This window comes from Streptomyces sp. Edi2, assembly GCF_040253635.1.
GTDB lineage: Bacteria > Actinomycetota > Actinomycetes > Streptomycetales > Streptomycetaceae > Streptomyces.
Genome location: NZ_JBEJGX010000003.1, coordinates 2,519,755 through 2,576,933 on the forward strand (window position 1 = coordinate 2,519,755; position 57,179 = coordinate 2,576,933).

General features: G+C 69.5%; 48 protein-coding genes and 1 other RNA gene (1 of these 49 running past the window's edge). 17 read left to right on the plus strand and 32 right to left on the minus strand.

Going from position 1 to position 57,179, the window contains the following annotated elements; translation table 11 throughout:
• Positions 1 to 141: 141 nt before the first annotated feature.
• The gene (locus tag ABR737_RS14485; RefSeq protein ID WP_350250593.1) at positions 142 to 1,233 is read left to right on the plus strand and encodes a hypothetical protein; all 1,092 of its coding nucleotides are present in this window, start codon (positions 142 to 144) and stop codon (positions 1,231 to 1,233) included.
• A gap of 503 nt (positions 1,234 to 1,736) precedes the next feature.
• Here ABR737_RS14485 and ABR737_RS14490 read toward each other — a convergent pair.
• Together ABR737_RS14490 and ABR737_RS14495 are read right to left on the minus strand one after the other, a co-directional pair.
• The gene (locus ABR737_RS14490) at positions 1,737 to 2,468 is read right to left on the minus strand and encodes a DUF7873 family protein (protein WP_350250594.1); all 732 of its coding nucleotides are present in this window, start codon (positions 2,466 to 2,468) and stop codon (positions 1,737 to 1,739) included.
• Positions 2,402 to 3,106: a hypothetical protein gene (locus ABR737_RS14495; RefSeq protein ID WP_350250595.1), complete on the minus strand. Its 705-nt coding sequence runs from the start codon at positions 3,104 to 3,106 to the stop codon at positions 2,402 to 2,404. The genes ABR737_RS14490 and ABR737_RS14495 overlap by 67 nt, the downstream gene beginning before the upstream one ends.
• A 124-nt stretch (positions 3,107 to 3,230) precedes the next feature.
• On the opposite strand from ABR737_RS14495, the gene ABR737_RS14500 reads away from it, so the two are divergent.
• Positions 3,231 to 4,160: an ADP-ribosylglycohydrolase family protein gene (locus ABR737_RS14500; protein WP_350250596.1), complete on the plus strand. Its 930-nt coding sequence runs from the start codon at positions 3,231 to 3,233 to the stop codon at positions 4,158 to 4,160.
• 180 nt (positions 4,161 to 4,340) lie between these two features.
• Here the strand turns inward: ABR737_RS14500 and ABR737_RS14505 are convergent, their stop codons facing one another.
• The 7 genes from ABR737_RS14505 to ABR737_RS14535 all read right to left on the minus strand — a co-directional run bounded on the left by ABR737_RS14505 (position 4,341) and on the right by ABR737_RS14535 (position 12,298).
• The gene (locus tag ABR737_RS14505) at positions 4,341 to 4,841 is read right to left on the minus strand and encodes a hypothetical protein (RefSeq protein ID WP_350250597.1); all 501 of its coding nucleotides are present in this window, start codon (positions 4,839 to 4,841) and stop codon (positions 4,341 to 4,343) included.
• Between the two features lie 484 nt (positions 4,842 to 5,325).
• The gene (locus tag ABR737_RS14510) at positions 5,326 to 5,490 is read right to left on the minus strand and encodes a hypothetical protein (RefSeq protein ID WP_350250598.1); all 165 of its coding nucleotides are present in this window, start codon (positions 5,488 to 5,490) and stop codon (positions 5,326 to 5,328) included.
• Between the two features lie 27 nt (positions 5,491 to 5,517).
• Positions 5,518 to 7,353, minus strand: coding sequence for a carbamoyltransferase family protein (locus ABR737_RS14515; RefSeq protein ID WP_350250599.1), 1,836 nt, complete (start codon positions 7,351 to 7,353; stop codon positions 5,518 to 5,520).
• Positions 7,346 to 8,083: a YggS family pyridoxal phosphate-dependent enzyme gene (locus tag ABR737_RS14520; RefSeq protein ID WP_350250600.1), complete on the minus strand. Its 738-nt coding sequence runs from the start codon at positions 8,081 to 8,083 to the stop codon at positions 7,346 to 7,348. Before ABR737_RS14520 ends, ABR737_RS14515 begins: the two co-directional genes overlap by 8 nt.
• Positions 8,083 to 8,700 carry a LysE family translocator gene (locus tag ABR737_RS14525; RefSeq protein ID WP_350250601.1) on the minus strand — a complete coding sequence of 206 codons (618 nt, stop codon included), beginning with the start codon at positions 8,698 to 8,700 and terminating at the stop codon, positions 8,083 to 8,085. The genes ABR737_RS14520 and ABR737_RS14525 overlap by 1 nt, the downstream gene beginning before the upstream one ends.
• The gene (locus ABR737_RS14530; RefSeq protein ID WP_350250602.1) at positions 8,697 to 10,988 is read right to left on the minus strand and encodes an iron-containing redox enzyme family protein; all 2,292 of its coding nucleotides are present in this window, start codon (positions 10,986 to 10,988) and stop codon (positions 8,697 to 8,699) included. The genes ABR737_RS14525 and ABR737_RS14530 overlap by 4 nt, the downstream gene beginning before the upstream one ends.
• A gap of 269 nt (positions 10,989 to 11,257) precedes the next feature.
• Complete coding sequence (locus tag ABR737_RS14535; protein WP_350250603.1) at positions 11,258 to 12,298, minus strand: SGNH/GDSL hydrolase family protein; 1,041 nt, start codon at positions 12,296 to 12,298, stop codon at positions 11,258 to 11,260.
• 844 nt (positions 12,299 to 13,142) lie between these two features.
• Here ABR737_RS14535 and ABR737_RS14540 point away from each other — a divergent pair.
• On the plus strand, positions 13,143 to 14,075 hold the full coding sequence (locus ABR737_RS14540; protein ID WP_350250604.1) for a LuxR C-terminal-related transcriptional regulator: 933 nt from the start codon (positions 13,143 to 13,145) through the stop codon (positions 14,073 to 14,075).
• Positions 14,076 to 14,137: 62 nt separating this feature from the next.
• Here the strand turns inward: ABR737_RS14540 and ABR737_RS14545 are convergent, their stop codons facing one another.
• Positions 14,138 to 14,620 (minus strand): hypothetical protein, encoded by a 483-nt coding sequence (locus ABR737_RS14545; protein WP_350250605.1) that lies wholly within the window; start codon positions 14,618 to 14,620, stop codon positions 14,138 to 14,140.
• Between the two features lie 565 nt (positions 14,621 to 15,185).
• Between ABR737_RS14545 and ABR737_RS14550 the strand changes: the two genes are divergently transcribed.
• Both ABR737_RS14550 and ABR737_RS14555 read left to right on the plus strand, forming a co-directional pair.
• On the plus strand, positions 15,186 to 15,506 hold the full coding sequence (locus ABR737_RS14550) for a hypothetical protein (RefSeq protein ID WP_350250606.1): 321 nt from the start codon (positions 15,186 to 15,188) through the stop codon (positions 15,504 to 15,506).
• 414 nt (positions 15,507 to 15,920) lie between these two features.
• Positions 15,921 to 16,871, plus strand: coding sequence for an SDR family NAD(P)-dependent oxidoreductase (locus tag ABR737_RS14555; protein ID WP_350250607.1), 951 nt, complete (start codon positions 15,921 to 15,923; stop codon positions 16,869 to 16,871).
• A 618-nt stretch (positions 16,872 to 17,489) separates the two neighbouring features.
• Here ABR737_RS14555 and ABR737_RS14560 read toward each other — a convergent pair.
• Together ABR737_RS14560 and ABR737_RS14565 are read right to left on the minus strand one after the other, a co-directional pair.
• Entirely contained in the window at positions 17,490 to 18,362 is an 873-nt protein-coding gene (locus ABR737_RS14560; protein WP_350248784.1) for an IS3 family transposase, read from the minus strand.
• Positions 18,359 to 18,667: a transposase gene (locus tag ABR737_RS14565; RefSeq protein WP_502964272.1), complete on the minus strand. Its 309-nt coding sequence runs from the start codon at positions 18,665 to 18,667 to the stop codon at positions 18,359 to 18,361. The genes ABR737_RS14560 and ABR737_RS14565 overlap by 4 nt, the downstream gene beginning before the upstream one ends.
• A 429-nt stretch (positions 18,668 to 19,096) precedes the next feature.
• Between ABR737_RS14565 and ABR737_RS14570 the strand changes: the two genes are divergently transcribed.
• Entirely contained in the window at positions 19,097 to 19,321 is a 225-nt protein-coding gene (locus ABR737_RS14570) for a hypothetical protein (protein WP_350250608.1), read from the plus strand.
• Between the two features lie 233 nt (positions 19,322 to 19,554).
• Positions 19,555 to 19,737 (plus strand): hypothetical protein, encoded by a 183-nt coding sequence (locus ABR737_RS14575; protein ID WP_350250609.1) that lies wholly within the window; start codon positions 19,555 to 19,557, stop codon positions 19,735 to 19,737.
• Between the two features lie 126 nt (positions 19,738 to 19,863).
• On the opposite strand, the gene ABR737_RS14580 is transcribed toward ABR737_RS14575, so the two are convergent.
• The 10 genes from ABR737_RS14580 to rnpB all read right to left on the minus strand — a co-directional run bounded on the left by ABR737_RS14580 (position 19,864) and on the right by rnpB (position 34,154).
• On the minus strand, positions 19,864 to 20,283 hold the full coding sequence (locus ABR737_RS14580; protein WP_350250610.1) for a hypothetical protein: 420 nt from the start codon (positions 20,281 to 20,283) through the stop codon (positions 19,864 to 19,866).
• Positions 20,284 to 20,714: 431 nt separating this feature from the next.
• Entirely contained in the window at positions 20,715 to 24,701 is a 3,987-nt protein-coding gene (eccCa, locus tag ABR737_RS14585) for a type VII secretion protein EccCa (RefSeq protein WP_350250611.1), read from the minus strand.
• A gap of 11 nt (positions 24,702 to 24,712) precedes the next feature.
• Entirely contained in the window at positions 24,713 to 25,954 is a 1,242-nt protein-coding gene (gene mycP, locus ABR737_RS14590) for a type VII secretion-associated serine protease mycosin (RefSeq protein ID WP_350256783.1), read from the minus strand.
• A 1,683-nt stretch (positions 25,955 to 27,637) separates the two neighbouring features.
• Positions 27,638 to 27,946, minus strand: a complete 309-nt coding sequence (locus ABR737_RS14595) for a hypothetical protein (protein WP_350250612.1) — start codon at positions 27,944 to 27,946, stop codon at positions 27,638 to 27,640.
• Between the two features lie 297 nt (positions 27,947 to 28,243).
• The gene (locus ABR737_RS14600) at positions 28,244 to 29,368 is read right to left on the minus strand and encodes a hypothetical protein (protein WP_350250613.1); all 1,125 of its coding nucleotides are present in this window, start codon (positions 29,366 to 29,368) and stop codon (positions 28,244 to 28,246) included.
• Positions 29,368 to 31,512: a DUF6571 family protein gene (locus ABR737_RS14605; RefSeq protein WP_350250614.1), complete on the minus strand. Its 2,145-nt coding sequence runs from the start codon at positions 31,510 to 31,512 to the stop codon at positions 29,368 to 29,370. Before ABR737_RS14605 ends, ABR737_RS14600 begins: the two co-directional genes overlap by 1 nt.
• A gap of 2 nt (positions 31,513 to 31,514) precedes the next feature.
• Positions 31,515 to 32,012 carry a hypothetical protein gene (locus tag ABR737_RS14610; RefSeq protein WP_350250615.1) on the minus strand — a complete coding sequence of 166 codons (498 nt, stop codon included), beginning with the start codon at positions 32,010 to 32,012 and terminating at the stop codon, positions 31,515 to 31,517.
• 479 nt (positions 32,013 to 32,491) lie between these two features.
• Positions 32,492 to 33,364: an IS3 family transposase gene (locus tag ABR737_RS14615; protein WP_350248784.1), complete on the minus strand. Its 873-nt coding sequence runs from the start codon at positions 33,362 to 33,364 to the stop codon at positions 32,492 to 32,494.
• Complete coding sequence (locus ABR737_RS14620) at positions 33,361 to 33,669, minus strand: transposase (protein ID WP_502964272.1); 309 nt, start codon at positions 33,667 to 33,669, stop codon at positions 33,361 to 33,363. Before ABR737_RS14620 ends, ABR737_RS14615 begins: the two co-directional genes overlap by 4 nt.
• An 85-nt stretch (positions 33,670 to 33,754) precedes the next feature.
• Positions 33,755 to 34,154, minus strand: an RNA gene (gene rnpB / locus ABR737_RS14625) — RNase P RNA component class A.
• A gap of 299 nt (positions 34,155 to 34,453) precedes the next feature.
• On the opposite strand from rnpB, the gene ABR737_RS14630 reads away from it, so the two are divergent.
• Positions 34,454 to 35,260 (plus strand): MerR family transcriptional regulator, encoded by an 807-nt coding sequence (locus tag ABR737_RS14630; RefSeq protein WP_350250616.1) that lies wholly within the window; start codon positions 34,454 to 34,456, stop codon positions 35,258 to 35,260.
• A complete protein-coding gene (locus ABR737_RS14635) occupies positions 35,257 to 36,021 on the plus strand; it encodes a hypothetical protein (RefSeq protein WP_350250617.1) in 765 nt (254 codons plus the stop codon). Before ABR737_RS14630 ends, ABR737_RS14635 begins: the two co-directional genes overlap by 4 nt.
• A gap of 84 nt (positions 36,022 to 36,105) precedes the next feature.
• Here ABR737_RS14635 and ABR737_RS14640 read toward each other — a convergent pair whose 3' ends face one another.
• Complete coding sequence (locus tag ABR737_RS14640; protein ID WP_350250618.1) at positions 36,106 to 37,590, minus strand: RNB domain-containing ribonuclease; 1,485 nt, start codon at positions 37,588 to 37,590, stop codon at positions 36,106 to 36,108.
• A gap of 281 nt (positions 37,591 to 37,871) precedes the next feature.
• Here ABR737_RS14640 and yaaA point away from each other — a divergent pair, with 281 nt between their 5' ends.
• The gene (gene yaaA / locus ABR737_RS14645) at positions 37,872 to 38,669 is read left to right on the plus strand and encodes a peroxide stress protein YaaA (RefSeq protein WP_350250619.1); all 798 of its coding nucleotides are present in this window, start codon (positions 37,872 to 37,874) and stop codon (positions 38,667 to 38,669) included.
• Positions 38,670 to 38,849: 180 nt separating this feature from the next.
• Positions 38,850 to 39,536, plus strand: a complete 687-nt coding sequence (gene eda, locus ABR737_RS14650) for a bifunctional 4-hydroxy-2-oxoglutarate aldolase/2-dehydro-3-deoxy-phosphogluconate aldolase (RefSeq protein WP_502964321.1) — start codon at positions 38,850 to 38,852, stop codon at positions 39,534 to 39,536.
• Positions 39,537 to 39,667: 131 nt separating this feature from the next.
• On the opposite strand, the gene ABR737_RS14655 is transcribed toward eda, so the two are convergent.
• From ABR737_RS14655 to ABR737_RS14665, 3 genes are read right to left on the minus strand one after another with little or no spacing between them, the layout of a single operon-like run.
• Entirely contained in the window at positions 39,668 to 40,861 is a 1,194-nt protein-coding gene (locus ABR737_RS14655; RefSeq protein ID WP_350250620.1) for a bifunctional RNase H/acid phosphatase, read from the minus strand.
• Between the two features lie 3 nt (positions 40,862 to 40,864).
• Positions 40,865 to 41,608, minus strand: a complete 744-nt coding sequence (locus tag ABR737_RS14660; RefSeq protein ID WP_350256785.1) for a zinc ribbon domain-containing protein — start codon at positions 41,606 to 41,608, stop codon at positions 40,865 to 40,867.
• Positions 41,605 to 42,483, minus strand: a complete 879-nt coding sequence (locus ABR737_RS14665) for a Nif3-like dinuclear metal center hexameric protein (protein WP_350250621.1) — start codon at positions 42,481 to 42,483, stop codon at positions 41,605 to 41,607. Before ABR737_RS14665 ends, ABR737_RS14660 begins: the two co-directional genes overlap by 4 nt.
• Positions 42,484 to 42,736: 253 nt before the next feature.
• On the opposite strand from ABR737_RS14665, the gene ABR737_RS14670 reads away from it, so the two are divergent.
• Both ABR737_RS14670 and ABR737_RS14675 read left to right on the plus strand, forming a co-directional pair.
• Entirely contained in the window at positions 42,737 to 44,143 is a 1,407-nt protein-coding gene (locus ABR737_RS14670) for a hypothetical protein (RefSeq protein WP_350250622.1), read from the plus strand.
• Between the two features lie 159 nt (positions 44,144 to 44,302).
• On the plus strand, positions 44,303 to 44,470 hold the full coding sequence (locus ABR737_RS14675) for a hypothetical protein (RefSeq protein ID WP_350250623.1): 168 nt from the start codon (positions 44,303 to 44,305) through the stop codon (positions 44,468 to 44,470).
• 154 nt (positions 44,471 to 44,624) lie between these two features.
• On the opposite strand, the gene ABR737_RS14680 is transcribed toward ABR737_RS14675, so the two are convergent.
• The 3 genes from ABR737_RS14680 to chsH3 all read right to left on the minus strand — a co-directional run bounded on the left by ABR737_RS14680 (position 44,625) and on the right by chsH3 (position 47,874).
• Positions 44,625 to 45,602 (minus strand): 3-oxoacyl-ACP reductase, encoded by a 978-nt coding sequence (locus ABR737_RS14680; protein WP_350250624.1) that lies wholly within the window; start codon positions 45,600 to 45,602, stop codon positions 44,625 to 44,627.
• Between the two features lie 166 nt (positions 45,603 to 45,768).
• On the minus strand, positions 45,769 to 46,845 hold the full coding sequence (locus tag ABR737_RS14685; RefSeq protein WP_350250625.1) for a Zn-dependent alcohol dehydrogenase: 1,077 nt from the start codon (positions 46,843 to 46,845) through the stop codon (positions 45,769 to 45,771).
• A 153-nt stretch (positions 46,846 to 46,998) separates the two neighbouring features.
• Entirely contained in the window at positions 46,999 to 47,874 is an 876-nt protein-coding gene (gene chsH3 / locus ABR737_RS14690) for an enoyl-CoA hydratase ChsH3 (RefSeq protein ID WP_350250626.1), read from the minus strand.
• Positions 47,875 to 48,256: 382 nt separating this feature from the next.
• On the opposite strand from chsH3, the gene ABR737_RS14695 reads away from it, so the two are divergent.
• Genes ABR737_RS14695 through ABR737_RS14710 form a run of 4 tightly spaced genes read left to right on the plus strand, consistent with a single transcriptional unit; the run spans position 48,257 to position 52,073 of the window.
• Positions 48,257 to 49,261: an ABC transporter ATP-binding protein gene (locus ABR737_RS14695; protein ID WP_350250627.1), complete on the plus strand. Its 1,005-nt coding sequence runs from the start codon at positions 48,257 to 48,259 to the stop codon at positions 49,259 to 49,261.
• A complete protein-coding gene (locus tag ABR737_RS14700) occupies positions 49,261 to 49,989 on the plus strand; it encodes an ABC transporter permease (RefSeq protein WP_350250628.1) in 729 nt (242 codons plus the stop codon). Before ABR737_RS14695 ends, ABR737_RS14700 begins: the two co-directional genes overlap by 1 nt.
• A 6-nt stretch (positions 49,990 to 49,995) precedes the next feature.
• Positions 49,996 to 51,471: a sensor histidine kinase gene (locus ABR737_RS14705; protein ID WP_350250629.1), complete on the plus strand. Its 1,476-nt coding sequence runs from the start codon at positions 49,996 to 49,998 to the stop codon at positions 51,469 to 51,471.
• The gene (locus tag ABR737_RS14710) at positions 51,468 to 52,073 is read left to right on the plus strand and encodes a response regulator (RefSeq protein ID WP_350250630.1); all 606 of its coding nucleotides are present in this window, start codon (positions 51,468 to 51,470) and stop codon (positions 52,071 to 52,073) included. Before ABR737_RS14705 ends, ABR737_RS14710 begins: the two co-directional genes overlap by 4 nt.
• Before the next feature lie 159 nt (positions 52,074 to 52,232).
• Here ABR737_RS14710 and ABR737_RS14715 read toward each other — a convergent pair whose 3' ends face one another.
• The 3 genes from ABR737_RS14715 to ABR737_RS14725 all read right to left on the minus strand — a co-directional run.
• Complete coding sequence (locus tag ABR737_RS14715; RefSeq protein WP_350250631.1) at positions 52,233 to 53,681, minus strand: MFS transporter; 1,449 nt, start codon at positions 53,679 to 53,681, stop codon at positions 52,233 to 52,235.
• Positions 53,682 to 53,977: 296 nt separating this feature from the next.
• Positions 53,978 to 55,171 carry a lipid-transfer protein gene (locus tag ABR737_RS14720; protein ID WP_350250632.1) on the minus strand — a complete coding sequence of 398 codons (1,194 nt, stop codon included), beginning with the start codon at positions 55,169 to 55,171 and terminating at the stop codon, positions 53,978 to 53,980.
• A 300-nt stretch (positions 55,172 to 55,471) separates the two neighbouring features.
• Positions 55,472 to 57,179, minus strand: the 3' portion of a protein-coding gene (locus ABR737_RS14725; protein WP_350250633.1) for an acyl-CoA dehydrogenase family protein. The gene runs 479 nt beyond the window's last position; the window shows 1,708 of its 2,187 coding nt (coding positions 480-2,187); its start codon lies off the right edge, out of view; the stop codon is at positions 55,472 to 55,474.

Here is a 57,179-nt window from a genome sequence, read left to right on the forward strand (position 1 = left end):
CTGCGGGCTCTCCGAAGGCAGAGAAGCTTCAAGCCCTCCGCCCGTCGGGACAGCGGGGCGTCGGGACATCGGGGCATCGAGGCGTCGAGGCGTCGAGGCGTCGGGACATACGGTCCTCCGCCGTCGATCCGAGGGGGAGCGATGACAGCAGAAACAGCGGGGACAGCGGAGACAGCGGGGACAGCGCGCAGACGGCGGAGGCTCTTACCGAGCAGGCGTACGGTCACCGTCGTCGTGGTGGTGATGGCGGTGCTTGCCGGCGGGGCGTACGCGCTGAAGCCGCTGTGGCAGCCGTGGTGGTACGCGGCGACGATCTGCGGAGGAAGCCTGTCGGCGGACGATCTGGCCGACGTGCTGCCGCATGAGCGCCTGCAGGCGGCCGAGGAGCACATGGATCCCGCCTCGGACCGGATGTCCTGCGGCGTGAACTTCGACGACGACCACTTCTCGTTGTCCGTGAGCGTCACCACCGACCCCTGGAAGGCCGATCAGGAGCTGTCCCGTGCGTTCGACACCGCCTCGGAACCGGAATTCCTCTTCCCCGCGGGCATCCCGGGGTTCAAGGCCGGCCTGGGCCACTACCTCGTGCAGAACTGCGCGGATCTGCCACGTGACTCCGACGGCCGCAAGAAATATCTGCTGACCAAGGTGATGGGCATCTGGAACAGCCGGCACGGAACCCCTGCCGCCCTGCGGATCGCGGTCGCCACGGCCAACTCGGCTTCAAAGGCGACAGGTTGCGGAGCTGCCGTCCTGCCCCTGCCCCGGCAGCCTCAGACCCACCCCCACCCGGTGCCGCTCAACAAGACCGCGGGCACACCCTGCAGCTGGCTGGACAAGGCGCCGCTGCCGCCTAGCCCCTCCGGCAAACCCTGGCAGGCCGTCCCGCGGACCGACACCCACGCACCCGTCACCAGCTGCTCACTGCACGACCCCGGATTCAGGGAAAATTACGCCGACTTCAGCGGCTGGTACGGAACCTGGAGCCAGAGCCAGAGCCCTTTCGAGAAGGGTCCTGTGATGAGCGAAGGATTCGGCCGTGCCACCGCCCGCTGCGACGGCGAAGCCGCCAATTTCCAGATCAGAAGCTCCCCGTCCCCTGGCCGTACTCGGATGGCACGCGAGGAAATGCGCAGCCTGCTCGTCACGTTCGCCCGCGAACAGGCAAAGCACCACGGCTGCACCCACCTCGCGCTGCCGGGGAAGGACATCTACCCCGCACGCAGCGGCTGACCGGCCGGCACCGCCCCCAAGGCAGGGCAAGACCCAATGGCAAGGACAGGGAAAAGGAGCGGGAAAAGGAGCGGGGAAAGGAGCGGGGAAAGGAGCGGGGAAAGGAGCGGGCCCGGGGGCGTAGCCTGCCCCCGAGCCCTGTCGTGCCACCCCTTGCGCACGCCGGCACGGTGAAGAGCGCGGGTCAGTCATCATGTCGTCGTGTTCTGCCTTTGAACTACCGCGCATCGAAAAAAGAGCTGCACGGGCCGGACTTGAACCGGCATCCGACGACCCAGGCCCGGCCCGGTCGATCCGGCGATCGGTGGCGAATACTGAGACTGGAGCAAGAGTCTGAGATTGATGCGGTCCGCCTCTGCCGAGTTGGGCTACCGCGGCCCGGAAGTGCCACGGGGAGGACTTGAACCTCCACTGGAAACCGCGTTCGTCACGACAAGCTTCAGTTTCAGCTTGCGCTCCTCGCGCACCCCGGCCGCACTGAGGCGCCCGGGGAGTTGTTGACGCTACCCGAACAGGTAGCCGAAGACGACCTCACCCACCCGCTCGTCGGTGACCTCGGCCCCGTTCGCCTCTTCACGGGCGAACTTCACCGCCTGCTGCAACTTCTCGACCCTGTCGAGCAGTTCATTCACACGGCGGGCAGGCAGCGCGCCGGAGAACTTCACGGTCGTCCAATAACCGACGGGCACATCCTCGTAATACACATCGACCTGTGCCGGATGCTTCTCGGTGGCCTCCGCCTTCACGTGGTTACGGGGCACCTTCTTTGTCCGTACGGTCCTGACCGGCTCGGTCTTCCAGGCGTCCGTAGAGGGGTCCTGGACCCACGACTCGGACGCGTCGAGCACCGGCAGCTTCCGTAGGAAGGTGTTCACGTCCGTGAGCTGCTTTTCCAGGAACAGCAGATACGACACGGGCACCTGGCTGAGCAGGGTCCGCCCCTCCACCGTCACATCGGCCCGCGCCGTGCAGTTGGCCCAGTCCTTGGTGGCGGTCACATCAAACAGCCGGGTCAGCGTGGTGGCCGTCTCCCGGAGCACGTCCTCGGCCTTCACCTGCACCCGGGTCGCCTCGGGCGGCAGTTGCTCGCCCTCTTCGTCCTTGGGCTGATACGTACGGGAGATCCCGGCCAGCAACGCGGGCTTCTGCAAACCGTGATGAGCAGATGTCAGGTCCTGGTGGGACTTGGACTTGATGCCCTTCTCCACGGCAATGATCTGGTTGAGTTTCGCCACGCCTGCAAGGTAGCAACGACCACCGTCGCCCATCGAATGATTTTTCGAGATGGGCAGCCGCCCTCGGCGCGACCCTCACACCTTCTCTGCAACCGCTCCCCCGTGCCCCCCGTCCGCACTGCGACCGCAGGGACCACGGGGGCGGTTCTCACGGCCTCATGGCCGGCCGGGGCCCTCACTTCACGGTGTACTTGCACATCTTGTCGGACTTTGCCCCCCTTGTTGTCCGAGACCTTCTTGCCGTCGACGGTGATGACACAGGGCGCCGCGTGGAGCGTGCCGTCGGGGCCGGGCACGGAGCCGGGAACGACGGACACCCCGATGCCGATCCGCTTCTCGGCGTCGGTGGTCAGGGCGATGGTCGAGGTCTTCTTCCAGGGCAGCGTCGCCGTCACCATCTTGTTGGTGTCGAGGTTGTAGTAGACCTGCGACGTGCCGGTGCCGAGGACTTCGAGGGTGACCTTGTGCTTGACCTCGCCGCTCCCGCCGTCCGGTCCCGGCCTCCCGTCCGCGTCCGTCTTCGCGTCCGCCTTCGCGTGCGCGGACTTGCCGGCGGGCGCAGGCTTGTCGTCGCTACCGCATCCCGTCAGCAGAGACGTGGTCAGGACCAGAGCCGTGCCAATGATGATCTTGCGCATGCTTCCCCCTCGCGAATGAGTAAGCGATCTTAATGGCGAGGGGCTGTCACACGTGCCGACAGCGTGGTCGCCGGGGAGGGGAAGGGACGCACGGTCGTCGGCGCGGCACGGATAACCTGCGCGAATGAAGCGGATTCAGCGGGCCGCCGGCGCGGTGGTCGGCTCAGCGGTGGGTGACGCCTTGGGCGGCCCCTTCGAGTTTGGCCCCCAAGGAGCGTTCTCCGCGCGGTTTCCCGCGTCTGGTACCGGTGGCGAGATGTGCGGAGGCGGTGGCTGGGACCCCGGCGAGGCCACTGACGATACGCAGATGGCCGTCCTGGTCGCCGAGTCGCTGCTGAAGCGGGGCGGACTGGATCTGCCGGACATCTTCACCCGCTTCCAGCGGTGGGCAGCATCAGAACCGAAGGACATCGGCCTGCAGACCGAAGACGTCCTGACCAATGGCATGCCCTGGGACCTCGCCGCCGCGATGCATTTCCGGGTCAACCAACGAGCAGCGGGAAACGGTGCCTTGATGCGGGCATCGACCTCCGCCGTCCACTTTGTTGCCGCCGGCCGAGAAGCCACCATGGACGCGGCCCGCCGCATCGCCGCTCTCACCCACGGTGACCGAGCAGCTTGGGAAGGCACCGCGATCTTCCACGAACTCATCCGCGTCACGTTCGAGGGCACAGACCCCCTCACCGCGCTCCCGGACATCCTGCCTCTCGTCCACCCGGACCACCGCGGCCGCTACGCCGCAGTCCTCGCGCCCGACTGGCACCCCGATCAGGCAACCGAGTTCAACGGTGCCGTCTGGCCCTGCCTGGGCTCCGCTGTCTGGGCCCTGCGCACCACCAGCAGCTTCGAGGACGCGATACGCGCGGCGATCGACCTCGGTGGTGACACGGACACCGTCGCCGCGGTGACCGGAGGCCTCGCGGGGGCGTACTACGGGCTGGATGCAATTCCCGCCCACTGGACCCAGCCGCTCCATGTCCCCCTGCCAGGCTTCGACGGACGGGTGCTGCACCTGGCGGATCTGCTCCACCTTGCACACCGCCTCGCGGGCTGAAACGGGTGCTGCTCCGCGAGGGCGCCCTCCGGATCCATCAGCTCCAGCTTGCCCAACCGCCGCCCGGTCCTCGGGCACTTGGCACTGCGCACCTGACGAGACATGGCAGAAACACCGCAGCGGAAGCCACCTGTGTTGAGGCTGAGCGCCGCAGTTGGCGGCCTTCGCCAACTCGCACGCTCAAGATTGTCTTGGCTTGGTACAGAGGAAACACCCGTCCCAGTGCGGCAGCGCGCTGAGGATCCGGTGTTGTGGGCATGAGGCCACCGCACGATCCTCCGGCCCGGGGAAGCCTCCGGCGAGATGAGTACCGGCGGACGGCTCGAAGGCCTCGACCATGGCTTTGAACCGGAGCAGGTAGTCCTGGGCGAAGGGAGGCTCGTAACCCAACTCGCTCCAGCGGTGGCGGCTCAACGCGAGTGTGGTGGCGCGCAGCACGAAGTCTTTCGACCGGGCACGTCCCCGCGGAGTTGTGCCCCACGCGATGTCTTGCAGGTCGAACCCGACAGCCCCTCGCCCCATCACATTCTGGTCCTGCAGTGTCAGAAGAGCCGCGAAGCGGTAATCCCACACGTCAACAGCAAGATCGGATACCGCTAGCATCAGCACCTCGACGAGCGCTTCCGTGCCGCCGTTGGACAGATACAAGCTTTGTTCCCCACCACCGAATACGTTCCCCACCGGGCCACGGTACAACGCCCGGTGTTCTGGAGCTGCGGCTTTGCCGGGACGGGCGCTCCGTGCCCGGAAGCGGAAACCGGTGACAAGGTTCCTGCAGCGGATCTTGTACGGGGCAACTCGTTCCCGAGCCTGACCCGTGCATGGAGAGCGGTCCGCCGGTCAGTCGATGCCTGCACGATCCGGCGCAGACGACGGTGGCCGACATACGCAAACAGCACGGAATGGTATTCAAGCTGGAGCTCTCGGCTGATGGATATTACGAAGTATCCAAAAAGGGGAAGCAGCGGTAAATCAGAAAGCACACTTCACGGATCGGGCCGGACCGGGCACAATTCCGCCGGGAATCGGCGGCGCGATCAACTCGGCGAAAATCCGACCGGCCCGGCCGGCGGTCCCTTCACCGATGGCACCGCCGGGTGGCCGAGGAGCCGGGGACGGTGCCGGAGCCGGTGCCGGTGCCGGGCGATCCGTGCCGGCCCCGCCCTCAGGGTCTCGTGCCGTTGCCGCCTCCCCCGGCGGCGATCCAGTAGGTCCGGGCGTTGCGGTTGACGGTGCGGCGCAGGGGGTCGCGGCCCAGGGTCGCCGCGATGCCCGCCGGGACGACGACCAGGCAGTAGAGGAGGAGCAGTGCGAGGTTCCTCATGGACATGGGAAGTCTCCTTGGTCCGGCAGGGGGTCAGTCGAGGGGGATCTCGTCGCGCCAGTCGCCGTCCTCGGTCCAGGCCGGCTGGGCCTCTTTGAGCAGCAGGAAGCTGCCGAGCACGAGGACGTCGATCCGGGTGCGCATGAAGCACCGGTAGGCCTCTTCGGGCGAGCGGACGATGGGTTCTCCCCGCACGTTGAAGGAAGTGTTCACCAGGACCGGGCAGCCGGTTTCGGCCTTGAAGGCGGTCAGCAGGCGGTGGAAGGCCGGGTTGGCCTCCTGGCTCACGGTCTGCACGCGGGCCGACATGTCCACATGGGTGACGGCCGGGATGGTCGAGCGGTGGACCTTCAGCCGCTCCAGTCCGCGGGCGCCGGAGTCCTCGGGGGCGGGCAGCCGCTGGGCGGCGGCCACGTCCGCGACCACCAGCATGTAGGGGCTCTCCTGCTTGAGTTCGAAGTAGTCCTCGGCGTCGGTGTCCAGGACGGCCGGCGCGAACGGACGGAAGGACTCCCGGAATTTGATCTTCTGGTTCATCGCGGACTGCATCTCGGTGTCGCGGGGGTCGCCCAGGATCGACCGGGCGCCCAGGGCACGCGGCCCGAACTCCATCCGGTCCTGGAACCAGCCGACCACCTTGCCCCGCGCCAGCTCCGCAGCCGTCCTGGCCGCGAGCGCATCCGTCTCGAACCGGGTGTACGGCACGCCGGCGCCGTCCAGGTACGCCTGGATCTCCTCGTCCCGGTAGGCGGGGCCCAGCAGGGCTCCGGACATGGCGTCCCCGCCGCTCCCGAGGTGGGTGCGCTCGGCGCCACCGTCCATCGCGACGGCGAGCGCCGCGCCCAGGGCACCACCCGCGTCACCGGCCGCCGGCTGCACCCACACCCCGTCGAAGATCTCCTCGCGGATCACCCGGCCGTTGGCGACGCAGTTGAGCGCCACGCCGCCCGCCAGGCACAGCCGGGTCTCCCCGGTCCGCTGCTGCGCGGTCCTGGCCAGCCGCAGGACCGCTTCCTCGGTCACCTGCTGGACGGAGGCGGCCAGGTCGAACTCGCGCTCCGTCAGCGGGCTTTCGGGACGGCGGCGCGGCCCGTCGAAAAGCTCCTCGAAGCGGCGGCCGGTCATCACCTGACCACGCAGGTACGCGAAGTAGCGCATGTCCAGGTGGAAGGAACCGTCGGGTTTGAGATCGATCAGGCGTTCACGGATCAGGTCCGCGTAACGGGGCGTGCCGTAGGGCGCCAGACCCATGAGCTTGTACTCGCCGGAGTCCACCTTGAACCCGCAGAAGTAGGTGAACGCGGAGTAGAGCATGCCGAGTGAATGGGGGAAGCGCAGCTCGGCCAGCGGTGCGAGCCGGTCCGCGCGTCCGTGCCAGAGCGAGGTGGTCGCCCACTCCCCCACCCCGTCGATGCAGAGCACGGCCGCGGACTCGTAGGGGCTGGGGAAGAACGCGGAGGCCGCGTGGGACTCGTGGTGGCGGCGGCAGATGATGTCCGGCACCGCTCCCGGTCCCAGTGCCGCCAGCTCCCGCCGGACGGTCTCTTCGGCCCGTCGTTTCCAGCGCAGCCACTCCGGCAGGGTGTCCCGGAACGAGCGGAAGCCGAACGGCGCGGCACCGGCGTACGAGGCCATCACGCGGCGGAACTTGAGCGCCGGATCCTCGTAGTAGGCCACTGCGCTGACGTCCCGCAGGGCCGCGCCCGCCTCGGCCAGGCAGTACGACACCGCCTGGGCCGGGAAGGACGGATCGTGGCGCCGCCGGGTGAAGCGCTCCTCCTGCGCGGCGGCGACGATCGTCGTGCCGTCCACGAGGGCTGCCGCGCTGTCGTGGTAGTAGGCGGAGATACCCAGAACGAGGTCAGTCATGGTGAACGTCCACTCCTGGGGTGCCGGTGTCGGTGCCCGTGCCGGGCTTGGCGGGCCGTGGGCCGAACAGTGCCGTCCCGAGCCTCACTTGGGTCGATCCGGCGGCGATCGCCGCCTCGAAGTCGCCGCTCATCCCCATGGAGAGGGTGTCCCACCGGTGCCCGGCCGCGACCTGCTTGGCGAACAGCTCGGCCAGGACCTCGAAGGCGGGCGGGCCGGTCACGGGGGCGGCGGGCACCGTCTTGCGCGGAATGGTCATCAGGCCGCGGACCGTCAGGCGCCTCAGGTCCTGGACCGACTCCAGGAACGGGTCGAGCTGGTCCGGGACGAGGCCCGCCTTGGCGGGATCGCCGTCGGCGTTGACCTGGACGCACACCTGGAGCGGCGGCAGGTCGTCGGGGCGCTGCGCGTCGAGCCGCCGGGCCGCCTTCTGCGAGCAGAGCCCCAGCACCCAGGAGAAATTCTCCGCCAGGAGTCTGGTCTTGTTGCTCTGGATCGGCCCCAGATACACCCATTGGGCGCCCGAGCCACGGAGTTCGGCCGTCTTCGGCAAGGCCTCGCCGGCGTAGCTCTCGCCGAAGCGGTCCAGGCCGAGCGTCAGGGCCTCGCGGATCGCGGAGGCCGGGTGTCCTTTGGACACGGCGAGCAGTTCCACCGCCTCGGGGCGCCGGCCCGCTGCCGCGGCCGCGGCGTCTATTCGTGCCCGCAGGGCGTCCAGCCGTTCTCGCATCACGTGATCACACTCCACAGCGCGGCCGCGGTGAGGGCGAGGAACACCGCGGGAGGAATCCAGGGCAGGACGTTGCGGACGGGGCCGAGCCGGTCGGTGGCCGGGGCGAGCTGGTGGCCGAGCAGCCCCGCCAGGGTGTTGACGGTGAATCCGGAGAGGTTGAAGCCCAGGCCGAAGGCGAGGAGCTGCCAGGAGCTTGCTCCGGACGGCACCAGTTGGGGAAGGATGGTCAGGAAGAACAGCGCGATCTTCGGGTTGGACACATTGAGCAGGAAGCCCTTGACGAACGGGCGGCCGCCGGAATTCCGCTGGGTGACGCCGTCCTCCCCTTCGCCCTGCTTGCCGCGCGGGATGCTCGTCCAGGCCATGTAGGCCAGGAAGCAGATACCGATGAGCTGCACCACGGTGTAGGCGGTCGGGGCCGAGACCAGGAGCGCGGCGAGCCCGGTCACGGTCGCCAGGACGTAGACGAATACCCCGAGTTCCACGCCCAGAGCGGCCCTGATACCGGCCCGCGGCCCCCTGCTGACGCTGCTCGCGACGCAGTGGAGCATCGCCGGCCCCGGTGTCAGATTCACCACCAGGGCGATGGCGATGAAGGCGAGGACGTGGCTCAATGCATTGCTCCCTTGCTCTCGTATGCGCGCGTGGCATGCCGGGCGGCCCTTCTGGCGCGCCGTCCGCCCGGTGGGTTCAACGACCGGTAGCCCGTTCTGACGCGCTCCCAGATCGCCGGTTCGCATCCCGGGCCTAGTACCAAGGGCACGGTGGCCATATAGGCGTCCACCGCGTCGGCGGCCCAGGCGGAGTGGCCGGTGGCGACGTTGTCGATGGTGTTGTGGATGTCGACGAAACGGGTGCTGAACCCGTACTTCTCCAGGCCGATACGGGCACGCCGGTAGCCGCCGCCGACGCCGGACAGCTCCATCGCGACGTTCAGTCCGAGCACTTCCGGCAGGAAGGTGCGGGGCAGCCGGCCGATGCACAGCCAGTACACCGGCAGCTCGAACGACTCCTCGCGGAACCCCGGCCACTGCGCGAACTCGCGGGAGGCGGTGGGCGGCAGTTCGGCCCCCATCTCCCGCAGGACCTCGCGGTAGATCAGGGGGTGGTTGAGGCCGAGGTCCCCGTTGCCGAGTTCGTCCCAGTAGGTGGAGAACAGCAGATGGCCGACGTCCGAGGAGGCATGGCCGTAGTCCGTGAAGCCCTGCAGCCAGCTGCCGTCTATCAGGGTCAGCGGGGCGAGTTGCACGGTGGCGTCGACCAGCGCCTCCTTGGAGGGCAGGGGTGCGTCCGCGCCCTGCTCGAACTCCCGGCCGTGCCGGTCGTGCTGCTCCTGGAGCCACGGGCGCAGCCCCCGCGGATCCCAGCGCGGCGGAGGCAGATGCCCGGCCGTGTCCCAGCCGACCCGGGAGCGCGCCAGCCAGCCGTGTACGTACCCCGTGGCGTACCGGCGCAGCGCGGGGGTGTCGTCGCGGCTGAGCAGGAGGTGGTATGCCTCGCGCAGGGTGCCGGGTGCCCGGTCGGGTCGCGCGGAGGGGCCTCGTACCGGCGCCATCGGGGCGGGGAGGGGCGGGGCCGTGGCTGTGGCCGTGTCTGTCGCCGTCTCCGTGTCGGTGTCCGTGTCCGTGACCACGACGGTGACCGTGACCGTGTCCGGGTCCATGGCCGTTTCCGTATCCGGATCCATGGCCGTGTCCGTGTCCCTGGCCGTTTCCGTGTCCGGTCCGTTGCGGTCCGCCACCGCGGCCGCCGGCAGCGAGCGGATCCAGCGCCGGATCACGGCCTCGTCCGCAGGTGAGAAGATCCGGAACATCGGGCCGTTCTCGGAGATCAGGCCGCGCAGCAGGGGGCTGCGCTCGGGGCTCCCCGGCCTGACCAGGCGGCTGGTCGCGAGGGCCCGGAGCAGTCCGTGGGGTGCGGTACGGGCCTCGGTGAACCAGTCGCCGAGCGTACGGCCGTCGACCTTGAACTCCTGGTGGTACAGCGCCGCTTCGCGGGCCCGGAGCCTCAGCAGCTCCGCCATGTCGAAGGCCGGGTCCAGGGCCGCCGACACCTCCTCGTACAGGCCGCTGCTCCACCGCTGCAGCAGGTCCAGGGCCCAGCGGAACCCCGCGATCAGCCCCGGCGAGTCCGGGCTCTCCGCCAGCGCGGCGGCGGCAGCACGGGCGAGCGCGAGCCCCGTCGGTGTATCCGTCCGACGGGCGGCCCCCGGGTCCAGGACGGTCCAGTCGGCCGCCGCCGGGAGCAGTTCACGCACCACGGCCAGGGGCGGGAGCAGCCCGACCGCCCGCAGGCACAGATCGGCGCCCACCAGCTCCGCGCGGTGTTCGTCGGGCCGTCGGCTCATGGCCAGCAGCGGCCCGGGCAGGGCGAAGGCCAGGTCGGACACCTGCGGGTCCTGGGTCAGGCGGGTGACGGGGGCCGCGCGGTCCGCGAGCCGCAGGTGGTGCAGCAGGGCCCGGTACGCGCTGCCCCGGTCGGCTCCGGGGTGCCCGGCGCCCAGGTCCTGGGCGTAGAGCGCGAGCGTGCGCATCGTCAGCTCGCTGTCGCCGTTGCCGGGACTGCTCAGCCACTGCAGCCAGGCGCCCGAGACCAGCGCGAGCGGAGCCGCGCCGAGGGCCGCCCGGCGGACCAGGGCATCCTTCGCCGCCTGGTCGACGGCCCGGGCCGCGAGTGCCCGGTAGCCGTCGCCGGCCCGGGCCGCCCAAGCACCGGCCCGGCGCTCCCACTCCTCCAGCGTCTGTGCGAATGCCGTCAGCGCACGGGAGTACTCGTCGGGGATCGCCACCGGCGGGGGAAATCCCTCCGGGTCCGCGGACTGTGCGTACAGCGTGCGGCAGTCCTCCGCGACGGCCCGGGAACGGCGGGCGGCGGTACCGGCCGCCGCCTGCTGGCGTTGCATCGACGCTCCTCCTGTGGTTCCGGTTCCGGTTCCGGGGTGTCAGAACATCGGGTAGATGGAGGCGTCGTCCTTGGACTTGGTCTTGCGCTTGCGCTGCAAGAAGCCGAGCACTTTACGCAGCAGTGCCATGGGAGGTTCCCTTCAGGAGTGGCGGGTGTGATGCGGAAGCTCGTCGGCGCGGTCGGGGCCGGACCGGGCCGGTGGCCAGAGACCCAGGCCCCGTGGTCAAAAGCCCCAGGCCCGTGGTCAGGAGGCCCAGGCTCCCCTGGTCAGGACAGACCCAAGCCCGTGGCCAGCAGACCGGAGACCAGGTCGTAGCCCTCGTCGGTGAAGTGCGCGCGGTCCACGAACAGCCACTGCCCGGGATCTGCAGCATCCGCCACGAGCGGGTTGAGATCCAGGAACGCCACATCGTGTTTCGCGCACGCCTGCGCGATGCCCTCGGCGTAACGGCGGCCGACCTCGGCGGGGGCTATCTCACCGAAGAGCTGCCAGAAGGTCGACTGCTTGCCGTCCAGTTCGCGGAAGAGCTCGGCCTCCTCGGGCGACGGGGTCTCCCGCACCCAGGTGGCGAGCGGCTGAAGAGCGAACGAGATCCGGGTGCCGGAGGTGCCGGCCAGCAGCTTGAAGCGCTCCAGGTCAAGCGCCGTGCGCTCGATGGCGGTCGCCAGCCGTTCGTCGAGCGTCAACGGCGCTTCGTCGGCAGGTGCCCGCGGGGGTGGCTCGGCGGACCGGCGTTCGCCGCGCCCGAACCGGCCGGTGCGCTTGGCCTTGCGGTGGCGCGAGCGCAGCTCCTCCATCTGCTGGTAGTACTCGCCGGAGAAGAAGAAGGCCCCGTAATCGCCCTGCAGGGCCCGCGGGAGGCCGGCCAGCGCAAGGTTGTTCAGCCCGGAGAGGATGACGATCCGGTCGACCGGCGGCAGCATCTCGCGGTGCAGCAGGTAGAGCATCATCTCCTGGGTCGAGCAGTATCCGCGGGCACCGAGGTTCAGCCAGGGAACGGAGGGCGCGTGCCGGGACCACAGGCGCGACGGAATCGAGGCGGCGTCGCTGGTGGTGCCCACGCCGAAGGCGGTGGAGCTGCCTGCCAGTACGTTGACCGTGCCCTCGGCGGGTGCGTCGGCGACGGAGGCGGTGCCGGTCGCGCCATGGGAGACGCGGAATCCGAGACGGTCGGTGTTCACCACGCCGGAGCGGTAGTCCGCCCGGTGGAAGTACATCAGGTAGGGCACCCAGCGGGTCTCCCCGCGATCGACGAAGTCGTCGTACTGGGCCATCTGCGGGGTCAGCGAATAGCGCCTTGCGTTCACGGACGGAACTCCTGTCAGCGGACGGTTGCCGGGGAGGAGGAACGCTCAGTCTCCCCGGCCGAGGTCGGCGGTCATGCCAAGGCCGAGAGCCGACGGGCCGCTGGTCAGGGCTTCGTATACGGGTACAGCCGGACATCGTTCGGTGAGCGTCATGGCAACTCCGTGTCTTCAGGGGACCGGCAACGTAATGAGCCTGCGTGACAACGGGCGGTGCGTACACACACACGGGGTGTCGTGTCTGCGTCTGGCGCAGATACGTCAAGGGTCGGGGAACGGAGCGGTCCGCTCCACGCACCGGGCCTGCCCTGCCCGGTACTTCGCTGGCCCGCTACTCCGCTGCTCCGCTCGGTCCGCGGCGACGGCATCGGCGGCGGGAACACGGGAACACCGTCGGCAACTCCCGCACGCGCCCGGCCCGTCCGCCCGGCGCCGTCCGTGCGGAGCCGTCCATGCGGAGCCGTCCGCCCGGCTCGTCCGCCCGGGGCCGTCTGCGCCGAGTCGTCCGCTCGCCCCCGCCCCCCGGCCCGACACCCTCAACCGAAAACCAGCCAATTGTGGCGAACATCGAAGCCACCACCGAGTATTCCTCAACCCGGAATAAAGTATGAGTGATGGGGTGATCGAGGCCGCTTCCGGTGCTCCGCCTCCGGAGTCGGCCTCCGGCGTGCCAGGCATCGACGTGACGCGCGACTCAGACACACCGGGGGTGTGCACCGTGGAGGTATCCGGCCTTCATGCCACAGGGGAATGGCCTGTTCTGAGTGAGGAAGTCCGGGCTGTGTACCGGTTCCTGGCCGAGGTCCCCGAAGGCATCTCTACCCACGAGGTGCGTACGCGGACACGGATGTCCGACGAGTCCCTGGACCGGGCGATCGACAAGCTGATGACGCTCAGGCTGCTGTGCAAGTCCTCGTGGGAGAAGGGCACCCTGCGGGCCCTCTCACCCGAAAGTGCCAGGGTGCAGCTCGTCTGGCCGATCGTCAGGGAGCTGAACCGTCGTCAGCGCGAGGTGGATGCCATCCGTGAGGTGTACTCCGAGCTCGCGCAGGTCTACGAGAACGCCACGCTGCACGAGGCCGGGACGAGCCCGTTGGAGATCATTCCGGATCTTCCGTCGGTCCGCCGGACCCTCGCCCAGCTCGCCGCCGAGGCCACCGAGGAAGTGATCACCGCCCAGCCGGGCGGAGCGCGGCCCGCCGAAGCACTCAAGGAATCGCTGGAGTGCACCGACGAGTTACTGGACCGAGGCGTCCGGCTGCGGACCCTCTACCAGCACACCGCGCGGTTCAGCCCCGCGACCACGGAGTTCGTCCATCACGTCACGGGGCGGGGAGCCGAAGTCCGCACCCGGAGCGACGGATTCATGAAGCTGCTCCTCTTCGACGGCAAGGTGGCGGTGACCACGCTGCGCGACGACCGGTACGGTGCACTGATCGTCCGGGATCCACACGTCGTCGACTTCATGCGGACCGCGTTCGAACCGGCCTGGAGCACAGCCATCCCCTTCCCCTCCAGATACGACCCGGTCACCGCCGACCAGGTCCTGGACGACATCAAAACCACGATCGCCCATCTGCTGACAGAGGGCCTGGAGGACAAGGTCATCGCCCGTCGGCTGGGCATGTCCTTACGAACCTGCCAGCGCCATGTCTCCGACCTCATGCGAAGGCTGGGCGCAAGGAACAGGCTGCACCTCGGCTACCTTCTCCACTCCCACCAGCTACGGGAACGGGGCACGGTCCCCCGGATCCCCTCCCACATCGACACCGGCAGCTGATTCGACTCGTCCGGCAGCAGGCACTCACCGGCACACCGGCACACCGGCACACCTGGATCCACTCACCGGCTGAACGAATCGAGGAAATCGCGGAGCACGCCACCGGAGAACGGATCCACCTCGGGGTCTTCAGGAGTGACCAGACTGACGGCAAAGTACTCGCACAAGAGAAGCGAAGCACCCTCCACGACCGCCGAATCCTCCGGATCGGCGAGCTGAACCCCAGCCACCTGATGCGCACGAAGCACGCCTGGATGCTGCTTGTAGAGAACGGAGAAGGGCCCCTCACCCTGACCATTCAGCGTGTACCCGTGCTCCTCCCAGAAGTCCTCCATGGCGTGATCTTCGGAGAAGGTGACAACACTGGAGTATTCACCTTCCGAGGCTTCTACAAGCTGCCACCCCTCAAGTGATTCTGCAGTCACCCCCTCCCCATCGAGAAACAATCCGGGCCACCTCCGGACCTGACGCAGGGTAAACCTCTTCATCACTTCCGGGAAGGCACGGTCGGTAATGAAGTCGCTCGAGTACCCTGTGATGTCCACACAAATCCCTGTTCGCTCTTACCTGTTCAGGAGGTCACGCCTGGTGTGGGTCCACGATATTTGATGACTCCGCGCGGAATCGGGGAATCGGGGAATCGGGGAATCGCCTGACGAGAACCAGATACGGCTTCTTCCGCCCTTCAACCATCCAGGAAAGCGGACAGGTTGCTTGCTCTTGTCGATTTCCCCCTCAATCTCCTTGTGAGCGTCATCCACCTTCTGCGCGAAGTCGCGTACATGGGGCGTGGACTCACGGACCCTGCCCAGCTGGTGCAGTACGCGGGCACCACCACTTGGTGCGCCTTGGCAGCCAACTCGTCGATCGTCCGGTCGGCGACCGGCTCGAACCGCAGGCGCAGGTGCAGGACGCCCAGCACCCCGTACAACCGGGGCAATCGGTGCAGAATTTTCTGTGCGGGACGAACAGGCTCATGCGTGCCAACTACCCAGCCCTGGAAGCCTCTTTACGGGTGTTAGGTTATTCGAACGCCCGGTCGTTGTTGCGCGGCCGGTGTGTTTGAAAGACAGCCTGGCCCGCTGGGCACCTTCGCAGGAAAGAAGATTGATGAAGAAGCCTCTGACGTCGGCCGTACTCGCCGGCGCCACCGTCGCCCTGGCATTTACCTCCGTTGCCGTCACCGCTCCGACGGCCTCGGCCGTCGGCTCCTCCGCCTGTACGCGCAACGACGCAAACAGGAATTACAACATGAGCATCTACACCCCCATCCACGCCTCCCCCAGTGGTTCCTCCAAGGTCATCGCGGGTGGTGCGAATGACTTCACGGTCAAGTGCAGCAAGTCCGGACATGACGGCCACCGTTGGTGGTACGGCTACATCAGCACGGGCAAGCAGGGCTGGGTGTGGGGTGCCAACCTCCAGAGCTAGGCTGCATGCCAAGGCTTTCCAAGCGGTCGGGCACGTCGTAGTGCGCAGTGCCCGCGCTCTGGTCTACGGGCCCTTCCCCGAGGCCCCGGTCCGCCCCGCATGACCGCTGGTTTGATTACGCGATGAACGGCCCCGGCGAACATTCTCGCCGGGGACTTCTTGTTCTCGCTGCCCTCAGCCGTGTCACCGCCGGTACCCGCAAGAGCTCCGGGCGGGTCCTACTACTCGGCCCGTTTGGTAGGACTGGCCTGTTGGGCGACGGAAGTCGATCCCGTGCTGCGACCCTCCCCGCCCACTGCACTTGCTTCCGGAGGGTGTCGGAGGCCTGTCGGCGGTATGTCGGTGGAGGTTGCGACCGTGGGCGGGTTGGTGCTCCCCATGAGCACGCTGCCCGAGCGCAAGGAGCCTGTCGTCGTGTCTTTCGCATCCCAGAGCCGGCCGTGGGACGTGCACCGGCTGCCGTCTGCCGAGGGCAGGAACTTCCTGGTCACCGGGGGTAACGCCGGAATCGGCTACTTCGTCGCGGAGCAACTCGCCGCCACCGGCGCCCTCGTCGTACTAGGCAGCCGGGACGCCGCGAAGGCCGACGCCGCCATGGCCTCGATCCGCTCGCGCGTCTCCGGCGCGCACCTACGGCACCTTCCACTCGACCTGGCCGACCTGTCGTCCCTGAAGACCGCCGTGGACAGGCTGGACCTCGATCATCTCGACGCGGTCGTCCACAACGCAGGGGTCGCGCTCGACGACCCGCCGCGTCGGGAGACCGCGGACGGCCACGAGCTCATGTTCGGCACCAACCACCTCGGCCACTTCGCGCTCACCCAGCAGCTGGCGCCCCTGCTGTCAGCGGCGCCGGCAGGCCGCATCGTGACAGTGGGAAGCTTCGCGGCGCGGTCCGAGCGACTGGACCTGGGCGATCTGCAATCCACCCAGGACTACCGGCCCAAGCGCACCTACGGCCGGTCGAAGCTGGCGCAGATGTGCTTCGGCTTCGAGCTCGATCGCCGCCTGCGGGACGTCGGCAGCACGGTGCTCAGCGTGGTGGCCCACCCCGGCGGCGCACTGGACTCTCTCACCCCGTCCCGCCCGCCGGTACGCCTGACCACCCCCGTCGAGCGACTGCGCGCTCTGCCCGCAGGGCTCTTGGTACAGGGCAAGGATGCCGGAGCATGGCCCGTCGTCCGCGCAGTCCTCGACCCGGGCGTAGAGGGAGGACAGCTGTGGGGGCCGAGGATCTTCGGCCTGCGTGGCACCCCACGACGCGAGCCCGTCCCCTCCCACATGGCCGATCCAGCCGTCGCCGCCCGCCTGTGGTCCGCCAGCAGCGAGCTGACCGGCACCGATCCACACCTCGGCTTCCGGTAGAGGCGGAGCCCTCGGCTTCCGGTAGTCACAGAGCTGCGCCTGGGGCAGTCATCCTGGGGCCGGCCGCCCCGGCTGCCCTGCTTCTACCGGTTGGCGGCCTGGACCTTCTTCTCCGAGATGAAGTCCCGGGTGGCGGCGGACGAGTCGGCCTGTACGCCGGGGACAATCGATGCTTTCGCCGGAAAGCGTTGTGACCTGTGCATACGCCGCGTCGGGGCCGCTGCGATGCACATCGCGTGCACGATCACACGTAGCTGCTGGAGACACCGGCACGTGGGCGGGTTCCAGAGAACCCACGTCCGTGGAGGCGGTCCGCAGCGGTCACGATCCCGGGCTCTTCCAGCCACTCCTTGGTCGCGACGACCGTTGCGACCAAGCCCGCGTCGGTCCTCAGCCGCATGCCTCGACCGACCATTCCGGTGGGGCGTCGCTGATGCAGATCGCTTGGCGCCAACCGACGGTGACCACGTCCCCCGCACACCAGAAAATGGCAAGGGTCGGTAGCGGCGCATGGCGCCTGGATGTGGGAGAAGTCGATGGGCAGGTGCTCAGGCACGTGCACGCCCTGTCAGCAGAACTGAGCTTGTTCCGCTTTGACGGACACCATTGGTGTGGTGGTCAGGCTGCGAGTGCGGTCTCATATTCGGCGGGACTGCGGTAGCCGAGGCTGCTGTGTAGTCGGTGCAAGTTGTACCAGCCCTCGATGAAATCAAAGATCGCGGTGCGGGCGGCGGCCCGGCTGGGCCAGGCGGCAGTGCCGAGCAACTCTCGCTTGATGGTGGCGAAGAACGACTCGGCGAGCGCGTTGTCCCAGCACTGGCCGGTGCGGCCGACCGACAGCCGGATGCCGAACTGGTCAGCCAGGGAGGCGAATTGCTGACTGGTGTACTGGCACCCGCGATCGGAGTGGAAGATCACCGGACGGGTGGGGCGACGCTGCCGGCAGGCGGCCTTGAGAGCATCGGCGACCAGATCGGTCCGCAGGTGATCGGCTGTCGCCCAGCCCACCACCCGGCGCGAGGCGATGTCGATGACAGTGGCCAGGTAGAGCCAGCCCTCCTCGGTCGGGATGTACGTGATGTCGCCGCACCAGCGAGCGTCGAGGGCCGCTGCGTCGGGCCGGAAGTCCCGGACAACGAGGTCGGGCCGCACGGCAGCTCGTGGATCGGGGATCGTGGTCGGGTGCCGCCGTCTGCGGTGCCGGCCCTGCAGCCCGGCGGCCCGCATCAGCCGGGCGACGCGGCGACGGCCGCATCTGGAGCCCTCACGCTTCAGTGCGGCGTGGATGCGTGGGGAGCCGTAGGTGCCGCGCGAGTGCTCATGGACTTGCGTGATCTGTTCGGTCAGCTCGGCGTCGCGGGCTGCCCGCGGGCCGGGAGTACCGGTGCGGCGGGCGTAGAAGGCGGTTCTGGAGACCCTCAGCAGTTCACACGCTCGTTTGACGTTGTGGCCGCTCTGCTTCTCCGCCTCGATGAACGGGTGCACCGTCACCGGGTCTCCTTCGCGAAGAAAGCCGTGGCTCGCTTGAGGATGTCGACGTCCTCGCGCAGTCGGCGGTTCTCTCGCCGCAGCGCGGCCAGTTCCTCGCGTTCGCTGCTGGTCAGGCCTTCGCGCTCGCCCGCGTCGACCTCGGCCTGGCTGACCCACAGCCGTACTGCCGTCTCGGTCAGATCGAAGTCCTTGGCGATCTGACCGGCCGAGCGGTCACCGCGCCGGCACAGCTCGACGATCTCCGCCTTGAACTCCGGCGTGAACGAACGGCGAGGGCGAGGCTTCTTCTTCCCCATGCTCTCCATGATGGACATCCTCCCGGGGCAGAACCCCTGATCTCTGATGTCCGTCAAAGCGGATCAAGCCCACATAGCGATCGGTCGCCCCGGAACAGCCCCTGGGGCGACCGATTCATTCCCCCTTGCACGGACATCAGCGGCCGCTCCCCTTGCCAGTTCGCCCACGGCAGACGCATACCGCCGGACAGGACTGGAGACCCCCTCCCAGACCATGCCAACGTACGGATGCCGCGAAAAACCGCAGGTCAACGAAGGGATTGTTGCTCGTGACGCTTACCGCCACCGCGCCGACCAACTCCCGGCGAGATCCACGCCGCCGCCGAAGGGACCTGCCGTAGTGCGCGAGCTACTGCGGTTCGACGCAGAGGACTGACCAGTCCACTGCACGCTTCACCCCATGCCCATCCCCGCTCGCTCTTCCTCCAGGAGGCCGTCTTGTCGCACAAGATCACCGTCCGCCAACTGATCCACCAGCTCCAGACCGTCGACCCCGACCTGCCTGCCTATCTCGCCATCAACCCCGACTGGCCCCACGCCCACTACATCGACCGCATCGTCGAAGCCCCCGGGCCGAACGGTGCCGTGTACCTCGCCGAGAACGGCCAGGAGGGCGTACTGCCTCCCCAGGTCCGCACCGAGCTGGACTGGGCGGACGTGTGACCCACCGAGCCCCTGCACACCTCTCAGCGGAGGCGATCGGCCCGAGCCCGTACGTCGCCCTGAACGATCAGGTCCGGCACCCCATGCCCGCGTCGGTGCGCGGTGCTCTCCTGTACTCCGTCCCCTCACGACCGACCGAACCGATCTGCGCTGCGTGGGACACCGCCCCGGAACCCGAACCGCTCCGGCCCGGCGCCATCTTGCTGAGTTGGAAGCCACGCCATGGCGGCGGCATGGACGTCACCGCCCGCCTCGGCCTGGCCGCAACCACCGTCATCCTCGCCACCTGGCCCAGCCTCCACGGCGACTGGACCCTCATCGTCCACCCCACGCTGTACGAGGTCACTGGTCTTCACGCCGCGCTGACCGTGGCCACCGACGCCTTGCACCTCGCCAACCACCTGGCCTCTTCCTGACGGCCATCCACTCCGACCACAGAGGGCTGCCCCACGCCGGGGGCAGCCCTCGTCCGCTGACGATGGCGCTCGTCGCAACGGCCCCGCTATGGCGCGCAGCCCGCAAGAGCACGCTGGGGACCATGACTATTCGGGTCTGTGCTGGGCCAGGTAGCTGCCGGCCAGCGTTCCGTCGTACCCCGCAGCCTGAGCTGCGGCCTCCAGGCTCGGGAAGTCCTGGCCGATGCCTTCGCCGATCATCTCCAGGTAGTCCGCGCGGGTCAGCTCTCGCTCGACCCATTGGTACGCGCAGCGGCAGCGAATGCTGATCTCGTTGCGGTTGCAGATCACCATCCAGTCGCGTCGGGCGCCGCACTGCGGGCACATGACGGTGATCCCGGTGATACGGATTTCCTCGGGATGCGTGGTGGCGCGCAGACCGATGTTCCCGCCGGAGGGCTGCATCTCCTGCTGGAGCCGCAGCAGCGGGTCATCGTCGGATGCCGTATCCGGCAGAGCAGTTCTCGGGGCCTGAAGGTTCTCGTTGAGCATCCGCATCGTCTCCATGTCTCTGTTCAACCAGCCGTAACAGGCGCGGCTGCCGGTGTCCAGCTTTTTGTTGCGCTGGTCAGCGCCTTGTCCCGCGGGAGCGGGCTGCGCTGGAGTTGGTCTGGAATCTGGTCTCGGACGCCGACGCTTTTCGAGGTCCCGGGTTGCCGCTGGGACGTTCGCGAGTTGATAGGTGTGCGGGACGTGTCGGCGGGGGTCGCTGTCATACGGGGCGGTTCGGGAAGGCGACGCCTTCCCACGCGTCGCGTAGAGAGGGGCAGCGGCGGATGCTAGGCGCCATGCAGGTCTTGGGCGGCTCGTTCCGCGCAGGCGCCCACCTTCACGCTGCATCGGCCGTGGTGTCCGATGCACTTCAAGGGCTTGCTGACCTGCGAACGTCTGCCCCGTGCCGACCACCAGAACATCGGTGGCTAGCTGACCTCACTGGCTCAGTTGGGGGCGTACCAGCCGATTTGGATGATGCGGGGCCGTTGCCGGGGAGTGATGAGCTGGGCCCGCCCGGGTGGCATGGGCTGAGCCTTGGTGGTGCCTATCAGCGGCCCTTCGTCGGGGTCTCCCGACAGGATGATGCCTGTTGCCCCGAGTTCTTTGAGTCGTCGGGTGACCGGGTCGAAGGAGGTGCGGGCTGCGCCGGCGGTGCTGCGGGCGACGATCACGCGGAGACCGATGTCGCGGGCGTAGGGGAGATGTTCGGCAATGGCTTCGAGGGGGTTGCCGGATGGCAGTGCGACGAGGTGGTAGTCGTCGATGATGACGAAGATCTCGGGGCCGTGCCACCAGTTGCGGGCGCGCATCTGCTCGGCGGTTACCTCCGCAGTTGGCATCCGCGCTTGAAGGAGCGGGACGAGGCGCTGGAGACCCTCTTCGAGGGATGCCGAGGCGGGGGCGTAGTGCAGCACGTGGTCCGGGGGGAGTTGGCCGTGTAGTGCGCGTCGGTAGTCACCGACTATCGCCAGGGCTTCATGGGGCTGATGCCGTTCGGCGAGTTGCCGTGCGAGCAGACGAATAAGCGCGGTCTTCCCGGACTCGCTGTCGCCGTAGATGACAAGGAGCGGATCGGTGTCGAAGCTGACGTAGACCGGGGCGAGGGCGGATTCGTCGAAGCCCACGGCGAAGCCCAGATCGGGCGTTTCGCTTGCCTTGGGGAGGGCATCGGCGTGCAGGCGGTCCGGGAGCATGCGCACTGGCGGGCACACGGGGCCGGACCAGCTGGACGCGATGGCCGCGACCAAATCGGCGGAGCTTGGAGCACCATCCGAAGGGTCTTGCACGGCGTCGAGGCCATCGGCATGGGGAAGTGCGGCGACGTAATGCAGTCCGCCACGGGCGAGGCCGTGTCCGGGCCGGGATGCGGGGACGTTTCGGGCGCGTTTGCGGTCATGGTCGGAATCCAGGGGATCGGCCATCCGGAGTTCCAGCCGGGTGCCGAGTTGATCCTTCAAGGCGGGACGAATCTCGTTGTACCGGCCGGCAGCAAGGATGAGGTGGACGCCGAAGGCAAGGCCCCGAGTGGCCATGGCCTCGACGTCGGGGATCAGCTGCTCGTGCTCCCGTTTGAAGGTGCCCCAGCCATCGATCACCAGGAAGACGTCCCCCCAGAGGTGGTCGGGGTAATGTCCCACGGCCCGGCGCCCGCGGTAGGTCCGGATGGAGTCGATGTGGTGGGCCCGGAAGAATTCCTCCCGCTCGTCGAGGATCTCTCGTATCTCGGCGATGGTCCGTCGTACCTTGGCCGCGTCCAGCCGGGTGGCGACTCCCCCGACATGCGGCAGATCGGCGAGGGACGAGAGGCCGCCTCCCTCGAGGTCCAGGCAGTAGAACTGCACTTCGCGGGGGGTGTGGGTCAGAACAACGGTCGTGACGAGGGTGCGGAGGAGGGTGGACTTCCCCGAACGCGGACCGCCGACGACTGCGGCATGGCCCTGCGCACCGGAAAGGTCGAGGCTGAGGATTTCCCGGCGCTGCTCGAAGGGAATGTCGGCGATGCCGATCGGAACGACCAATGACATCTCCCGCCATTCGGCAGGTTGCAGGCCCCGTTCGGACGTGGACGTGAGTGGAGGAAGCAGGTCGCCGAGGGAAGGGGAATCTTCCAGCGGGGGCAGCCAGACCTGCTGTGCCGGTGGCCCCTGGTCCTGGAACCGCTCCACCAGAACATCCAGTACGGAAGGGCCGGTCGAGTCACCGTCTTCCGGGGGTGCCTCTTGGACAGGGACGGCTGAGTCGAGATCGGCGAGGGTGGACTCGGCGGTGAAGAGCATGGGTGAAACGTCGTCCCGATGCCCGGCGACCGTGGTCCGCGGGGCTCGGTACGGGCCGGAGACGTATGCGGCCTTGAATTGCGTCGGGGCTTCTGTCCCGTGGCTCAGGAGGCCGGCCCCGGGGACGTTAGGCAGGTGGTATGCGTCCGCGACACCGAGTGCGATCCGGGACTCTTCTGCAGAAAAGGTCCGCATCACCAGCCGGTAGGAAAGGTAGGTGTCCAGGCCCCGCATGCGTCCTTCGTCCACCCGTTGTGAGGCGAGCAGAAGATGCACACCGAGCGAGCGTCCGATGCGTCCGATCTGCAGGAACATGTCGATGAATTCGGGTCTGGCCGTGAGCAGTTCGCTGAACTCATCCAGGATGATCAGCAGGGTGGGTAGCGGCTGAAGTGGTGCGCCTGCTGTCCGGGCCCTCTCATAGGCGCCGATATTGGCGAAGTTTCCACTGGAGCGCAGCAGTTCCTGACGGCGGAGAAGTTCGCCGGCGAGAGCGTCCTGCATGCGGTCGACGAGGGTGAGGTCCTCGGCGAGGTTGCTGATGAACGCGGCCACGTGTGGCAGATCGGCCAGGCCGGCGAAGGCCGCTCCGCCCTTGAAGTCGGCCAGGATGAAATTCAGCGTCTCGGAGCTGTGGGTGGTAGCGAGCCCGAGGACGAGCGTGCGCAACAGCTCGGACTTGCCGGATCCCGTGGCGCCGACGCACAGACCGTGCGGGCCCATTCCGCCTTGGGACGCTTCCTTGAGGTCGAGGACAACGGGTTTGCCCTCTGCGTCGACTCCGATCGGTACGCGCAAGCGGTCGTGCGAGGCTGGCTGCGCCGAGGGTGGATCGAAGGTTGTCGGGTCGTCGATACCCATCAGGTCGGTGAAACCGAGACTGCCCAACAGCGGGTCTTCGTCCTCGTCGTCGCTGGTCCGCAATGGGGAGAGGGCGCGCGCGACGGCCGTGGCCTCTACTGCGGTCAGGGCATCCGGAAGTCCGGTGTAGACGGCGCCGGAGTTGGAGACCAGGCTGAGGGCATTCGGTTGGACAGCCAGACCCGGTCGACGATCCCGCCCTTGGGGCCCGCCTCCGCGCATACGGCGCTGCTGCTCGGAGCCGATGCTCGACTCGAGCTCGATGACGGTCACGCCCAGGAATCCGTCCCGGTCGAATGGCCAGAGAAGCGTCGTCGCGGGATCGGGATCCAGAATGATCACTACGTGCGGTCGATCGAGCAGAGGCTGGGCGTCCGGTTCCCAGGAGGGGCGCCTGGCGAGATCCTCAGGGAGCCCCTCTTCGAGGGCGCCGAGCGAGGAATAGATCAGCAGTCGGGAACCGCCCCGGCTGCCGGCGCTTCCGTGCGCGGCTGGGCGCGCGTGCGGCAGCCACTTGATCCAGTCCCACTCCGGGGCTGCCCCCGGAGCCGTGACGACCGCGATCCACAAGTCGTCCGGCGAGTGCAGCGCCGCCAGCTGACAGACCACCGCCCGAGCGGTCCCCTGGACGGCGTCGGCATCGCCCCGGATCGTCAGCCGCGGGAACGCCCGCAAAGACAGCGCCAGGGGAAGCCCTTCGAGGTACTGGTACGCATCGACGAAGTGCCGCAGAGCATGCGCGGAGAGCGGCTCCCACTCCTCTGCGGGCTCCGCCTGCGGCACCACGAGGCGAGTCGCCAGGGTCTGCGGCCCCAGCCCGACGCGTACTTGGGCGAAATCGTCGTCGCCGGGACGCCGCTCCCACAGACGCTTGCGTTCCGCGATTACCGCCCAGAGCTGTCCCGGTTCGGGGAATGTGCGGCATTCGGCCAAGCGCTGCGAACGTGCCGTACCTCGCACCTCCTCACGGGTACGCGCCAGGTACTTCAGGTAGTCCTGACGCGCGTGATGCATGCCTGCTGCCGGAGCACGTCGAGAACGCACAATCTGTGCCAAGCCCATCGCCACAGCGGAGATGACTGTGATGGCTCCCATGACCTTCATCAACGGCGGCGAACCGGGCCAGAAGAAATAGGCCGCGCTGCCGCCCATCCCCATCATGGGCAGCAGCATCAGAAGAACAGACTCGGCCTTACGCTCGGGCAGCGTGGGCGGCGCCTTGAGCTGCAGCTCTCCCTTGGGGTACTCAGGAGGTGTTGCGCGCGCCGGGCGCTTGATGGTGACAGTTGCCAACAGGTATCCGTCTACTGCCGAACATCAGGGCCAGGCGGCTGCTGACCGAACGGTGGAGGGAGCGGCGGGAGCGGAGGCGGTGGAACGGCCCGACGCCGACGCTTGACGACGACCACTGTCACCACAGCCAGCAGCCCGAGCACCGCTACGCCGACAAGGCCCCAGACGACAAATGTCATCTGCCCCTTGCGAGAAGGCGCGTCCGGTTCGGCGGACCCAGGAGGCTCAGGTGCTGCGGACGGGGAAGCCGACGGTGCGGAAAACGGGCCGTTCTTCGAGCCGGGCGGGATGTCCTCGGTCAGGGCACCGTACGGGCGGATCACGCCGTAGCCGTAATGCTTGTCGGGAAGCTTCGCCCCCTTCACCGACGCCGACAGCTTCGCCGTCTTCACCAGACGGTTGGCGATCTGTCCCGCGGTGAGGTCTGGGAACTTCGCACGGAGGAGTGCAGCGGTGGCTGATACGAAGGCGCTGGCGCCGGATGTACCATCACCGACCTGGTACTCGTGGTCCAGGCCCGCGTTGTACGTGCCCACTCCAGGCGCCGAAAGCAAGGTGTGTGACCCATAGTTGGACATGTGCCAGATCTTGTCTGACGAATCGACGGCGCCCACCGAAATCACTCCGGGATAATTCGCGGGGAAGTTAGGCGTTCCCGCGCCGTCGTTCCCCGCTGCGGCGACCATTACGACATCTTTCTGCCGTGCGTAGCGGACAGCGTCCTCCAGCGCCGGGTCATCAGGGGAACCCAAGGACAGGTTGATCACTGACGCCCCGTGGTCCGCTGCATAGCGAATCGCCTGCGCCACTGGGCCGCCCCGGCCGACTTTGCCGACCTGCATGTTGTTGTCTGTGTTGGCACGCAGGGGCAAGATCTTTGCCGCAGGAGCCAGCCCCTTGATGCCTGCCCTACCTCCAGGACCATGGCCATGGCCGGCAATCAGAGAGGCCATTCCGGTGCCGTGAGAACTTTCCGTCTCACGGTCGGCGCGGCCGTGGTCCATGATGAAATTCTTGCCGGAGAGGACATTGCCTTTGAGGTCCGGGTGGGTTCCGTCGACGCCAGTGTCGACGACCGCGACAGTCACCCCCCGGCCCGTGGACACCTTGGCCATCGCCTCCGCATCAAGCGACGACAAGGCCCACTGATGATCGCGAATGGAATCCGCCGCAGCCGGAACTCCCGCCGGCACGATGCTGACTGCGCACAGCAGCACCGCCCCGCCTGCCGCTCTCATCCACCGCTTGAACATCACGCCCTGCCGCTTCCTTCCGAACCATCCGGCTCTGCCTCACGGTTACGCTTTTCCGCGACATCAGCCTCGCCGGCCCCCTCAGAGGCTGACACGCCGACAACTCCCGGCACAACGTCACGCTGCGGTGCCCAAGTCTCCTCGTCCTCGATCAAGTAATCGGGACGCGAAGACCGCCGTCGCTCCCTGTCGCCCCGCTCAGACCGTCCAACGGGCGGCACACCCATCGGGCCCCGAGCACGAGATGCACCCTCAGGACCGCCCTGCAGAGCACCCCCACGACTGCGATGCAGGCCAGAGCCACCCTGAGCGCCACGCCCTGGCAGTCCAGGTTTGGTCGGCTCTCCAACAACACCACCAGGGCGTCGCGCCAGCCCTCCCGGACGCCCACGGGTGCCGGATTTCCCGGAGCCTCCCGGGCCGACGCCACCACCGATCGGCGGACGCCCTGCCTGGCCCTGCTGTCCGGGGGCACCCGGTGCACCAGGCCCCTTCGAACCCACGCGACCGCCGGGAGTCGTGCCCTTAACACCAGGCGTGGTGGAGCGAGGAATTCTGCCACCTCCACTCGGCCCACGCCCGCCGACCACCGGCCCAACGCCAGGAGGTATCCCCGGCCCGCCGGGCCCGGGACCGGGACTGCCGGGAGCACCGCCGACCACAGGTCCAGCTGGACCTGTGGCGGGAGGGGTCGCGGGATTGGCCACACCACCCCGAACGCCGTCCAACGCGGTACCAGCACGGGGCTCTTTCGGCATCGGCTGATGTGTCCCACCGTGGGAGGTACCTTGGCCAGCGCCGTCCGCATTCGTCGCGTGCGGTGAGCTCAGGCCTCCATGCGCCGCGGCTCCGCCTGCCGCATTGCGACCTCCTGTGGATGAACTCGGGCTGACCTGCCGCGGTCCCGCCACACTCCTAGAGCTCCCAGCCGGCACGGTCGGCACCGGCACAATCGTGACCGGTGAGGAGACGGGCTTGTTCTTCTCCCAAGAGGGCAAGTCCCCCAGCTGACTCGCCTTGGTGTCGTACGAGGCCCCGAGCTTCTCCATGTGGGCAGCTGCCTGCAAGGCGATCTCCCGACCACGCGACAGTGAGTCGGCATGCTTCGCCCGCGCCTCATCAGCGCTCATTCCCTTGGAAATATCGCGATTCAGACCGCTGTCGTCACGGCCGCCGCCGAACCAGTTGTCCCCAACCTTATCCACGCCATCCCCGATAGCCGAGAACGTTGCCGTGACGATGTTTCCGCCTTTTTTCTCGCTCTCGGTGTCCTGCAGCTGGGTGACTGCCCGCTTGGCCTCTCGCACATCGATTGCCGCGGCCTTCAAGATGTGTGACGTATTCTTCGCGTAAAGCGAGCCGCTCTTGAGGCTCGCGCTCAAGGTCTTAGCCCGCTTGGCAAAAGCATCCGCGGCTGCCCCGTCCCAGTACTCCAGGACATCCGCCACGGCCTTATCCAGCAGATCGCGAACACAGCCATCCGGCGCGTCGCCGGCCAACTGGTCATGTACGTACATCCAGTGGTCGGCAATCTCATCGACCTTGTCCGGCTGCGCGTCACGCACCATAGCCTTCAGCGATTCAAGCGTATGGCTTGAGAATTTAGTCTCCCCGCCCCCGCGGCCCATCTTTCATTCCTCCCCGTTGTACCGACTCGCGTGCGCATGCTGCAGTCCATTTGCCTCAGCCCATGGATTTGCGGACCTCATCCTCACGACTGTGGTAGCCAACTTCAACGACCCTCGTGTTCTCGCTGACTTCGCGGATCATCGCCTTCAACTCCGCAACCATGTCGGCGATGGACCGCTTCATATTGTCGTGCGCGATCCGAATCCCGGCCTCCTGGGTGAAACCCCGACCGAGGTACCCCTCCGGCAACTCGGTTTTGTACTCCGCAGCGGACCCGACCCCGTCCATGGTGTCCACAAGCGAGTTGAGTCGCGTGATGACTTGTTGCAGCGCGCTCAGATCTACTCGGTATTCCTCGGCCATCTGTAACCCCCCGGTGTTGCACTGAGAACTGTGTCTGGCGCTGACACCACACACAGAGCAGACTCATCTAACCCGCCATCAGAACATCAGGTCAACCAGCTTCTTGGCCGATGCCTGGACTCCTCACATCTGTCCTGAAAGCGACGTTGATGTGGCTGACCACGAAACGCGGGATCATGAGCCCAAGCTGCCTGACGCCAGCAGGGAACCCACCCCCGCACATGGGTGAACGAACGGCCAACGACCGTCCCCCTGCACGGTGAGGCAGGGAGACGGTCGCCTTGCTGGGCGGCGCCGTCACGGCAATTTGAGATCAGTACAGCCGTGCCGCTTGGCGGACCTGGTCGCAAATTCCTTCAGAGCCAGTTTCTTCCCCTGGGCCCCATTGCCGGAAAACGTTTCAGATCCGTCACGATCCTGTCCGTCATAACCAGCGCTTTGGTCGATGACGTAGCGGGCCCTCTGTCCGTTCCCGCAGATGGCTGAGCCCCAGTACATCTCGCCTTTACCCCCGGCCAGGTCGCCGAAGGGCTTCAGGTCGCGTTCCCGGTCGTAAGCACTGTTGAACGGGGGATAATACGCACCTAGATCGTATTGATTCCCGAGTCCATCTTTTGCTTGTACGAAGCACACCTCAATGGGCGCACTTGTGTCTGTCGGGGTTCCGAGGGTACTGGTGTTGAGCCCCTTGCAGGTCCCTTGGGATTTGCCGGCTGGATCGGGCGTGATGGATTTGTCGCCCGGAATGGCGTTGACCCGGTCGTCGCCTGATTTCGCCGTGCACCCCCAGGCCTTGGCTGCTCGCTCAGCGGTGTGGGCCGCTGTGAAACCAAGGCTTGTCTTCCGAGATGTACTCGCAACGTCGAACATGCCGTCGAGGGTTACGATCAGGCTGGCGTTGGGCTTCTTGTTTGAGCAGCTCATGACGACCAGCGCTACGCCTCGGTCGGCTTTGGCGCTGACAACGCCATGCCAGCCATGTCCGATCGGCGTCGCTATCCCTGGCTTTCTCCAGGTAGTGTCACGGATTAGTTTGTACAGGCCCCCACGGGAATGGGCGCCCCAATCAAGGGAGACGTTGAGGAACTTCCCATTCTCCGCAGAGACCGTGCAGCGGTGCGGGGTCCCCGTTTGGTATTCGGGGAGGTCGGGATCGCCATCAGGTGAGACATCCTTGCCTCTAATACTGTCGGACCCCAGGAGATGATTGAGCTTTGACTTTTCGAGACTCCCCCGGCAGGCACTAGAGAGAGACTGGCTGTCCTGCCAGCGATCGTAAGTGCCGCGGAGACCGAAATAGAGGGTGCAGGGGATAGCCACCGCCAGAACGACGGCGATAACTATCCTCTTCCGCTTGCGTTCTCGGCGTTCAGCGCTGGGGTCCGGGTCACCGACACGGCGTTCCGCAGTGGAGGTATCCATCACGTTTTGTCAACACCTCGCCCGAGAGCAAGTGCCGCATCATCTCGGCCGCCATTGTAGAAAGCTCTTCCCTCATGTCGAGTGTAGTCAACTTCGAGACCATCGGAGTCCCCGTGCTCGGAGTACCACTCGGCGATCATGCGGTTGACGCTTTCATGACCTGCCCGGACATTCCCCTCGATTCGCCCGTCCGCGTCCATCTGGATGTCGGTCGTCGCAGTGTCTTGCCATACCTTGGCGCCGGAGTCCAGGATACGCACGGCTATGTCTCCTACGACGGGAATCTTCGTGGCGCCGGCTGCGAGTACGTGGTACCCAGCCTTCGCTTGCCAGGCTTTCTTGGAAATTTCGTCGTCACGATGGTCCAGGATGACGTCATTCTGGACCGTGTCGATGGCGCCCAGCGCCGAGGAAGCATTGCCGATGGCTCCCTTCATCTTTCCCTCGTCCACGTCGGGCGGGAGTTCGGCCAGCTGGTGCGCTATATGCTTCATCTCAGCTTCGCGGATCATGCGGAAGGCGTCGGGGTCCTCCGAAACTCCTCGTATGGTCCTGATGAGAGCCCCGGCATCGGGGCGAACCGCCATAGGTTGACTAGAGTCGGAAAGTACGTTGTGCGTGTCGGGGGCGTACTCACGCAGAACACGGGCCATAGGGTCCCTCATATCGCTGAGCATCGGCTTATACGGGCGCAGCTGCTCATCGTTTAGACGATCCTTCGCGGAAGGTGTCTCACCGCCGAGGGCATTCACGGCATCGCGCATGACCCTGCTTTGCGCCTCTGTGTGGTCATGTGTGCCGTATGCGGTGTTGCCGGGCCCCGTTGCCCCTGCCTCTATAGCCAGGGCCAAGGAGTGGTGGCCTGCCTTATGGTCAATGGGATCCTCCGGCCACTCCCGTTCACCTGCGAGGTACTTCAGGCGATCGTCTTCGTTGTTCACGCCGGGATCCAGGAACTGAGTGGCGGCTTCAGGGTTCTTCGCCAGGGCATCCATGAACCCCTTCACGGGGTCGCTACCCCCTCCATCACCCGAGTAGTCAACCCGCGGCATGACGGAGTCAGGTGCCCACAGCATCTGGGGCGTCGACGACTTGTGGGAGCGCTCATAGCTCAACAGGCCTCGGCCATAGTCGTGAAGGAAATCGGTGTCGTAACCACCGCCCCGCATCAGGCTGCTCATCAACTGGTAGCCCTTGGCGAACGGACCGCCCGCACTGCCCGGGTTGATCGTCTGCGGGCCGAGGGCCAGCATCTTCTCTTTCCAGCCGTCCATCGCCGTGCTGTCGCTCTGCGTAGCCATGCCGATCGTGGCGCCGAGCCCCGACTGCAAATTCTTCAGGGCAGTAGTACGTTCGGGACCTAGCGCACCGGAGGCCGGCCCCGATGCCTCACGCCAGAACTCCAACGCCCCCTTCGGCCCCATGGACAAGGCGAACTTCTCCGCGAATACCATGTCGCTCTTGCGCTTCGAAAGGATGCTTCCCAACCGGGCCAGCTCATCATTGGACAGGTCCTCGCCGCCCTTCTTGGCGAGCCTGAGCGCCTCGGCGTAGTCCTTCTGGGCTCCCCGTGCCGCGTCCAAAGACGTGTAGATCTTCTTGTTGAACGCATCGTTGTTCTTGCCGTTGGGGTCCTGGCCCATCGCCCAGTTCGCGGCTTCGTCTGCTTCGGTGGCTTCCCGCAGGACCTTGGCAATGCGGTGCTTCATCTTATCGACGGCAGCGTCGCGCTCTTCTTGGTCAGGCCTCATGTAGGAAGGGCCTAGATAGTCGTCCGGCAGCTCTTTCACATCGATGACTGTCCCGTCTCCCAGCACGTCGAGGTGCTCCGACGGCGCTTCCTCATCGATGATCCGGCGAAGCTTCTTCTGCGCACTGCTGAACTCCGCATGCGCATCGTTAAGCAGCGTGGCGATGGCTTGCGCCTCTACTACCGCCGCCTGGTACTGCTCCTTGATCTTGGCAAGGGACTTTTGCGCTTCCTCGGCTGCCTCACCCGTCCAGCTGGACTTCAAGGACTTGGTGACACGGGCCTCGAAGATCTCTTGCAGCCCCTGGTACTTCTTCGGCAGGAGCTTCCACTCGTCCGCTGCCGCCTGGAGCTTCCCGAGGTCGGCATGGAGGAGGGCCTTGAAGGTAACCATGATCAGTGCTTCCCTCCACCGAGCGATTCCATCCTGGCCCTCTCGGCATGATCGGCGTCCTTGTACGACACGCCGGTGTTGTGCAGCTTGCTGGAGGCTTCCGACAGCATCGCGCTGAGGTTCCCTGCCCCATCTCCCCATCGCCTGCCCAAGGTGGACAACCCAAGGCCGGACTGCCAACCATCCAGCAAACTCGACGACGCATCAGAAGTTGCGTCCCGGGCCTTCTGATCCACTTTGTCCGTGTCGGCGCGCAGGCCCTCCAGCGCGGTGGAAGTCTTCTCCAGTACGTCCGTAAGGACCGATGCCTGCCGACCTCCGTGCCCTGCACCTCCACCGCCGTTGCCACCGGCCGAGTTGAGCTCCATCGTCACGTTCTGCTGCTTGGCGGCGTCCGTGAGCGATCCGTCCGTGTTGTAGCGGAATGGATTGAGCCGGCGGTCCCAGTCCTGGTCGTACGTCATGCACTTCCCCCCGTAGCGGTGCAGGTAGATGATCACTGTAATCGCGCTGCAGACGGAGCCTAAGGCGTCAAGTGGGCGGGAACAATTAGCCGAGCGGCTCGTTTCGGCCAAGCGCTGACCTGCCTATCCACAACTCCGGGCAGAGGTGGAGCAATCACTGAAGGTGCGCAACGCACCCCTAACGGATGGGTGGCGGCCGGGCGACTGATGGGTGGGAACACGAGGGCACCACCGCTGATGCGGCCCAAGCAGACGTGGACACCAACGGTCAGCATCCGCAACCTCTCCTTCTTGTCTCTTCGATCAGTGCTAACGGCCGTTGCCGTGTGACCAGCCCTTCGCTGTGGAGGTCAGCGCCTCGGCGAACGCGTACGCAGATCGGGCTGCGTCGCGCGGGGCGAAGGCACACTCGACGTTGGCTGGGCCGAGCGGACTTCAGCCGGGGGCATCTTTCGAGCGTCGCGCGCAAGTGGTGTGAGCTTGTTCCGCTTTGACGGACACCATTGGTGTGGTGGTCAGGCTGCGAGTGCGGTCTCATATTCGGCGGGACTGCGGTAGCCGAGGCTGCTGTGTAGTCGGTGCAAGTTGTACCAGCCCTCGATGAAATCAAAGATCGCGGTGCGGGCGGCGGCCCGGCTGGGCCAGGCGGCAGTGCCGAGCAACTCTCGCTTGATGGTGGCGAAGAACGACTCGGCGAGCGCGTTGTCCCAGCACTGGCCGGTGCGGCCGACCGACAGCCGGATGCCGAACTGGTCAGCCAGGGAGGCGAATTGCTGACTGGTGTACTGGCACCCGCGATCGGAGTGGAAGATCACCGGACGGGTGGGGCGACGCTGCCGGCAGGCGGCCTTGAGAGCATCGGCGACCAGATCGGTCCGCAGGTGATCGGCTGTCGCCCAGCCCACCACCCGGCGCGAGGCGATGTCGATGACAGTGGCCAGGTAGAGCCAGCCCTCCTCGGTCGGGATGTACGTGATGTCGCCGCACCAGCGAGCGTCGAGGGCCGCTGCGTCGGGCCGGAAGTCCCGGACAACGAGGTCGGGCCGCACGGCAGCTCGTGGATCGGGGATCGTGGTCGGGTGCCGCCGTCTGCGGTGCCGGCCCTGCAGCCCGGCGGCCCGCATCAGCCGGGCGACGCGGCGACGGCCGCATCTGGAGCCCTCACGCTTCAGTGCGGCGTGGATGCGTGGGGAGCCGTAGGTGCCGCGCGAGTGCTCATGGACTTGCGTGATCTGTTCGGTCAGCTCGGCGTCGCGGGCTGCCCGCGGGCCGGGAGTACCGGTGCGGCGGGCGTAGAAGGCGGTTCTGGAGACCCTCAGCAGTTCACACGCTCGTTTGACGTTGTGGCCGCTCTGCTTCTCCGCCTCGATGAACGGGTGCACCGTCACCGGGTCTCCTTCGCGAAGAAAGCCGTGGCTCGCTTGAGGATGTCGACGTCCTCGCGCAGTCGGCGGTTCTCTCGCCGCAGCGCGGCCAGTTCCTCGCGTTCGCTGCTGGTCAGGCCTTCGCGCTCGCCCGCGTCGACCTCGGCCTGGCTGACCCACAGCCGTACTGCCGTCTCGGTCAGATCGAAGTCCTTGGCGATCTGACCGGCCGAGCGGTCACCGCGCCGGCACAGCTCGACGATCTCCGCCTTGAACTCCGGCGTGAACGAACGGCGAGGGCGAGGCTTCTTCTTCCCCATGCTCTCCATGATGGACATCCTCCCGGGGCAGAACCCCTGATCTCTGATGTCCGTCAAAGCGGATCAAGCCCACCCCAGGTCAGAGCCGTAATGGCGGACGAGTCGGCCTGTACGCCGGGTTTTGTCGCCCCCGGTCCTTGCGGGCCGGGGGGAGACGGCCATCCATCTAGGGCTGTCGTTGCCGGCAGCCTCGTGCGGTCTACCCGCGGACTCGGGCGGGCAGCCCTCGGTCGTCCGCGCAGAGGCATCAGGGATGCCTCCTCTTGACCTTGCTCCAGGTGGGGTTTACCTAGCCCTCCGAGTCACCTCGGAGGCTGGTGGTCTCTTACACCACCGTTTCACCCTTACCGGAGGCCGAAGCCTCCGGCGGTCTGTTTTCTGTGGCACTGTCCCGCGGGTCACCCCGGGTGGGTGTTACCCACCACCTTGCCCTGTGGAGCCCGGACGTTCCTCGGGGGGATCAGTGATCCCCACGCGGCCGTCCGGCCGGCTCGTCCGCCGTGGTGACCATGCTACCCGTAGGGGGCGGGGGTCCTCGCCGGGCTTCCCCGTGCTCCGCTCCTGTTGCGTCGTGCCGGTTCCCCCGTTTCCCCCGTTCCCCCGTTCCCTCGTTTCGTCGTGCCCGTTCCCTCGTTCCCTCGTTCCCTCGTTCCCTCGTTCCCTCGTTCCCTCGTTCCTCGTGGGCCCCGTTCTTCGTGCGCCCCGTTCCCCGATCCCGTCCTCCCGTTCCCGTTTCCCGTGGGATCCGGTCAGCCCTTGACCTTGTCGCAGCGGCAACGTTTGTACTGGGCGCATGAGAATCGGAGAGCTCGCAGGTCTGATCGGCGTCAGTACCCGTGCCGTGCGCCATTACCACCACCTCGGACTGCTGCCCGAGCCGGAACGCCGCGCCAACGGCTACCGGGAGTACGGGCTGCGGGACGCGGTCGCGCTCGCCCGGGTGCGCCGGCTGACGGAGTTGGGGCTGGGGCTGGACGAGGTGCGGGACGTGCTCGCCGACGACGCGGGGCGGGCGCTGCACGAGGTGCTGGCCGAGCTGGACTCGGATCTGGCCCGCCAGGAGGAGGAGATCCGTTCGCGGCGGGCCCGGCTGGCGGCGGTGCGGCGGCAGGCGGACGAGCACGGTGGGCTGCCCGCGGAGGGCCCGGTGTCGGACGAACTGGCGGCGCTCTTCGCGGAGATGGCCCGCGCTTCCGCCGCGCAGCCGGGGCCGGAGCCGGCGATGGCGGCGAAGGAACGGGAGGTGCTGGCGCTGCTCGAAGCGACGGGCGGGGAGGAGGGGAACAAGCGGATGGTGGAGCTGCTGGGGGAGGCGGTCGCGGCACCGGGGGCAATGCAGCAGATGTACGAGGTGTACGGGCTGCTCGACGCGCTGGTGGAGGCCGCGGCGGATGATCCGCGGGTGGAGGAGGCCGCGCGGGCGCTCGCGGACTGCATTCCGGAGGCGGTGGTCGCCGAGGCCGGCGGGGCGGAGCACTGGGAGCGCGCGGCCGCGGAGGCCGGCGGTTCCTTCACGGCGGCGTACTACGCGGACTTCGCGCCCGCGCAGGCCCAGGCCGTACGCCGGGCGATCCAGCTGGTCGCGGAGCGTGCGCGGTGAGCCGGGTGGCCGTGCTGCGCCGGCTGGGCGCCTACGAGGCGCGGTGGCTGATCAGCCTGGGCTGGTGGGTGGCGCGGCGGCGGATCGGGGTGGCGCCGGGCGAGCGGGCCCTGGGGTATGCGGGGGCGCAGGCCGCGTTCGTGTACGGGCTGGCGTTCGTGTGTGTGGTGGAGACGGTCGGGGTCAGCGTGCTGCTGGCGGACCATCCGGTGGCGCACACGGTGATGCTGGTCCTCGACGTCTACACGGTGCTGGTGGTGCTGGGTCTGCAGGCGGCGGCGGCCACCCGGCCGCATGTGCTGGGGGCGGACACCTTGTGGCTACGGGCCGGGGCACGCCGGGACATACGGATCCCGCTGGCGCTGATCGCCTCCGTGCGCCACGACCTCCGTTTCGTCCGAGAGCCGGAGAAGGAGGGCAAGGAGGTGGTGGAGCTGACGGTCGGCGATCAGACCTCGGTCACCGTCGAGCTGTCCGAACCGGTCGTGGCCGAGGGGATGCTGGGGCAGCGGGAGACGGTGCGTACGGTGCGCTTCCATGCGGATGACGCACGGGCGGCGGTGACGGCTCTGCGAACGCAACTGGCGGCGGTGACGGCCCTGCGGGCGCAACTGGCGGCGGACAACGCGGATACGGCGCTGGAAGCGGGCGCGGGCGCGGCACCGGAGACAGGCGCGGGCATGGCGCTGAGGTCGGGAACAGGCACGGCGCCGGAGACGGGCACGGGGGCGGCGTCGGAGGCAGTACGGGTGTGGCGCTGAGGTCGGGAGCAGGCACGACGCCGGAGACGGGCGCGGATACGGCGCCGGACGCGGGTACGGCGCCGGACGCGGGCGGGGCCGTGGTCAGGCGGGGGTGAAGCGGACGGGGTGGTGGCCCGGTTCGGCTTCGGCGAGGCGGACCGGGATGCGGTGGCCCAGGGGCAGCGCGGGGCCTTCGGGGGCGGTTTCGACGGTGCCGATGACGGCCGGGTCGTAGAGGTGGACGGTGCCGTGGGTGGGGTCCTTCTCCTGGATGTCGACGACCAGCGCCTCGAAGATCTCGCCGACCCGGTCCCGGAGCAGCGCCGCTTCCACCAGGTCGACGCAGGAGCGCTCCACCTGATTGGCGCGCTGGGCACCGGTCTCCATCTCGCGGGGCAGGGCGGGCAGCGCGCTGCGCACCCAGCCGGGCGGTTCGACGCCGGCCGAAGCGGCGAGGCACAGCTCGGAGGTGTAGCGGTCGGCCAGCCGCCGCAGCGGCGCGGTGGCATGCGCGTACGGGGCGGCGACCGCGGCGTGCAGCGCCTCGGAGGCCCGTGGCGCGGTGCCGTCGAAGGTGGTGTAGCCGGCGCCGCGCAGCAGGGCGGTGCACTCCTGCAGGAACGCGGCGTGGGCGGGGCGCCGCGGGTCGAGGGTGCGGATCAGCGCCGCGTACGAGGTGTGGTGCGGCCAGTCGACGCCGAGCGCACGGGCGGTCAGGCGGAGCCGGGCGACCGAGCCGTCGGGGGCGGTCGGCAGCGTGCGGAGGATGCCGGTGCCGGAGGCCAGCATCAGATCGGCCGCTGCCATGCCGGTGAGCAGGGAGATCTGTGCGTTCCAGCCGTAGGCCGGGAGCGGGGCGCGGTATTCGAGGGTGTAGCAGCCGTCGCGCTCGACGATCTCCTGCTCGGGGACGTTGAGGGAGATCGCGCCGCGGGCGACCTCCAGCTCCTCCCGCAGCAGGCCGATCTCGCGGAGCAGGGCGAGCGGTTCCTCGGCGGTCCCGTCGTCCAGGATCCGCTGGACTCCGGCGTAGTCCAGCCGGGCGCGGGAGCGGACCAGGGTGCGGCGTGCGGACGCGGCGGTCAGGGCGCCGTCCGCGTCGAGGTCAAGCTGCCACAGGACGGCCGGGCGGTCCCGGTCGGGCAGCAGGCTGGCGGCGCCTTCGCTCAGTACATGGGGATGCAGCGGGACCCGCACGTCGGGGAAGTAGAGGGTCATCACCCGGTGGTGCGCCTCGGCGTCCAGGGCGCCGCCGGGTGTCACGAAGGAGGCGACATCGGCTATGGCGTAGTGGATGCGGTAGCCGCCGCCGGGGCGCCGGGACAGGAACATGGCCTGGTCGAGGTCGGGGGAGCCGGGCGGGTCGAGGGTGAAGAGGGGGAGGTCGGTGGCGTCCTCCAAGGTGTGCTCGGTGGCCACCGCGCCGTCGGCGGCCGGGATCCGCGGGGCACGGGCGGCACTCTCGGCCTCGGCCTGGGCCGTGGGCGGGAAGTGGTCCGGGATCTCCAGCCTTCCGCGCAGCTCATGCAGCGCGACCCGCAGCGGGGCCTCGGCTGCGTCGGTCACATGCATATGGAGACGGGGCATGCCATCGAGCGTATGGCGGGCGGCCGCTCCCGGCGCGGCGTGCGGGGGCCGGCCCCGGTTGGTGTGCGGGTGCCGCCCCCCGGGGGTGTGCGGGCACGGCCCCGGTGGCGGGCGGTTACGGCCTCGGGTGGCGGGCGCGTGCTCGGCCCCGGGGCGGCGTGCAGGTGCCCCGCCCGGCGGTGGCCGCGCCCCGCGGGTTCCCGGCCCGCCAGCCGCAGGCCATACGCTGTGCCGGGGCCGCACCCCGCCGTACCGCCGTACCGCCGTGAGGGAGAAACACCGTGCTCGTGCTGTTGCCGCCGTCCGAAGGGAAGGCCGCGGGAGCGGCCGGGGCGCCGCTGGATACCGGTGCGCTGTCGCTGCCCGCGCTGACCGCCGCGCGCGAGGCGGTGCTGGAGGAGCTGGTCGGGCTGTGCGCGGCGGACGAGGCCAAGGCCCAGGAGGTGCTGGGGCTCAGCGACGGCCTCAAGGGCGAGATCGCCAAGAACGCGGGACTGCGGACGGCAGGGACGCGGCCGGCCGGGGAGATCTACACCGGGGTGCTCTATGACGCGCTCGGGCTGGAGTCCCTGGACGCGGCGGCGCGGAAGCGGGCCGAGCGGTCCCTGCTGGTGTTCTCGGGGCTGTGGGGCGCCGTACGGATCGGTGACCGGATTCCGTCCTACCGCTGCTCGATGGGCGTGAAGCTGCCGGGGCTCGGCGCGCTGGGCGCGTACTGGCGGGCGCCGATGGCCGAGGTGATGCCCGAGACCGCCGGGGACGGGCTGGTCCTGGATCTGCGCTCGGCGGCGTATGCGACGGCCTGGAAGCCCAAGGGCGAGGTGGCCGGGCGGACCGCGACGGTGCGGGTGCTGCAGTCGAAGACCGTGGCCGGCGTGGAGAAGCGGACGGTGGTCAGCCACTTCAACAAGGCGACCAAGGGACGGCTGGTGCGGGATCTGCTGTCGGCGGGCCTGGCGCCGGCGGGTCCGGCGGAGCTGGTGGAGGCGCTGCGGGGGCTGGGGTACGCGGTGGAGGCGGAGCCTCCGGCGAAGGACGGCAAGGCGTGGGCCGTCGATGTGATCGTGACGGAGCTGTAGGACGGAGGTCGGGGGCGGCGGAGGGGCTGTAGAGCGCGCCTGTAGGGCCGGCCCGGGGGTGGACCTGCCGGGCGGGCAGGTCCACGGGCCGACGGCTTCCAGCGGCCTTCCGGCAAGCCATCGTTGCAGCATGCGCAACGCTCGTTGCGGAGAGTGGGTGAGCGGGCGCAGGATGGCGGCGTGACTCGCGCCGCCGCCTCCCCCGCGCCCTCCCCCAAGCCCTCCACTTTGTTCGAGCAGGGGGGACCCCCATCCTCGGTCCTCGGGCTCGCCCCCGTCATCCCGGTCGTCGTACTGGACGACGCGGCCGACGCCGTACCGCTCGCCCGGGCACTCGTCGCGGGCGGACTGCCCGCGATCGAGGTGACCCTGCGGACGCCCGCCGCGCCCGCCGCGATCCGGGCCATTGCCGACGAGGTCCCGGAGGCGGTGGTCGGCGCGGGCACCCTGCTCAGCCCCGGCCAGGTCGAGGCGGCCCTGACGGCCGGCTCCCGCTTCCTGGTCAGCCCCGGCTGGTCGCCGCGGCTGCTGGGCGCGATGCAGGACTCCGGGGTGCCGTTCCTGCCGGGGGTCTCCACGGCCTCGGAGGTGGTGACGTTGCTGGCGGAGGGCGTCACCGAGATGAAGTTCTTCCCTGCCGAGGCGGCGGGCGGCACCGCCTACCTCTCGGCGCTGGCCGCGCCGCTGCCGCAGGCCCGCTTCTGTCCGACCGGGGGCATCGGCCTGGCGTCGGCGCCGTCCTATCTGGCGCTGCCGAACGTCGGCTGCGTCGGCGGCACCTGGATGCTGCCGGCCGAGGCGCTGGCCGCGAAGGACTGGGACCGGGTGCGCCGACTCGCCCAGGAGGCGGCGGCGTTGGCGGCCTGAGGCCGTCACGTACGAAGGCCCGGCACCTCGGGTCTGGAAGGTACCGGGCCCTGTCGCCATCGCTGTCGCCGCGGGGTGCGAGGCCCCGCTGCCGCCGTGGGGTGCGAGGCCCCACCGGCGCTGCGAGATCGCTACCGCAGATGCGAGGTGTCGTTCAGCAGCCGCAGCGAGGCGTTGCCGTCGGAGTAGTACGCGACGACCGAGAGCGACGCCGCGGACAGCTCCATCCGGAACAGCGACTCCGGCGGGGCGCCCAGCGCCAGCCGGACCAGCGTCTTGACGGGGGTGACGTGCGTGACCACGAGGACGGTCTTGCCCGCGTACCGGGCGAGGAGCTTGTCGCGGGCCACGGCGACCCGGCGGGCGACCGTCGCGAAGGACTCGCCGCCTCCGGTGGGCGCCACCTTGGCGGAGCCGAGCCAGGCGTCGAGGTCATCGGGGTGGCGCTCGCGCACCTCGGCGAACGTCAGCCCCTCCCACGCCCCGAAGTCCGTCTCGCGCAGGCCCTCCTCGATACGGACCTCCAGACCGAGCCGGTCCGCGACCGCACCGGCGGTCTCCCGGCAGCGCCGCAGCGGTGAGCTGACGACGGCCTGGATCGTGCCCCGGGCGGCAAGCGCGGCGGCGGTTGCCTCGGCCTGACGGCGCCCGGCGGCGGAGAGTGCCGGGTCGGTGCCGCCGCTGCCGGAGAACCGCTTCTCGGGCGTCAGCGGGGTCTCGCCGTGCCGCAGCAGGACGAAGGTCGCGGGCGGGCCGAGGTCGGGAGAGCCCCAGCCGACCGCCGGGGCGGCGGAGGAAGCGGAATCCTCCGCCGTCGCCACCGCCTCGTCGGCGAGGCGGGCGGCGGCGCTGCGGGCGGGCGCGGCCGCGGTGGCGAGCGCCGCCGTGGAGTTGCCCGGCTCCCACTGCTTGCCGATCTTCCCGGCGTCCATCGCCTCGTTGGCGAGCCGGTCCGCGTGCTTGTTCTGCGCGCGCGGGATCCACTCGTAGGTGACCTGGTCGGGCGGGAAGACCGAGCCGGCCTCGGCGGCCAGCGGCTTCATGTCCGGGTGCTTGATCTTCCAGCGTCCCGACATCTGCTCGACGACGAGCTTGGAGTCCATCCGCACCCGGATACGGGCCTGCGGATCGAGCGCATACGCCGCCCGCAGACCGGCCACCAGGCCCTTGTACTCGGCGACGTTGTTGGTGGCGGTGCCGATGAACTCGGCGGCCTCGGCCAGCACCTCGCCCGACTCCGGGTCGAGGACGACCGCGCCGTAGCCGGCCGGCCCCGGGTTGCCCCGGGAGCCGCCGTCCGCCTCGACGACCAGCGTGCGCGACACGGCCTACAGACCCGAGTCGGGCGTACGGACCAGGATGCGGGTGCAGTTCTCGCAGCGCAGCACCGCATCGGCGGCGGCCGCGCGGACGTCGTTGACCTCGGTGATGTTCAGCTCCAGGCGGCAGCCCTCGCAGCGGCGCTGGAAGAGGCGGGCCGCGCCGACGCCGCCCTCCTTCGCGCGGATCTTGTCGTAGAGCTTCAGCAGGTCGGCCGGGATGTCGGCGACGGTCAGCTCGCGCTCCTTGGCGACCGTGCCGCGCTCGGTGTCGATCTCGGCGTAGGCGGCGTCCCGGCGGGCGGCGGCGTCATCGGCCTTGGCCTGGATGGCCTCGACCCGGCCGGTCAGCTCGGTCACCCGCTCCTGGGCGCTCTCGCGGCGCTCCATGACCTCCAGGACGATGTCCTCCAGGTCGCCCTGGCGCTTGGCCAGCGAGGTCAGTTCGCGCTGGAGGTTCTCCAGGTCCTTGGGGGAGGTGACGGCACCGGAGTCCAGGCGCTTCTGGTCGCGGGCGGCGCGCTGGCGCACCTGGTCCACGTCCTGCTCGGCCTTGGTCTGCTCGCGGCTGGTGTCGCTCTCCTCGGTCTGCGCGGCGACGAGCAGGTCGCGCTGCTGGATGAGGTCGGCCTCCAGGGTCTGCAGCTCGGCCAGCTCGGGGAGGTTGTTGCGCCGGTGGGCGAGCTGGGTGAGCCTCACGTCCAGGGCCTGGACGTCGAGGAGGCGGATCTGGTCGGCGGGCGCGGCGTTCAGCGTGGGGCTCCTGTGGTGTGGGTCGGGGCGAAGAAGGGGGTGGACGCCGCGTGGGCGGTCCAGGGGTCGGTGACCGTACGGGAGACATGCGTGCGCAGTCCCCAGTCGTGCCGGTCGGAGACCGCGTCGAGCTGGGCCGCGGCCTGCTCGCACCACGGCCATTCGGTGGCCCAGTGGGCCGCGTCGAGCAGCGCCGGCGGGCTGCTCTGTCCGGTGGTCTGGGTGGCCTCGGAGGCCGGGTGGTGGCGCAGGTCGGCGGTGAGGAACGCGTCCACACCGGCCGCCCGTACGTCACCGAAGAGGCTGTCGCCGGAGCCGCCGGAGACGGCGAGGGTGCGGATCTCGCGGTCCGGGTCGCCGGCCGCCCGGATGCCCTGGGCGGTGGCGGGCAGCCGTTCCGCGGCGTATGCGGCGAGGGCGGCCAGCGTCATCGGATGCGGCAGCTCGCAGATCCGGCCCAGGCCCCGGCGGCCCGCCGGATCGCTCGGGTCCGGCACCAGCGGGCCGAGGATGCGCAGGTCCAGCGCGCCGGCCAGGGCGTCGGAGACACCGGGGTCGGCGGTGTCGGCGTTGGTGTGCGCGACGTGCAGGGCGATGTCGTGCTTGATGAGCGTGTGCACGACCTTGCCCTTGAAGGTCGAGGCCGCGACCGTCGTCGTCCCGCGCAGATAGAGCGGGTGGTGGGTGACGAGGAGGTCGGCGCCGAGCTTCACCGCCTCGTCGACGATCTCCTGGACCGGGTCGACGGCGAACAGCACCCGGCGGACCTCGGCGCCGGGATCTCCGCAGACCGTGCCGACGGCGTCCCACCCTTCGGCCCGCTCGGGGGGCCAGAGGGCGTCGAGCGCGGTGAGGACTTCAGACAGTACGGGCACGGGTGGAAGATTACCTCCCAGCTGTGACATGGCGCGGGGCCCTCGGTTCGTCTCCCCCGCCCCCTGCCCCTCCGCCGCCCGGCCCATGCGGGAAATCCGCACCGGCCCGGGTGGGAAATCCGAAGCACAACGCTCCTGCAGGGCACCGGCGAACCGGACATTCGCCACCCTTATGCGTGAAGTGTGGCACCTCCCGGCGATCGGCCGGACGTGCGAAAACTAGCTTCGGTTGCCGACTGGAGGTGACCTTGCGATGACGATCTGTGCCACTGAGGACGCCAGGGCGCGGGACATGCGGGACAGGCGGGACGTGCGGGACCACGCGCACCACACGCACCGCGCGGCGCTGACGATCGCCGCCGACGGTTCGTACGCCGCCCGGCTCGCCCGTCACGACGACGCCGCCGGGAGCTGGTTTCCGGAGCGCTGGACGCTGGGCGGCCCCGAGCCGTACGCCGTACCGCTGCAGGGCCCCCAGCCCGAGGAGCCGGACAGCGCGCTGCTGCCGCTCGCGGACGGCCGGGTGCTGATCCTGCGTCGGGTCGCCGACCGTTTCGCCGTCTCCCTGCTCTACCCGGCGGGTCCGGGCACCGGTGAACTTTTGCTGGGCGCCGTGCACACCCCCGAGCTGACCCTGCTGCCGCCCGCCCCCGGCGGGAAACGGGGCTACGCCCTGGCCCCCGAGGCGCACCGGACCACCCTGTGGCTGCTGCACGGCGGCACGGAAGGACCCGAGCGGGTCGCCCGGATCCCGGGACGCTGTACGGGAGGCGCCTGGCTGGACCGCGGCGGCCGGCTGCTGGCGCTGGACCGGGAGACGGACGGCCGGACGAAGACCGTGGTGGTCGATCTGGCGCGGGGCGGCGAGACCGGTCCGCTGCTGCAGATCACCGAGGAGAGCAACGACCGCCTGCTGCTCGCCGATCCGGACAGCGGGCTGCTGCTCGTACGGTCGGACGCCCCGGGGCACGACCGGCTGGGCTGGTGCGTACTGGGCAGCAGTCTGCCGGTGCGCTTCCCGGAGTGCCTGCACCCCGCGCAGGCGGCGCTCACGCCGTTCGCGATGCAGCCGGGACAGATGCTGGCGCCGGAGAGCTGTGCGGTGGCGTTCCGGGTGGCCGCGGCGAACGGGACGTGGCCGGCGGTCTGGCGGCCCGCGGAACGGCAGTTGCGGCACTTCCCGGCGCCGGAGGGGTGGCTGGCGGAGGCCGGTCTGTGGACGGCGGGCGGCGAACTGCTGCTGCCGTACGTGACGGGGGCGGAGCCGTGCGGAGTGGCGCGGATTGACTTGCGGCTGGGGGCGGTGGGGCGGGTGGCCCCGGTGGGGCCGGTGGGGCCCGTGCAGCAGCCGCCGCTGCGGCAGCCGGCACAGGAGGTGCAGCCGGCGCAGGAGGCGCCACAGCGACCGCAGGCGCACGAGGCACAGGAGGCGCAGGAGGTGCAGGAGGTGCAGGAGGTGCAGGAGGTGCAGGAGGTGGCTCCCGCGGCGGCTGCCGGGAACAGCGAAGGGAGGATTGTCCTGGATGCGGCGGAAACCGACAACCGCTCCACAGCATCTGCACAACCCCAGCCCGCACCCGCGGAACCGCCTCACCTCCCCCCACATCCTGGAATGTGCAGGCCAGTTCCCCTGCAACAGGCACCTCAGGCGGCCCGGTAGACCCGGTGGAGCGCGATTTTCGGCCCCGTTAGAATTTCGGACGGGGGCTGCGCAGCCGGTTGACCGGCCACCGACAGTGCCGCTCGGGTCAGCCTGGCGGTCGTCGGGCGAGGTCCCGACGCGTACAGCTGTAAGCAATCTGACGGAGTGACTCTTTCCATGTCCGAAGCCCGAACCGACACGACCCAGGCGCGCCCCCAGGAGGCATTCGCCCAGGCCGCCGAGGCCGCAAGCTCCGGCAAGCACCGTGGCCCGGCCGCCGCCGAGGAGTCCGGCTCCGCCGCTCATGGCCGGCACCGCCGGGACAAGGAGTCGCAGGACGCGTAAGGCCGGTCAGGCGAGTCCCGACCGCCGACCGTGCACGACGGCCGTGGCCGCCGCCCGCGACGATGCGGTGCGGCGGCCACGGCCGTTGCGCACGATGCGCCACGGCGTTGTGGAATGTGCGTCACGGCCGTTGTTCACCGCGCCGCGCGGAGGGTCAGTCGTGCTTGAGGGCCAGCACCTCGGCCGCCGCGAAGGTCTCGTCCGGCGGGCGCTGCGCGTAGTACGGGGTCAGCAGCTCGTCCAGCTCCTCGAAGCTGAAGAGATCCTTGGTGGTGTCGAACTTGGCGGCGATCCGCGGGCGTTCGGCGATGGCGACCATGCCGCCGTGCACGACCAGCAACTGACCGTTGATCCGGGCCGCGGCCGGCGAGGCGAGATAGCCGACGAGCGGTGCGACATGTTCGGGCGCGAGCACATCGAGCCCGCCTCCTCCGCCCTCGCGGCCCTCCCCGGACTCCTGGCCCCCCGGATGTGCGGGGAAGCCAGCGAAGACGTCCTCCGTCATACGGGTACGGGCGCGCGGGCAGATCGCATTGGTGGTCACGCCGTATTTGCCCAGCGCCAGGGCCGTGGAGGTGGTCAGGCCGACGATGCCTCCCTTGGCCGCCGCGTAGTTGGGCTGGCCCGCCGAGCCCGCGAGGAACGCCTCGGAAGAGGTGTTGATGATCCGGCCGTGCACCGGGCCGCCGGCCGCCTTGGCACGCTCGCGCCAGTGGGCGGCGGCGAAGTGGGTGGTGTTGAAGTGGCCCTTGAGGTGAACGCGGATGACCGAGTCCCACTCGTCCTCAGTCATCGAGAACACCATCCGGTCGCGCAGGATGCCCGCGTTGTTGACCAGGATGTCGAGCCGTCCGTACGTCTCGACCGCCAGCTGCACGAGGGCGCGGGCGTCATCGTGGCCGGCGACGTCACCGAGGTGGGCGACGGCCCGGCCGCCCGCCGCGCGGATCTCGGCGGCGACGTCCTCGGCGGGTGCCGCCGAGGCCTCGCCCGAACCGTCACGGCCCGGCTGCCCGTAGTCGTTGACCACGACGGATGCGCCGAGGCGGGCGAGTTCGAGGGCTTCGGCGCGGCCGAGGCCGCGCCCGGCACCGGTGACGATCGCGGTCAGGCCCTCCAGTGGCTGTGCCATTCCTGTCCTCTCCAGTCTTCTCGGAGCGCGGTGGGGTGCGATGGCGTGCGGATGGAGCGCGGTGGGGTGCGGCGGGGTACGGATGGAGCGCAGTGGGGTGCGATGGGGTGCCGCGGACGCGGTTCCGGCGCGACGGTGCGGGCCGTGGGCGCCGTGCGGGCGGGCGTCAGATCTCGATGCAGGTGCGCAGCGAGGTCCCGGAGCGCATCTGGTCGAGCGCGTCGTTGATCTCGGCGAGCCGGACGCGATGAGTGATCAGGCCTTCGAGGTCGATCCGGCCGGCCCGCCACAGGGCGATGGCCCGCTCGTAGGAGCGCAGCACATCCGCGCCGCCGTACAGGGACGGCAGGATCCGCTTCTCGTCGAAGAACAGCTCGAACATATTGACCTGGAAGGTGTCGTCCATGGCTCCCGCGCCGACCACGCACAGGGTGCCGCCGCGCCGGGTCATCTCGTAGGCGGTGCGGGCCGTGGCGGACTTGCCGACCACCTCGAAGACGTAGTCGAAGCCCTCCCCCGCGGTGATCCGGGCCTTGGCGTCGGCGAACTCCTCCGGGGCGACGGCTTCGGTCGCGCCGAAGCGCAGCGCGGCCTCCCGGCGGGCGGCGACCGGGTCGACGGCGATGATCTGGGCCGCGCCGCAGGCCTTCGCCCCCTGGATGACGGAGATGCCGACGCCGCCGCAGCCGATCACCGCCACCGAGGACGCGGCCTCCACCTTGGCCGTGTTGAGGGCCGCGCCGAGCCCGGTGGTGACGCCGCAGCCGATGAGCGCGGCGATCTCGTAGGGGACGTCGTCCGGGATGGGGACCGCGCAGTTGGCGGCGACCACGACCTCCTCGGTGAAGGTGCCGGTGCCGGCGAAGCCGAAGACATCGCCGCCGGCCCGCCGGAAGTTGGGCGTGCCGGCGTTCATGAACCCGGCCAGGCACAGGTGGGTCTGGCCGCGCTTGCAGGACGGACAGCTGCCGCAGGCGGGCAGCCAGCACATCAGGACGCGGTCACCCTGGGCGAGCCCGGTGACACCGTCGCCCACGTCAAGGATCTCCCCGGCACCCTCGTGCCCGGGGACGAAGGGGGCGGGCTGCGGCAGCACCCCGTTCATCGCCGAGAGGTCGGAGTGGCACAGGCCGGTTGCCCGGATCCGGATCCTGACCTTGCCGGGGCCGAAGCCCACCGCCTCGACGTCGTCGAGGACTTCGAGCTTGTCCTGCCCTGTCTCGTGCTGTACGGCTGCGCGCATGTCACGACTCCTCTCGTACGTACGGCAATCCCGCCCCCGCCCGGACCGTCCGGGGCACACGGCACGCCCCGGACGGCACTCGCTCCTGGGTGTCTCCCCAGGGGGCCCTCCCTTTGAGGCCTCTCCCTAGGGGTGCCTCCCTTGGCTGTCTCCCTAGCTGTGCTCCACCACGGTGTCGGCCAGCACCGGCGCATCGTCGCGGTCGGCGGCGGTCACCGACACCTGGATCCGGCCGGGCTCTTGCCACAGGCCGATCCGCAGCGTCTCCCCCGGAAAGACCACCCCGGCAAAACGGGTGGTGTACGACCGCACGCGGGCCACATCGCCGCCGAGCAGTGTGTCGACCACGGCCTTGAGGGTCACCCCGTAGGTGCACAGCCCGTGCAGAATCGGCCGGTCGAACCCGGCGAGCTTGGCGAAGCCGGGGTCGGCGTGCAGCGGATTCCAGTCGCCGGAGAGGCGGTAGAGCAGCGCCTGGTCCGGGCGGATGTGGCGTTCGGTGCGCAGGTCGGGGGCGCGGTCGGGGAGGTCGAGGCGGGCGGAGGGGCCGCGGTCGCCGCCGAAGCCGCCCTCACCGCGGACGAAGATCTGGGTGTCGCAGGTCCACAAGGGCCCGTCGTCGTCGGCGACTTCGGAGCGCAGCACGATGACGGCGGCCTTGCCCTTGTCGTACACGGCAGGGACGGACGAGGTCTGGGTGGCGCGGCCGTTCACCGGAAGGGCGCGGTGCACGGTGACGGTCTGGCCGCCGTGCAGGACCGCGGCGAGGTCGACGTCGATGCCCGGGGCGGAGAGCCCGCCGGCCAGGGCCATTCCCCCACCCGCGACGGTGGCGAAGGCAGGCAGGACGTGGAGTGCGCTCTCCAGGGTGTAGCGCAGTTCGTCCGGGTCGGTGGCGGGGTGAGGCTTCTCCGGGGTGGCCGCGCCGGCCCCGATGCCGAGGTGGTAGAGCTGGACGTCCTTGTGGTCCCAGGCGAGTTCGGTGGTCCGCGGCTCGGCGGAGGTGGCCTTGGCGGCGTCGATGGGCATGGGGCTGCTTGCTCCTTCACCACGTTGTGAAGACCCCGGCCCGGCCGTCCGCACCGTCGACCGTGCCGGGGTCGCATCTGGTCGGCGCGGCCGCGCTCGGACAGCACACCACTCGCACTTCTAGAACGCGTTCTAGCCGATGGGTCTCATGTATAGCGGATCCGCAGCACGCCCGGAAGCCCCCTGACGCTGTGTCAGGTATGCTCGAATGCGCCGTGCTGCCCGCTGATCCCCCGGATCTCCCGCGCCGGCGCGCCCGTCACCCGGCCCCCGCCGCACCCAACCGTGACATTTGTCAGGGCGGATCACACACATTCGCCTCTAACGCCCCGCGGCAACTCTCCGTAATGTCATAGACATCGAACGAGAGGCGGGGGTGGGCATGGCACGGACGAAAGAACCGGTCAGCACTGCGTACACGACAGGCGGCGCCGCGGCGGTGGCATTCTCCGGGGTGACACGGAGTTATGGCGCGGTCAGGGCCGTGGAGGGGATGGACCTGGAGATCGCGGTGGGCGAGACGGTGGCGCTGCTCGGGCGCAACGGTGCGGGGAAGTCCACGTCCCTCACCATGCTGCTGGGGTTGCTGCCGCCCAGCGGGGGCTCGGTGCAGCTGTTCGGGGGCACCCCGGAGGCGGCGGTGCGGGCGGGCAAAGTGGGCGCCATGCTGCAGGACGGCAAGCCCCTTCCGCGGGTCACCGTCCGCGAACTGGTCACGTTCGTCGCCGCCACCTACCCCCGCCCCATGGCGGTCACGGAGGCCCTGGAGCTGGCGGGCCTGAGCGAGTTCGGCGGGCGGCGGGTGGACCGGCTGTCCGGCGGGCAGGCCCAGCGGGTCCGCTTCGCGGTGGCGCTGGCCGGCAACCCGGAACTGCTGGTGCTCGACGAGCCGACCGCGGCGCTGGATGTCGAGGCCCGCCGCGCCTTCTGGCGCTCGATGCGCGCATACGCCCGGCGCGGCAACACCATCGTGTTCTCCACGCACTATCTGGAGGAGGCCGATGAGCACGCCGACCGGATCGTGGTGATGGACGGCGGCCGGGTGGTCGCCGACGGCAGCGGCGAGGCGATCAAGCGGCGGGCCGGCGGCACGCTGGTCTCCTTCGACCTCGCGGGCGCGGCGACCGGGCCGCTGGCCGAACTGCCCGGCGTGAGCGCTCTGGAGGTGCGCGGCGACCGCGCACTGCTGCGGACGACGGATTCCGATGCGACCGTGGTGGCGCTGGCCGGGCTCGGGCTCGTCCGCGCACTGCAGGTCACCCCCACCGGCCTGGAGGACGCCTTCCTCGCCCTCACCTCCGGGCACGCTGCCCCCACCTCCGGCAACGCCGCCGGCCACACCCCGGCACGTAACGCCGCCACCCGGTCCGCGAAGGAGCTTGCGTGATGCTCGACTACGTCCGCCTCGAAGTGCGTCGCACCCTGCGCGACCGGGGCTTTGTCATCTTCGGCATCGGGATGCCGGTGCTGATGTATGTGCTGATGACCAACATCGGCGCGGGTCCCGGCGGCGCCGGCATGGCGTGGAAGACCGCGTCGATGGTCGGTATGGCCGCATACGGCGCGCTGGGCGCGGCGATCGGCACGGGCACGGGCGTCGCCGAGGACAAACAGCTGGGCTGGCTGCGGCAGCTGCGCATCACCCCGCTGAGCCCGGTACGGGTCGTCGTGGGCCGCGGGCTGACCGGCTCGGTGACGGTGCTGCCGGCCATCGCCTCCGTACTGCTGGTGGGTGCGCTGGTCAACGGCGTCCGGATGCCGGCCTGGCAGTGGGCCGCGCTGGCCGGGCTGCTGTGGATCGGCACCGCCCCCTTCACCCTGCTCGGCCTCGGCAACGGCTACCGTCTCTCCGCCCAGTCCACCGGCATGGTCAACACGGGCTGCATGCTGCTGCTGTCGATCATCGGGGGTCTGTGGTTCCCGGCCGAGCTGTTCCCCGGCTGGCTGCGCTCCCTGTCGTCCTGGACCCCCGGCAACCGCTTCGCCGAGCTCGGCCAGAGCGTCACCCAGGGCAGCGCTCCGGGCCTGGGCACAGTAGCGGTGCTGGCCGCCTGGCTGGCACTCTTCGGCGGATATGCGGTGTACGCGTACCGTCGGGCCGCACGAACGGTGTGATCGACGATGGTGCAGACCGGGGAAGTGACAGTGCAGCACAGCAAGCAGCGGGCCGCCGGTGACGGCGAGCCCGGCGGCGCGGGGGGCGCCGGCGACCCCACGTGCCGGCCGAAGCGGCCGGGCAGGACGACGGACCGGGGGCCGGGCAAGTATGCCTTCCTGCCGTGGCTGCTGATGGGCCTGGGCGCCTTTTCCAACATCATCCAGGGCAAGACGGGCAACCCCTGGCTGGCCGGTCTCGGGCTGCTCGCCTTCAATTCCCTCTACATCAGCGTCGTCTGGTCGTCCTTCGACCCGCGGCTGCGGGACTCCCGCCGTCCGCTGTACGCGCTGGGCCTGCTGACCGCCGTGACCTTCGCCATCGCCCTCGGGTTCGGCGGCAACTGGTTCCTGTTCTTCCCGCTGCTGTCGCTGGCCTCCGGCACGGTCCGTGCCCTGCGCGGCAAGAGGCTCGCCCTCTGGCTGATCACGCTCAGCGGCACGGCCGGATATCTGGTCGGCTGGCACGGCGGCCCCCACCCATGGGGCTCGTTCGGCATCGGCTACGGCACCTTCCTGTCCGGCACGGTGACGGCCACGGTCCTCAGCCTGTTCGACACCATCCAGGAGCTGAACACCACCCGTCAGGAGCTGGCCCGCAGCGCCGTCGAGAAGGAACGGCTGCGCTTCTCCCGCGATCTGCACGACCTGCTGGGGCACACCCTGTCCGTGGTGGTGGTCAAGGCCGAGGCGGTCCGCCGGCTGGCCCCGCGCAATCTGGAGGCGGCGCTCGCCCAGGCCGCCGATATCGAGGCGGTCGGCCGGCAGGCGCTGACCGAGATCCGCGAGGCGGTCACCGGCTACCGCGAGGGCAGTCTGACCACCGAGCTGGACCGGGCACGCTCGGTGCTGGAGGCGGCCGGTATCGAACCCGTCGTACGGCAGGCGGGACCGCCGCTGCCCCCGCAGGCCGGTGCGCTGCTGGGCTGGGTGGTCCGCGAGGGGGTCACCAACACCGTCCGGCACAGCGGTGCCACCCGCTGCGAGATCGACGTGCACGCCGACGAGGAGCGGGTACGGCTGACGCTCACGGACGACGGCCGCGGTCCCGTAAGCTCCGGTGCTGCCCCGGCCCCCGGCCTGGCCTGGCTGCGCGACCGCGTCCCGGGGCGCGACGGCGGCCCGGGCGGGGACGATCCGGACGGCGGCGGGCCGGGCGGCTACGGGGTACGGGACGAGTTGAGTACTACGGGCGGTGCGCACGGTCCGGACGGCACGGGCCGCCCGGAGCCCGCGCACGGCTCCGGCGAGCCGGACGGCACGGCACCGGCCGGCCCTCGGGGACCGGTGGGCGGCACCGGGCTGAAGGGGCTGGCCGAGCGGCTGGCCGCGGCGGGCGGCACGCTGCGCAGCGGCCCGGACGGCCGGCGCGGCTTCCGTGTCACGGCAGAACTGCCGGTCGGCACGGGTGATATGGCGGACGTGGAGGAGTTGACCAGGTGATCAAGGTCCTGCTGGCAGAGGACCAGGGGATGATGCGGGGCGCGCTGGCGCTGCTGCTCGACCTGGAGGAGGACATGCAGGTCGTGGCCCAGGTCGCGGCGGGCGATCAGATCGTCGCCGCCGCCCTGGACGCCCGCCCCGACATCGCCCTCCTGGACATCGAACTCCCCGGCCGCAGCGGCCTGGACGCCGCGGCCGACCTGCGCACACAGCTGCCGTCCTGCAAGGTGCTGATCGTGACGACCTTCGGCCGCCCCGGCTATCTGCGCCGCGCGATGGAGGCCGGTGCGTCCGGCTTCCTGGTGAAGGACGGCCCGGTGGAGGAACTGGCGGCAGCGATCCGCCGCGTGCTCGCCGGCGAGCGGGTCATCGACCCCGGCCTCGCCGCGGCAGCGCTGAGCGCCGGCCCCAACCCCCTGACCCAGCGCGAACGCGATGTCCTCGCCGCCGCCGTGGACGGCGCCACGGTCGCCGATATCGCGGGCAAGCTCCACCTCTCCCAGGCCACCGTCCGCAACTACCTCTCCGCGGCCATCGGCAAGACCGGCACCCGCAACCGCATGGAGGCGGTCCGGGCGGCGCGGCGGAACGGCTGGTTGTAGGGGGAGGCAGCGGGCCGGAGAGACGGAAGGCCGGAGGGCTTCCGCGGGGCCGGCTCAGTCGTGGGCGGCTCAACCGCGGGTGGCTCGGCCGTGGGCGGCTCGACCGCGGGTGGCTCACCCGCGGGCAGCTCAACCGCGGGTGGCTCACCCATGGGCCGCTCAGCCGTGGGCGGCGTCCGCGCGTCGCCGGGGCAGTGCGAGGACCATCAGCACGATGCTGACCAGCAGGATCATGGAGCCGACCTGGAAGGCCAGGCCGTAACCGTTCGCCAGGGCCTTCGGGCCACCGTGACCCGCCGCGATACGGGACGCGGCGACGGTCGACAGGACCGACAGGCCCAGCGCGCCGCCCATCTGGCGGGAGGTATTGATCAGGCCGGAGACCAGCCCCTGGTCGGCGGGGTCGGCGCCGGACGTGGCGATCGCCGCGATCGGCGTCGCCGTCAGCCCGGCGCCCAGGGCCATCAGGATGCCGGGGCCGAGGATCGTGCCGAGATAGGTGCCGTCGACGTCCATCGTCCCCTGCCACGCCATACCGGACGCGGAGATCACCGCACCGGTGACGGCCAGGGTCTTGGCACCCACCCGGTTCATCAGCCGCGGTCCGAGCTTGGAGCCCAGCACGATGGAGAGCGAGTGCGGGATGAAGGAGAGCCCGGCCTCCAGGGGCCGGTAGCCCAGCACGTTCTGCACGTACAGCGACAGGAAGTACCACATGGAGAACATCGCGGCGCCGGCCAGCACCATCGCCGCGTTCGCCGAGGAGACCGAGCGCACCCGGAAGAGCCCCAGTGGCATCAGCGGAGCCTTGGCCCGCGCCTCGACGGCCAGGAACGCCGCGATCACGACCAGCCCGGCGGCCAGCGGCAGCAGCGCGGAGGCCGAGGCCCAGCCGTCCGTCTCGGTCTGCACGATCCCGTACGCCACCAGCGCGAGCCCGGCGGTCACCAGCACCGCGCCGGGCGCATCCAGCCGCCGCCCGGCGCCCTGCCTGCTCTCGGTGAGCCACCACACCGCACCGGCCAGCACCAGCGCCCCGACCGGGACATTGATCAGCAACACCCAGCGCCATGACAGGTATTCGGTGAGCACCCCACCGACCAGACCGCCCACCGCGCCACCGCCGGCACCGACCGCCGTCCAGGTGGCGATGGCTCGGTTACGGGCCGGACCGGGCGGAAACGACGTGGTCAGGATCGTGAGGGTGGCCGGTGCGAGCACGGCGGCGCCGACGCCCTGGACCGTCCGGGCCGCGATCAGCTGCCAGGACTGCTGGGCCAGCCCGCCGCCCAGGCTCGCGACGGTGAACAGCGCCAGGCCGAGGACGAAGATCCGCTTACGGCCGAAGAGATCGGCGGCCCGGCCGCCGAGCAGCATGAAGCCGGCGAAGGTGATCACGTACGCGTTGACGATCCACTGCAGGCCCAGTTCGCTCAGGCCCAGCCCGGTCCGCATGGCGGGCAGGGCGACGTTCACGACGGAGACGTCCAGGACGACCAGGAACTGCCCCGCACACACCAGCAGCATCACCAGCCAGGCCGGTGCGGCCGTCCGGCGCTTGGTGTCGGGCATGGTGGCGGGGGCGGCTATCGGCGGCATGCCGCCCATGCTCGCATTCGCCGCTTGCCTCCCGCATCGGTATATCGGTGCACAGGCCACCTGACCGGAGGCCTAGGCCGCCGGACGGAGGTCCCGGGGAGGGGCGCGGCCGAGGGGAGGGCGCAGGCGGGAGGGTGAGGCTTGAGAGGGCGGGGCCTTAGGGGCGGGCCCCTAAGGGGCAGGAAGGCCCCCACTGGGCCAACTACCCGCATAATGGCCTCAGTTACCGTATCAACCCGGTCGCATCGACGCAGTCGCATCGGCTCGGCCATCTCGACTCGGCCACCTCGACTCGGCCGCGAAGATCACCTGCGCAGCAAGGTCACCACCGCGGCGCCGCCCAGGCCGATGTTGTGCGCCAGGCCCACCCGGGCACCGGGGGCCTGCCGTTCGCCCGCCGTGCCGCGGAGCTGCCAGACCAGCTCGGCGGTCTGCGCCAGCCCCGTCGCGCCCAGCGGATGCCCCTTGGAGATCAGACCACCGGACGGGTTGACCACCCAGCGGCCGCCGTGGGTCGTGGCACCGTCGGCGACCAGCTTCCCCGACTCCCCGTCCGCGCACATGCCCAGGGCCTCGTACGTCAGCAGCTCATTGATGGAGAAGCAGTCGTGCAGCTCGATGACGTCGACGTCCTCGATGCCGAGGCCGGAGGCCGCGAAGACCTGCCGGGCCGCGGCCCGTGTCATGGGCTTGCCGACGGCATCGATGCAGGAACCGGAGGAGAAGCTTTCCTCGGTGTCGGTCGTCATGGCCTGCGCCACGATCTCCACCGCCCGGTCCGCCAGGCCGTGTTCGCGGACGAACCGCTCGGAGGCGACCACGGCCGCGGCCGCACCGTCGGAGGTCGGAGAGCACTGCAGCTTGGTCAGCGGCCGGTGGATGGTCCTGGCGGCCAGGATCTCCTCGACGGTGTAGACGTCCTGGAACTGAGCGTAGGGGTTGTGGGCGGAGTGCCGGTGGTTCTTGGCCCCGACCGCGGCGAGCTGTTCGGCGGTGGTGCCGTGGCGCTCCATGTGTTCACGGGCCGCGTTGCCGAAGATCTGGGCGGTGGGCGGCGTCATCTCGAAGCCGTGGGCGGCGGCCATCACGCCGTAGTGGCGGGCCACCGGGGAAGTCTGGAAATCGCCGCTGTCCGCGCCGCCGCCCAGCGCGCCCCGCTTCATCTTCTCGAAGCCGAGCGCCATGACACAGTCGTTGATCCCGGCCTCGACGAACTGGCGCGCCATCATCAGCGCGGTCGAGGCGGTCGCGCAGTTGTTGTTGACGTTGTAGACCGGGATGCCGGTCAGTCCCAGTTCGTAGGCGGCGCGCTGGCCTGCCGTCGAGGCCTGGTAGCAGAAGCCGACCGGTAGCTGCTCGACCGCCTCGTAGCCGATCCCGGCGTCGGCCAGCGCCTTGGAGCCCGCCTCCTTCGCCATGTCCCAGTACTGCCATTCGCGGGTCTCGGGCTTCTCGAACTTCGTCATCCCGACGCCGACGAGGTACGCCTTGCCAGCCATGCATGTCCTCCTGGAAGTGGCCGGATCCGGGGAGCCGGGTCCGGGCATACAGATCGGAACAGGGCATTCACATCAAGGGCATTCACATCAGGTGCATTCAGACCAGGAGCCCTCGGACCAAGGGCCGGCTCAGAGGGCAGATCAGGGTCTGACTCAGGGACTGCCCCAGGGACTGACTCCGGGTCTGACTCAGGGACTGCCCCAGGGACTGACTCCGGGTCTGACTCAGGGCCTGCCCCAGGGAGGCAGATGCGGGGAGTCAGGCCAGGAGGCCAGACCTGACGGGCCAGGCCGGCGGGGTCAGATCAGCGGGCGCGGCTCCGGGTCCCGGGGCAGGCCGAGCAGCCGCTCCGCGACGACGTTCAGCTGCACCTGGGTGGTGCCGCCGGCGATGGTCAGACAGCGCGACATCAAGAAGCCGTGCAGCGCCCGTCCGCCGGCCCCTTCCCGCACCGCGCCGTCCGGCCCGAGCAGTTCCAGCGCCAGCTCGGCGACCTTCTGCTGGTGCGGGGTCTGCACCAGCTTGCGGATACTGGCGCCCGCCCCCGGCTCCAGGCCCGACACCTGCTGGAGCGTGGTGCGCAGCCCGATGCAGCCCAGGGCGTGCGCCTCGGCGGCCAGCGCGCCCACCTTCGCCCGCACCGCCGCGTCCAGCCCCGCGGCGCGGTCGAGCAGCGCCTCCAGGCCAGTGTCGAAGGTCAACTGGTCGGCCATGTGGACGCGTTCGTTGTCCAGGGTGGTGCGGGCCACCTTCCAGCCGTCGTCGACCTCGCCGACCACCGCGTCGGCCGGCAGCAGCACATCGTCGAAGTAGACCTCGTTGAAGAGGGAGTCGCCGGTGATCTCCTTCAGCGGGCGGATGCCGATGCCGGGCGTCTTCATGTCGACGACGAAGAAGGTCAGCCCCTTGCGCTTGGGAGCCCGCGGGTCGGTGCGGGCGAGCAGGATGCCGTGGCTCGCCCCCTGGGCGGCCGAGGTCCACACCTTCTGGCCGTTGATCCGCCAGCCGCCGTCGTCCGTCCGCTCGGCGCGGGTGCGCAGGGAGGCCAGGTCCGAGCCGGCCTCGGGCTCGGAGAACAGCTGGCACCACAGCAGATCGCCCCGCAGCGACGGCAGCAGATAGCGCTCCTGCTGCTCCTGGGTGCCGTGGGCGATCAGTGAGGGGACCACCCAGGTCGCGATGCCCAGGTCGCTGATGCCGACGCCGGCGGCTGCGAACTCCTGCTGGATCGCCAGCTGCTGTACAGGGCCTGCGCCCAGTCCGTAGGGCGTGGGGAGGTGCGGCGCGGCGTAGCCGGCAGGGGCGAGTGCGCGGCGTACGGCCGCGGGGTCGAGGCCGCGTACGCCGTCGGCGACGGTGCGGGCCTCGGCCCGGTACTCCTGCGCGGCGGCGGGGAGTTCGAGGTGCAGCCCGCGCCGGGCACCGTCGGCACCGTGGCGGGCGGCGCGCAGCCGGTGGGTGTCACCGCTGCCGAGCAGCTGGCGGGCCACGGTCGCCCGCCGCAGATGGAGATGGACGTCGTGTTCCCAGGTGAAGCCGATACCGCCGAGCACCTGGAGGCAGTCCTTGGCGCAGCTGAAGGAGGCGTCCAGGGCGGTCGCGGTGGCCAGCGCCGCGACCAGGGCGCGGACCGCGGGCGGCTCGTGCAGCGCGCGGGCCGCGTCCCAGACCAGGGCGCCGGCCTGCTCGCAGCGGACGAGCATGTCGGCGCAGAGGTGTTTGACCGCCTGGAACTGGCCGATCGGACGGCCGAACTGCTCGCGTACCTTGGCGTATTCCGTGGCGGTGCGCAGCGACCATGCGGCCGTTCCGCAGCTCTCGGCGGCGAACAGCACCCCGGCGGTGTCGCGGACGAGGTCGCTGTCGATGGCCAGCAGCCGGTCGCCGGGCACCGGAACGGCGTCCGCGCGCACCTCGGCGGTCGGCCGGGTCGGATCGGCGCCCTCCTGGACGCGTACGGACACGGTCCCGGCGTCGACGGCGAACCAGACAGTGTCCGTGGAGGTC

Excerpts from the sequence above, each read along its gene's own strand:
- ABR737_RS14485 (WP_350250593.1), top strand. The coding sequence starts at position 142 with ATGACAGCAGAAACAGCGGGGACAGCGGAGACAGCGGGGACAGCGCGC.
- ABR737_RS14495 (WP_350250595.1), bottom strand. The coding sequence starts at position 3,106 with ATGCGCAAGATCATCATTGGCACGGCTCTGGTCCTGACCACGTCTCTG.
- ABR737_RS14500 (WP_350250596.1), top strand. The coding sequence starts at position 3,231 with ATGAAGCGGATTCAGCGGGCCGCCGGCGCGGTGGTCGGCTCAGCGGTG.
- ABR737_RS14510 (WP_350250598.1), bottom strand. The coding sequence starts at position 5,490 with ATGTCCATGAGGAACCTCGCACTGCTCCTCCTCTACTGCCTGGTCGTC.
- ABR737_RS14515 (WP_350250599.1), bottom strand. The coding sequence starts at position 7,353 with ATGACTGACCTCGTTCTGGGTATCTCCGCCTACTACCACGACAGCGCG.
- ABR737_RS14520 (WP_350250600.1), bottom strand. The coding sequence starts at position 8,083 with ATGCGAGAACGGCTGGACGCCCTGCGGGCACGAATAGACGCCGCGGCC.
- ABR737_RS14530 (WP_350250602.1), bottom strand. The coding sequence starts at position 10,988 with ATGCAACGCCAGCAGGCGGCGGCCGGTACCGCCGCCCGCCGTTCCCGG.
- ABR737_RS14540 (WP_350250604.1), top strand. The coding sequence starts at position 13,143 with ATGTCCGACGAGTCCCTGGACCGGGCGATCGACAAGCTGATGACGCTC.
- ABR737_RS14550 (WP_350250606.1), top strand. The coding sequence starts at position 15,186 with ATGAAGAAGCCTCTGACGTCGGCCGTACTCGCCGGCGCCACCGTCGCC.
- ABR737_RS14565 (WP_502964272.1), bottom strand. The coding sequence starts at position 18,667 with ATGGAGAGCATGGGGAAGAAGAAGCCTCGCCCTCGCCGTTCGTTCACG.
- ABR737_RS14575 (WP_350250609.1), top strand. The coding sequence starts at position 19,555 with ATGGACGTCACCGCCCGCCTCGGCCTGGCCGCAACCACCGTCATCCTC.
- ABR737_RS14580 (WP_350250610.1), bottom strand. The coding sequence starts at position 20,283 with ATGGAGACGATGCGGATGCTCAACGAGAACCTTCAGGCCCCGAGAACT.
- mycP (WP_350256783.1), bottom strand. The coding sequence starts at position 25,954 with ATGTTCAAGCGGTGGATGAGAGCGGCAGGCGGGGCGGTGCTGCTGTGC.
- ABR737_RS14595 (WP_350250612.1), bottom strand. The coding sequence starts at position 27,946 with ATGGCCGAGGAATACCGAGTAGATCTGAGCGCGCTGCAACAAGTCATC.
- ABR737_RS14600 (WP_350250613.1), bottom strand. The coding sequence starts at position 29,368 with ATGGATACCTCCACTGCGGAACGCCGTGTCGGTGACCCGGACCCCAGC.
- ABR737_RS14605 (WP_350250614.1), bottom strand. The coding sequence starts at position 31,512 with ATGGTTACCTTCAAGGCCCTCCTCCATGCCGACCTCGGGAAGCTCCAG.
- ABR737_RS14620 (WP_502964272.1), bottom strand. The coding sequence starts at position 33,669 with ATGGAGAGCATGGGGAAGAAGAAGCCTCGCCCTCGCCGTTCGTTCACG.
- ABR737_RS14630 (WP_350250616.1), top strand. The coding sequence starts at position 34,454 with ATGAGAATCGGAGAGCTCGCAGGTCTGATCGGCGTCAGTACCCGTGCC.
- ABR737_RS14640 (WP_350250618.1), bottom strand. The coding sequence starts at position 37,590 with ATGCCCCGTCTCCATATGCATGTGACCGACGCAGCCGAGGCCCCGCTG.
- ABR737_RS14670 (WP_350250622.1), top strand. The coding sequence starts at position 42,737 with ATGACGATCTGTGCCACTGAGGACGCCAGGGCGCGGGACATGCGGGAC.
- ABR737_RS14675 (WP_350250623.1), top strand. The coding sequence starts at position 44,303 with ATGTCCGAAGCCCGAACCGACACGACCCAGGCGCGCCCCCAGGAGGCA.
- ABR737_RS14680 (WP_350250624.1), bottom strand. The coding sequence starts at position 45,602 with ATGGCACAGCCACTGGAGGGCCTGACCGCGATCGTCACCGGTGCCGGG.
- ABR737_RS14685 (WP_350250625.1), bottom strand. The coding sequence starts at position 46,845 with ATGCGCGCAGCCGTACAGCACGAGACAGGGCAGGACAAGCTCGAAGTC.
- chsH3 (WP_350250626.1), bottom strand. The coding sequence starts at position 47,874 with ATGCCCATCGACGCCGCCAAGGCCACCTCCGCCGAGCCGCGGACCACC.
- ABR737_RS14695 (WP_350250627.1), top strand. The coding sequence starts at position 48,257 with ATGGCACGGACGAAAGAACCGGTCAGCACTGCGTACACGACAGGCGGC.
- ABR737_RS14700 (WP_350250628.1), top strand. The coding sequence starts at position 49,261 with ATGCTCGACTACGTCCGCCTCGAAGTGCGTCGCACCCTGCGCGACCGG.
- ABR737_RS14705 (WP_350250629.1), top strand. The coding sequence starts at position 49,996 with ATGGTGCAGACCGGGGAAGTGACAGTGCAGCACAGCAAGCAGCGGGCC.
- ABR737_RS14715 (WP_350250631.1), bottom strand. The coding sequence starts at position 53,681 with ATGGGCGGCATGCCGCCGATAGCCGCCCCCGCCACCATGCCCGACACC.
- ABR737_RS14720 (WP_350250632.1), bottom strand. The coding sequence starts at position 55,171 with ATGGCTGGCAAGGCGTACCTCGTCGGCGTCGGGATGACGAAGTTCGAG.